The sequence below is a fragment of the Corynebacterium sp. TUM25020 genome (assembly GCF_056388495.1).
Map to the genome: position 1 here is coordinate 1 of NZ_JBWJFG010000004.1, position 57,671 is coordinate 57,671.

The window sequence follows — 57,671 nt, forward strand, 5'->3', positions numbered from 1 at the left end:
AGCACAAATGTGGCCGGAGGTGCGGGATGGTGTGGGTAATAGCTTTCGGGGAGCTATTCTTTGGTGATTTGTGGTGTGTGGTCTGGGGTTATGGTGGCATGCGGACACACTTTTCTTTACTTAACCCCCGAATACAGCTTGAGGCGTGCTACCCCGAGCGTTGGCTTTCGCCTGGGACAGGCTAAGATGTGGGGTACGACAGCTGCAAAGCTGAACCTTCACATTCCGAAGCCCATCCCGACTAAGGAGACACGCCAACCATGGCAAGCACCATTGATTCCGTCGTCAACCTAGCCAAGCGCAGGGGTCTGGTGTATCCCTGCGGTGAGATCTACGGCGGAACCCGCTCCGCCTGGGATTATGGCCCGCTTGGCGTGGAGCTGAAGGAGAACATCAAGCGTCAGTGGTGGCGCCACATGGTCACCTCCCGTCGCGACGTTGTCGGCCTGGATTCTTCCGTGATCTTGCCTAAGCGTGTGTGGGAAGTATCCGGGCACGTTGAAGTATTTACAGATCCGCTGGTCGAGTCGTTGCACACCCACAAGCGCTACCGTGCTGACCACCTGCTGGAGGCCTATGAGGAGAAGCACGGCCACCCACCGGAGAACGGCCTGGCCGACATTAACGACCCGGAGACCGGCCAGCCTGGTGCGTGGACCGAGCCGAAGGCGTTCTCTGGTCTGCTGAAGACCTTCCTGGGGCCGGTGGACGACGAGGAAGGCCTGCACTACCTGCGCCCGGAGACCGCACAAGGTATCTTCACGAACTTCAAGAACGTGATGACAACCTCTCGTCAGAAGCCACCTTTCGGCATCGCCCAGGTCGGAAAGTCTTTCCGTAACGAGATCACCCCAGGTAACTTCATCTTCCGCACCCGCGAGTTCGAGCAGATGGAGATGGAGTTCTTCGTCAAGCCGGGCGAGGACGAAGAGTGGCACCAGTACTGGATCGATGACCGCCACCAGTGGTACATCGACTTGGGGATCAACCCCGACAACCTGCGCCTATATGAGCACCCGAAGGAAAAGCTCTCCCACTACTCCAAGCGCACCGTCGACGTGGAGTACGCATTCCATTTCAACGGCTCCAAGTGGGGCGAGCTCGAAGGCGTGGCCAACCGCACCGACTACGATCTGCGTGTTCACTCCGAAGGCTCGGGCGAGGACCTCAGCTTCTACGACCAGAATGCAGAAGAGCGTTGGATCCCGTACACCATCGAGCCTGCCGCCGGCCTGGGTCGTGCGATGATGGCCTTCCTTGTTGACGCCTACACGGAGGAAGAAGTACCGAATGCGAAGGGCGGGACCGACACCCGCACGGTACTGAAGCTGGATCGTCGTCTGTCTCCCGTGAAGATTGCCGTTCTGCCTCTGTCCAAGAAGGAGACGCTGACGCCGACTGCTGAGAAGCTGGCTGATCAGCTGCGCGGCTTCTGGAATGTCGACTACGACACCTCCGGCGCAATTGGCCGTCGCTACCGCCGCCAGGATGAGATCGGCACCCCGTTCTGCGTCACCGTCGACTTCGACACCTTGGAGGACAATGCGGTGACCGTTCGCGAGCGCGACACAATGGAGCAGGAGCGCATCAAGATCGAAGACCTGCAGAGCTACTTCGCTGAGCGCCTGGCGGGCTGCTAGATATGTCGAGTGATATTCGCTGGGGCCTGCCGAGCGACGGGCATACATTCCCCATCTATGAAGGTCCTAGCAACGACCTGGTGAAGGTGGCGGAGTACGCCGACGAGCGTGGAGTTGCGAACATCCGTTTCGGCGGTGACACGTGGCAGCTGCACGGCCCGGATGATCGCGGTGGCAAAGACGGCCACGATGCGAAGGGTCGGGATGGCTATGCCGCCAATGATGCCAGCCACGACAGTGGAGGCGCCGGCAAGGTTGCAGAAGGTGGCGTCAAGAAGGCAGCGACTGCCTCTGCGACGACCCAGACCGGCACCTGGACAGTGACCGGTGACGGCAAGAGCTTCGGCAAGTCGGAGCGCTATGAGGTGCAGGCGGATCGCCACCGCATTGCCATTATCGCGGAGACGAAGAAGAACTTCGTGCTCGATATTGATGGTGAGAAGGCAGGGCAGTTTTCCAGCGAAAACCGCGGCCTGCGGAACCTTCACGTGGAGTTCGAAGGGCTGGGGGAGAAGTTGCCGATTGACGTGCGAGTGTTCGTTTCCTGGGCGGCTCGGTTGTGCATGGAAACGCGGATGATTAGCTCCTCGTGGGCGGTTACGATTGCGCTGCTGCTGTGCATTCCGATTGTGGTGCTCTACTGGATTGGGTTTGTCTAAAGTGCTGATCGTAAGAGATTAATGTTTGCAAAAAGGATAGTAAGAGTTCAATTAATGTCAGCCCGCAGTTAACTATCAGAACTCGTCCTTTTTACCTCCATCAGTCAGGTGGATATGGTCTTTTACCTTGACGTTTTGGAGGAATCTTGTCGACGACAACCCAAAAAGCTGTGGCCGCGTCGCCCGACGGCATCACCCCAGTGCCGGAAGATGAGAATAATACTTGGTGGCACCTATTCTTCGGCGTCTTTATGGCGTTCAACATTGGTGGTAACGACGTGGCGAACTCCTTCGGTACTTCCGTGGGGGGCGGGCACCTTGAGCATGAAACAGGCTCTTGTCGTGGCCGCTATCTTCGAGGGGTCCGGCGCTTGGTGGCATCGTTGCATCTTCTCTACGGCGCAATTAAGCGCGGCATTCTTGTTTACAACGAGCTGGCTGATCAGCGCCTCGATGAGATCAAGAAGGAAAAGAAGGAGCTGAACATTAAGCATAAGCTGGCCTTCGGACAGCTGAGCGAGGATGAGCGACTGGCTCTGACCGATGCGATGATCCGCGACTCGACTACGATGCGCGAGCAGGGCTATACAGAGGAGGATCTGGAGTCCGACTACTACAAGAAGCTGCACCGCATCAATAAGTCTGCGGAAGAAGTCGAGGCGCACCACGCCTTGGACACTTGGGTGCCACTGCTTGCCGCTGGCGGGTCCATCATTATTTCCGCGATGCTGCTGTTTAAGGGGCTGAAGAACATGAACCTGGAGCTGTCCAGCTTGGGCAACTTCCTGATCATGGGCATGGTTGCAGCTGTTGTTTGGATGGCTGTCTACATCTTCTCGCGCACTCTCAAGAAGCATGCTCTGAGCCGTTCTACATTCCTTCTGTTCAGCTGGATGCAGGTGTTCACCGCATCTGCCTTTGCTTTCAGCCACGGATCCAACGACATTGCTAATGCGCTTGGGCCGTTCGTTGCAGTGCTGGACGTGCTGAAGACGAACACCATTTCTGAGGAATCCGGCGTGGCTCTGCCAGTCATGGTTGCCATGGGTGTTGCCTTGATTGTCGGACTGTGGTTCATTGGGCGTTTCGTTATCCGCACTGTTGGTTCCGGACTGACCAAGATGCACCCGGCCTCTGGTTTTGCTGCAGAGCTGTCTGCAGCTGCCGTGGTGATGGGCGCATCCGTCCTGGGTCTGCCGGTTTCCTCCACTCACATTCTGATCGGTGCTGTCCTGGGTGTTGGGCTGGTCAACAAGGACGCCAACTGGGGTCTGATGAAGCCCATCGCTCTGGCTTGGGTAATTACTCTTCCGGCTGCTGCAATTATCGCCAGCGGTACTGTTTCCGTGCTGCGCGTGGTGTTCTAGCGAACTACTGTTTGGGATTAGTTTTCAGGGGCGCGTCCAGCGGGGCGCGCCTTTGTGCTGTGTGGTTGAAGGTTGTTTGGTCTGCGCGGTGGGGCTGAAGACTGTGCTGTGTGGCTGAGGGCTGTTCGGTGTGGTGTGCAGTCTGCGCGGCGTGGAGGGCAGGGGGCTGTGTGAGGGGAAATGTCGCTAGATCGGGAATCTGAAAATTTGAATCCAGGTTCTATTTTTCGACTAACTCGCTGACCTGCTGTTTTCTTTGGGTGAAAATGATTCGCAATAACAGATTCCCGATCTAGCGACATTTGGGAATTTTGCCCCGGCAGCATTCCGCCTCGCCTGTTTCTGAAGGGGTTAATGGGAAGAAAATTTATCTGAGTGACCTGGCGCGAGCGGGGACCTGGGGAAACGGAGCTTGGGCAGGAGGCGCCAGCCCCATCCAGTTAGAAGCTGGAAGAGCCGCTGCCTCCGAAATCACCGCCACCGAAGCCGCCCCCGCCGCCGAAACCGCCACCAAAGCCGCCACCAAAGCCGCCGCCGAAACCACCGTTTCCGCTCAGCAGCGAGCCCAGAACCATGCCGGTCACAAAGTTGCCGCTGCCTCCGCTGCCATAGCCGCCGAAGCCCCCACTATTGCGCCTATTGAAGTCATTCACGTCCTTCCGCGCCTGGCGAGTTGCCTGTTGTGCCAGCTGGCTTGCCCGCTGGGCTTCACGCAGTGCATGCTTCGGATCCTCCGCACGCAACCGCGTCGCCTCATCCAAGGCAGTTCGCGCTGCCTGCGCGGACGTGCGCGTATCCACGCCAATAATTCGCCGGCGGTTGCGGATCAAATCCTCCACGCCCTCCAACCGCTGCGATGCATCCATGATCGTCCGGTCCACCAGGTCCACAGTCCGGTTAAAGTCATCGGCCTTGCCGCGCGCTTCGTCCAGTTGAATATCCAGCGCACCATCAGCTTCCAACAGCTCGGAGTAGCACCCCAGCGGATCAGTCGACCCATAAGATCGCGCCTTCTCCAGAGCCGCACGTGCCTGTCCCACAGCCGACTGCAATCCTGCCCGGTCTATCTCCGCACCGGACTTCTCCAGCTGGCGGGCCTCGTCAATCTCGCCTTCCACCTCGGTAATCAGTGCCGGCAGGTTAGACTGCGCCGACCGCAGGTGTTCCTCCGCACGCTCTACCGCCAGCAGCTGCGAATCCGCCTGCTGTAAAGCCATCCGCGCCGCTCCCAGCGCGTCGATCAGACCGCCCTGCTGGCCAGCGGGCTTATCCAACAACTCCCGTGCGGTGTCGATAGCTTTTTCGGCCTCCGCGACTTCGTCTTCGGCAATGTCCGGGTTGTGGCGCACGGATTCCAGCAGCTCCGGGTCCACCCGCGTCTCAACGTCAGTGAGAATCTGTCGGGCATTGGGAATGCGATTGTGCAGGCTAATGCTGGTCTGGGTTAGCTTATCCACCAGCTCCGGCGCGTTCATCAGCTTCTGGCGCAGTTCGGCATACTTGGTGGCCTGCGCATCCAGATTGTCGTCGGCCTGCCCACAGCTAGAGACAATCTCGATCAGCAGATCGCGTTCCTCTGGCTCCGTCGACACCAGCCCGGAGCGCAGCCGCTCGTGAATGCTATACGCCTTGTTCAGTGTCGAGCGGCTGTGCTTCAGAGCTTTCTCCAGCTCGCGGGTCCGCTCCTCACCGAACTCGCCACGGGCCACGGAAAGCTCCTCTTCACCCTTGCGGATGGACTCATCGGTGCTGGTCAGCTCCTCATCCGCTAGTTCGCGCAGTACTTCCGTGGGCTGCTTGTACAGGTCGTCGATGTTGCCCGGATCGATCTCACGAGCTGTCTCCAGCTGCTGGGTGTGCGTTTTCTTTCGATTGCGGCGGGTCCATAGCGCGGCCCCGGCGCCCGCGCCAACTACACCGGCTGCTCCGGCGCCGATCCATACTTTCGTTGCCGTGGACGTCTTGCCCGTCAGCTTGTCAACTGCTGCTTGCGCGCCACCGGCCCAGTCATCGTCGGCAAAGTGCTCCCGCGCCGCGCTTTGAATCTTCTCCGCGTCGCTAGTCTTCACGTCGTTTCCTGCGGCGTAGCCGACCTGTCGCGATTCCGTCGCTACGGCCAGCACAATCACATTGCCGGTGCCGTCCTGTGCGCGCAGCTGTTCGGCCAATTTCGTGATGTCACCTGATGCGCTGGGGACGAAGACTATGTAGAGCTTCTTGCCGGATTCCTTGGTCGCTTCTTTTAATGACGCCGAAATGTCCGATTTTTCCTTTTCAGACAACACCCCGGACTTGTCAACAAGCTGGGATGAGAGCTCTACCTCGCTGGTGGCGGTGGCTGCTGAGGCCGAGGGGGCGTCAATAAGAAAGGAGCCAAATCCGAGCACGGCGCCGGCGGCTAGGATCGCCAGGAAACGGGTAGGGGAAAAAGTCGGTTTCATACAGCCCACCTTAACCAAAAAGACAGGGGAAACCGCGTATGGTTTTGCGCATGGCAAAAGCACGGCATCCGGTGAGGCGCGCGGTGAAGTATTTCTTCATCACGCTGCTGAGCATCATCCTGATCGCGGCGGGAGTGTGTGGAGTGACGGCCTTTCAAGTGTGGCACTTTGCCCGGTCGGATGACCGGCGACCTGCGGATACGATCTTTGTGCTCGGCGCGGCGCAGTACGACGGCAATCCATCGAACTGGTTCGCCTCAAGGCTAAACCACGCAGCGAAGCTGTATGAGGAGGGAGTGGCTCCGACGATCGTCACCGTCGGCGGCAAGGCCGAGGGCGACGAATTCACCGAGGCCGAGTCAGGCAAGAACTACCTGGTGGAGAACTTCGATATCCCGGAATCGGCGGTGGTTTCGGTGGCAGAGGGGGCCGATACGCTGGCCTCCGCGAAGGCTTTCGCCGACGTGGCAAAGGAAAATGGTTGGCAGTCATCTGTAGTGGTGACAGATCCGGCGCACTCACTGCGCGCCACCCGTATGGTGCGCGACCAAGGGATGAATGCATGGGCGAGCCCGACGCGCCAGGGGCCGTCGGTGTTTACCCGCAGTTCGCAGTTCAACTCGATCCTGCACGAGACCTTAGGCATGCTGTATTACGAGGCCTTTGAGAAATAAGAAAGAAGTTATGCGTTACTCCTACAGCGATCACGACCGCCAGCGGCGGCTGCCCGATAGGCCGAAAACTCTGGGGCTGCCCGGAGCGGTGGTGGACGGGCGCGATAGCTTCGACCGCGACCGGGCGCGAGTGCTGCACTCCGCAGCGCTGCGGCGACTGGCGGATAAGACCCAGGTGGTGGGGCCGGGGTCGGGGGATACACCACGTACGAGGCTGACGCACTCGCTGGAGGTGGCGCAGATTGCCCGGGGGATTGGTAAGACCCTTGGCGCAGACCCGGATCTGACGGAGCTGGCGGGATTGAGCCATGACATCGGGCATCCGCCGTATGGCCACAATGGCGAACGTGCGCTGGATGAGGCTGCCGCCGAGTGCGGAGGCTTTGAGGGCAATGCGCAGACGCTGCGCATTCTGGCTCGGCTAGAGCCGAAGGTGCTGGAGGGCACAGATGATTCCGCGGGAGGCGCGCCCGTGTCCTATGGCCTGAACCTCACCCGTGCGAGCCTGGATGCCGCCTGCAAGTACCCCTGGGGCCCTGTCGACGAGCAGGGCAACAAGCGCACCAAGTACTCCGCCTATGCGGAGGACGTGGGAACCCTAACGTGGATCCGCGAAGGCGCCCCGGAGGGCCGGAAGTGTCTGGAAGCGCAGATCATGGATTGGTCCGACGATGTGGCGTATTCAGTGCACGACGTGGAGGATGGCATTCTTTCCCGGCGCATCAACCTAAATGTGCTGTGGGATCTGGTGGAGCTGGCGGCTCTGGCCGAAAAGGGTGCCCGTGTTTTCGGTGGCACCCCGGAGGAGCTGTTGGAGGCAGCCGACCGCTTGCGAGCCATGACCCTCGTCTCCCGCGCTGCGGATTTCGGCGGTTCGCTGCAGGATCTGGCGGCGTTGAAGGCCATGACCTCTGAGTTGGTTTCCCGCTTCGTCACTGCTGCGGTGACGGGTACGCGCCAGCAGTTCGGAGAGGGCGCGCTGGGCCGCTACGCTGCTGATCTGGTGATCCCGCAGCCCGTCCAGGCCGAGGTCACGCTGTTGAAGTCCGTCGCGGTGCTTTACGTGATGGACGAAACCCAGCATCTGGCTAACCAGCAGCGCCAGCGCGAGCGTATCTTCCGCGTCACGGACTACCTGTGGCGCGGCGGTTCGGGCGCGTTGGATCCGATGTTTTCGTCGTGGTTTGACGCCGCCGCCTCCGATCGCGAAGCACTCCGCGTAGTCATTGACCAGGTTGCGTCGTTGACGGAATCCCGACTTGAGCGGCTGGATAAGCATGCCAGCGGGATGAGTGCGGCCTGGGCCTAGGAAGGAAGGCCAGCGTGGGCTGAGCGCCCCCGCTAGTCCTCTGCGTCGGGGATGGTGCAGAAGCTCTCGAAGTGGTCGGAGGTGTAGTACCACACCTCCGGATCAGTCTTGGTGCCCCCGCCGACGACGATGCGGCGCTCGCCACGGTGGTTAATCCCCGGGGTCTTCACCGTGTATTCGCGGTAGTAGCTGTTCTTCTTCTTCGGCAGCAGGCCCTCGTAGTTGCCGAAGTGTTTGCCGTCGGCCTCCCCGTCGTCTGGTGGGGCGTCCTGCAAGATATCGTCGATTTGCTTCTTAGCCTCCGGTGGGAGGGTGTCGACGGTGCAGGTGTCGGCGTCGCTAGTAGAGCTTTTAGCGCTGCTAGAACCGCCAGAACCGCCGTTGTCGTCCCCACCTTGAATGCCGAACCAACCAGCCGCGACGATGGCCGCGCCGACGACCGGGGTGGCGTACTTGGCCCACTTTTTGGGCAACAGCTGCTGCAAACTTCCCTGAGACATAGGGAAGAGTTTAGAGCACGCGCAGAGGTAGGCGGAGAGCGGCTGGAGCGTCGTCTGGAACCATCGGATTCTTCGGCTGCACCGGGTCGATACGCCGGTAGCCCTCGGACTGCGGGGGACGCGGGTCAGCCTCGCCCTTGTTCGGCCACATGGCGGCGGCGCGTTCGGCATTGGCTGTGATGGAAAGGGAGGGGTTCACGCCCGGGTTCGCGGTAATTGCCGAACCGTCGGTAATGAACAAACTCGGGTAGCCCCACGCCCGGTGATACGGGTCCACCACGCCGTGCTCAGGAGAAGAGCCGATAACGCAGCCGCCCAGAAAGTGCGCGGTCAGCGGAATATTAAAGACCTCCGACCACACGCCTCCGGCCACACCCTTCGGCAGCATCTTCGCGAGGATGCGGGTGGCGGCGTTGCCCTCTGGGATCCATGTGGGGTTGGGCTCGCCGGTGCCTTGTTCGGAGCTCAGCATGTTGAACGGGCCGACCTTGCGCAGGAACGTGCGTAGCGAGTTATCTCGGGTCTGCATCACCAGGTTGATGACGGTACGCTGCGACCACCTGTTGAGGTTAATCAGGCGCGGAATGGCCTTGTACTGCAGAAATATTTGCTTGATGAACTCCAGGATGCGCGGCTGCAGCTTATCGCCATCGGTCATCAGGGTCTGCAACAAGCCCATTGCGTTGGAGCCCTTGCCGTAGCGAACCGGCTCGATGTGCGTATCCGGGGCGGGGAAGTAGGACGAGGTGATGGCCACGCCCTCCGAGAAATCCGTGTCGGGGGAGTAGTCGGAGCGATTCGCACCCAGCAGTGCTTCGGAGTTCGTGCGTGTGAGGTGCCCCAGTTTGTCCGAGAGCTTCGGCAGGTTGCCATTGGCCTTCTGTCGATGCAGCAGGTTCTGGGTACCCCAAGTGCCTGCGGCAACCACAAGGTTATCGGCGGTAAACGTGCTGGTTTGGGGGTTGCGTTTGGTGATCGGCCCGGTCTGCTTGGCCTGCACTGTCCAGGTGGTGCCGTCGAAAGTGATGTCGGTGACGGTGGTGCGGTCGTGCACCTTCGCCCCACCTTTTTCGGCCAGGTAGAGGTAGTTCTTCAGCAGGGTGTTTTTTGCGCCATGACGGCAGCCGGTCATGCACTCGCCGCACTCGTGGCAGGCGGTTCTATCGGGTCCGACGCCACCAAAGTAGGGGTCGGCTACAGTCTCCCGCGGCTTACCTTTCAACCCGACCTTTTCTCCAAAGAAGACTCCGACGGGCGCCATGCGGAATGTGTGGCCCACGCCCATCTCCTCGGCTACCTTTTTGGAGTACACATCGGCGGGGGTCATGGTGGGGTTTTCCACCACGCCTAGCATCTTTTGTGCCTGCTGGTAGTAGGGGGTGAGCTCGTCTTCCCAGTCGGTGATGGTGTTCCACTGCTTGTCGTTAAAGTAGGCTTCGCCCGGTTGGTAGAGGGTGTTGGCGTAGTTCAGCGAGCCGCCGCCGACCCCCGCGCCGGCGAGGATCATGACGTCTTTGAGTAGGTGGATGCGCTGAATGCCGTACAAGCCGATGTGTGGCATCCACAGGAAGTCTTTGAGGTGCCAGGAGTTCTTGGCGAACTCCTCGTCCTTGAAGCGACGGCCGGCCTCGAGGATGCCGACCTTGTAACCCTTCTCCACCAGCCGCAGGGCAGTGGTGGAGCCGCCGAAGCCGGAGCCGATGATCAGCACGTCGTAGTGATTGGCAGGGGTGGCGCCGCCTGTTTCAGCAGAGTCGGCTGCGCCGGTGGAGTTGAGTGAGTTCGGTGCTGGGTTCGGCGTTGCATTAGTCGTCGAGCTGGACATGGTAGTCAACCATCCCTCTTCCATTTGTGTGATGTAGATCCTATTTTGATCACGTTAGCGCCACGAATAGCCGTGATGTGTTGTTTAAGAAAAATAGCTTTCCGGCGCCGGAATGCTGCCCGATCCAGGCTGTCCGGGGGTTGTACTAGCATGTGGCTATGGCTAAGGGCAGGATTCCGGAGCGGGACATCGAAGCAATTCGAGAGCAGACCCCCATCGAAGAGGTAGTGGGGGAGTATGTGCAGCTCAAACCGGGTGGCGTCGATTCCATGAAGGGCCTTAGCCCCTTTAAGGACGAAAAGACTCCCTCGTTCCACGTCCGCCCGAACCACGGCTACTTCCACTGCTTCTCCACCGACCAGGGCGGCGACGTTTTTAAGTTCCTCATGCTGATGGAACACATGTCCTTCCCCGAGGCCGTGGAAGCGTGCGCCGAGCGCATCGGCTACCGCATCAACTACGAAGGCGGCGGGCCGGGCAACCGGGAGGAGCCCGGTACGCGGCGCAGGTTGGTGGCCGCGAACAAGGCGGCCTTTGACTTCTACCGCAAAGAATTTTTTGGTGACGCCGAAGGCGCGGATGTCGCCCGTAATTTCCTTTTGGAGCGAGGTTTCACCCTGGAGCACGCCGAGCAGTTTGGCTGCGGGTATGCACCAGCCGGGTGGGATCGGCTGACCAAGCATCTGCAGCAGAAAGGCTTTTCCTTCAAGGAGATCGAGGCAGCGGGCCTGGGTCGCATGGGCAAGCGTGGCCCGATCGACCGCTTCCACCGTCGCCTGCTGTGGCCAATTCGCTCGGTTAGTGGCGATGTGATCGGCTTCGGTGCCCGCAAGCTCTTCGACGATGACAAGCTGGGCAAATACCTGAATACACCAGAGACGATGCTGTACAAGAAGTCGAAGGTGCTGTTTGGTATCGACCAGGCGAAGCGAAATATCGTGGCCAAGCACCAGGCCGTAGTGGTGGAGGGCTACACGGATGTCATGGCCATGCACGCCGCCGGGGTGGATACCGCAGTAGCTGCCTGTGGTACCGCGTTCGGTGGGGAGCACTTGGCAGCCCTGCGGAGGTTTATGCTGGACGACCAGTTCTTCCGCGGGGAGATCATTTACACCTTCGACGGTGATGAGGCCGGACAAAAGGCAGCGATGCGTGCCTTCGAGGGGGACCAGCAGTTCGCAGGCCGGAGCTATGTGACGGTCGCGCCGGGCGGGCAGGATCCATGTGATGTGCGCATTAAGCGCGGGGATGCGGCGGTGCGCGAGCTGGTGGCCTCCCGTATCCCGATGTTCGAGTTCGTGATCCGCACGCTTATCGCGGATTACGATACGGCCAGCATTGATGGCCGAGTGCACGCATTGCGGCGCATGGTGCCGGTGCTCGCGGGAATTAAGGATGAGGCGCTGCGCGATGAATACGCGCGCCAGGCCGCGGGCTGGGTGGGCTGGGATAACCCCAATGATGTTCTGGACGAGGTGCGCAAGGAGGCCCGAAAGTCCGGCGGGCAGCGGCCAAACCTAAAGCTAAAGAAGGGTGCCGGCCAGGTTAATGGCGTGGCAGTCCAGGGTGGTGCTGGCGCTGGCGGTGCAGGAAATGCAACCGGGCCCAACTTGCACGTGGTCAAGGGTATGGAACGCCCCAATCCGAACGATGACTTTTTGGAAGGTCCGCGCGAGGTGATGAAGCTAGCTTTGCAGGAACCGCAGCTAGCTTCCACCATTTTCGACCTCATGCCCCCGGAGAGCTTTGTGCATCCGACATACGTGGCGATGGCGGAGGCGGTGGCGTCGCTCGGAGGGGCGGCGAACAACGACGGTGGGCCAGGTTGGATTGAAAAGGTCGCAACCCAGATGCAGGACCCGATGGGGGCGGCTGTGGTTTCGGAGCTGGCGGTGGAGGATCTGCATTGCCCGCCGGAACGGCTGCCCTATTACGCCGATGCGATCATGGCGCGGATGCAGGAACGCTGGGTGGGAAGCGAGATCGCGGATATGAAGTCCCGAATGCAGCGTATGCGCCCCGACCTGCAGAAAGAGGAGTACAACGCGCTGTTTGCGGATGTGATTGCGCTGGAGAAATACCGCCGCTCGCTGCATGAGCGCGCGGCGGATTTCGGCGACTTTACGCGCTAGGAAAACCGCTAAGAAAACTGCGCGCTAACGCCTCTTCTTAATTCAAACCCTGTAGCGCCACTCGATCGCGGTTCCATCCGCACCTGGATAGTTGATGTCGCCGATCATGGCATTTATCGCGCCGGTACAATATTGAACATCCGTACTCGGCGTTGGGCCATCTCAGCCCGGGCAGGTATGCGGAGAATTGGAAGAAAAAGCAGCAGGCAGTCGCTTAAGCCTACTGCCCCTGATTCTCAGACCACCCCAGCATGGGTATCAAACCTCGGGTGATAGCAATTAAGAATTTGGTGCATAGCCGGTGTTGAGGTGTTCAAGCTGAATATATGCAGGCAGGAAACCAGTAACGGGATGGTACCCAGCCGCCGTGACCCATGTTGAGACGTCGGTTATTTGGTTAGCATCGATAACCTCGCACGTGACATGTGGACCGATAGAGTTTTCGGCAAAAACCTCATTCACTGCGAAGGATAATTCCTGATTGACGGTCACTCTGTCTGTGTATTCAGACTCGAACGCGACCGCCACCCTAATCAGATGCCTCCCACTGGCAGACGTCTTTCTAGCATGAGCGACCCCGATCCATGACAGGCCGTTAGTGCAACAGTGGCGCAGAGCTCGGCGAACGGCGGCGAGCGCGAGTGCCTGATTTGTGGCAGCTATTGATCGTGCCCCTAAAGCACGGGGCCATAAGACGGGGAGTTCCAGCGACGTGGTCTGTGGGGGTGCAGCGTTGGGAGAGGAGGTGCTGACACCGGCCTCTTTCGGCGGATCGAACCACAGTAACTCAATCGGGAAGTCCGTAAAGGAATCGATGCCCAGGTCACCGAGAACATCACACACGTCATGTGCCACAGTGCCGAGTGGCGCCTGCGCATCGACCTCAACTGTCAATAGTGGTTGATGAATGGAGCTTTCCACAGCGGAGATGCAATTGGCACGCACGCCAAGCACGGAACACACTGAACTTGCGGTGCTGCCGGACGCGAGACCCCAAGTGCTGAGAGATTCCCAGATCAGCGTCGGTGTTACAGCTGCGGCGAGACAATCAGGATCAGCCATCGCCTTTTCCTGTTGTAACTTAGAAACAAGTTCCGAGGATGCGAGATAGCCGCCGCGGTGAATTGCACGATCGACGATGCTTGTTCCTGGGATGAAACTGCGCACCCGGATGATGCCGCTATCTGGGAGCCGACGAATACTGAGCGAAGTCCGTTGGGCAGGTTCTCTCAGTGCGTCATCGGCTGTGCGGGCGGCGCTGTCACCCAACACCTGCGTTAAGGATTGGACAGGGAGAAGATCAGTGCTGAGCGGGATTCGGTACAGAATGATTGGCGTTTCTTCAGCATCTGGTTCATGGACGGTGCTAGGGAACGCCTGGTGGAAAATGATGTTGTGGAATACCGACTCGCAATGAACGCCACTTCCACATGCGCTAGCGAAGGCCTGTGCCCGGTCAACGATGTGCTTCAACACAGATTCTGTGAAAAGAGGATCATCTTCCTGAACGTGCAGGGTGATCACCGGAGCGGTGGTTGCAGAGTCATCATTAACTTTAAACGCCACGCTATAGGCGAGGCGGCCACAACCAAGCACTTCCTGGGTGTTTAGAGAATCCGAACGAAGATCCTTTACATACTTCCGAGTAAGTTCCCGTACCACCGCGCCCGTGAAGTATTCACGAACAGCAAGAGCTAGCAGCCCTAATGACTCGGCCATATTCCAGGCAGGGATATGTTCTGAAAGAGCCGATCCTATTGCGGAGTTGCTGAGGCGCTGAGCTGCAGCTAATGCTTCTTTGGGACTGTAGTCGGGGCGGCGATCAGCGGCAGACGACTGCCTGAAGGAGTAGTTTTTGCTCCCGCACGCGCTATCGCTGACATCCAGGATGGCGAAGTCATGGTCGATGAGCTCATAATGCGTTAAACAGAGCTGCTGGTGGTTCACATAATCCAGCACAGATTCATCACTAGGAGCTCCGGCTAGCAACCACTGGATATGTGTGTACTCACGCTCAATGTCCTCGAATGTTGTGGCGCGTCCCCCGGCGCTCTGGATTAAGATTTTTCCGGGAGAATCCCCCGGAAGAACAGCCAACGTCTGGCAGTTTCGTGGGATGGCTAAACCACTGGTCCACGCTGCAATTCCAATCCAGCGCACATAGTCAATGGACATGGTCATTTCGCCAGTTTAACCTTTTGGTTTGCAGTGGTGAAGCGTCCTGGGGTTAGTTCCTACCTCAGGTAAGGAAGGGACTAAACCCAGCACGCTTCACTCACGTCGCGAGCGCGAGTGTTCCGCCATGTTCACTTAAAGGGGTTCTTTGGCGCCCTCTTGGGCGATTCAATACGGTCATTTGGGTGCACATCATCCGCCTCGACGATGGTGTGGCCCTCACCCAGGGAATCGCGGGTAGAGCGGTTCAGATCGCGCACCTCGTGCATGCGCGGTTCCGGATCCAGCCGGTTGGCCAGTGCCTTACGGCCGGAACGCACAACTGCCTTGGTGATATCCGAGTTCACTGCGGTCTGATAGCCACGGCGGATCTGTTCGTAGCGACGGCGACCGGCCTTCGTGCCCATCAAGTAACCCGCGGCGGCGCCGACGACGAGCTGGATCATGTTGGCTCCTTGGAGGTTTGCGTTGGTTGCGTTAGCTAATAGCTCAAGTTTACGCGAACCCACCAAAGGCAAAGAAGCGCGTACAGTGGGTGACATGACTACAACTGTTAAAGCGGTAATTTCCCGCGCGAAAAACGAACCCGTCGAACTGACTGACATTGTGATTCCCGACCCGGGCGATAACGACGTGATCGTGCGCATCCAGGCCTGCGGCGTGTGCCACACCGACCTGGCCTACCGCGATGGCGGCATCACCGATGACTACCCATTCTTGCTGGGCCACGAGGCCGCTGGTGTGGTCGAGCAGGTCGGTGACCGCGTGACCCACGTGGAGGTCGGCGACTATGTGGTGCTGAACTGGCGCGCCGTGTGCGGCCAGTGTCGCGCCTGCAAGAAGGGCGAGCCGAAGTACTGCTTCGATACCCACAATGCCTCGAAGAAGATGACCCTGGCCGATGGCACGGAGCTGGAGGCCGCCCTGGGTATTGGAGCTTTCGCTGAAAAGACGCTGGTTCACGAAGGACAGTGCACCAAGGTGAACCCGGATGCCGATCCTGCCGTTGCGGGTCTGCTGGGATGTGGCGTCATGGCCGGCCTCGGTGCCGCCGTGAACACCGGTGAGGTCAAGCGCGGCGAATCCATCGCCGTCATCGGTGTAGGTGGCGTGGGCATGGCCGCGATCGCCGGTGCAGCCGTTGCAGGTGCGACGAAGATCATTGCTATCGATATTTCGGACGCCAAACTCGCCCGTGCCGTTGAGGAGTTCGGCGCAACCCACACGATCAACAGCTCGGAGCTTTCGGATGAAGAGCTGGTGGCGAAGGTTCAGGAGATCAACGGGGGATTCGGCGTGGACGTGGTGGTGGACGCCGTGGGCGTGCCGCAGACGTTTAAGCAGGCGTTCTACCTGCGAGACCTGGCTGGCCGTGTGGTGCTGGTGGGCGTGCCGACTCCGGAGATGACTCTGGAGCTGCCGTTCCTGGACGTGTTCAGCCACGGTGGTGCGCTGAAGTCCTCTTGGTATGGCGACTGCCTGCCCGAGCGCGATTTCCCGATGTATGTGGACCTGTACCAGGAGGGTCGCTTCCCGCTGGATCGCTTCGTGGATGAGCGCATTGGCATTGAAGGGGTGGAAGAGGCCTTCGAGAAGATGAAGCAGGGCGAGGTTCTGCGTTCCGTAGTGGAGTTCAAGTAAGCCGCGCACGACGCAGCGTCAGAGACCAAGAGAGGTAAGACATGAGCGAGCAGAAGTTTGAAAACCCGCAGATCGAGCAGTTTGTGACCTCCGGGAAGTTCCGGCTAGACGGCGGCGAGTGGGACGTGGATAACAACGTCTACCTGCTGGTCGAGGGCGACCGTTGCATCGTGGTGGATCCGGCACACGACGCGCAGGCAGTGATCGACCACGTAGGCGACCGCACCGTGGAAGCGATTCTGCTGACCCATGCGCACAACGACCACTGCGAGCTGGCCCCGGAGCTGGCGCAGAAGTGGGGCGTAGAGGTCTACCTGCACCCGAACGACCAGATGCTGTGGGAGGAATCCAATGGTGATGCCCCCTTCACCCCAATCGACGTAGCGGACCCGCGCTGGGCGAATTGGGGCGTGCGCCTGTTCCACACCCCGGGGCATTCGCCGGGCTGCATTGTCGTAGAAGTTCCGGGGCGCAACGCGCTGCTATCCGGCGACACGCTGTTCAACGGTGGGCCGGGAGCAACGGGACGCAAATACTCCAGCTTCCCGACGATCATCGAATCGCTGCAGTCGACGGTGTTTAAGCTGCCGCACGATATGAAGGTATACCCCGGCCACGGTGATAGCACCACGGTAGGCGCTGAGGCCGCGCGCATCGAGGAGTACATCGAACGTGGATACTGATACCCCCTAGGGGTATAATGGGGGTATGGCTGTAATAGATCTTGACATCACAGGTATGACCTGCGCTTCTTGTGCGAATCGCATTGAGAAGAAGCTAAACAAGCAGGAGGGCGTGACTGCCACCGTCAACTACGCCACCGAGAAGGCGCACATTGAAACGGGGGAGGGGGCGGCCACTGACGCGAACGCCTACATCGCCATTGTGGAGAAGCTCGGCTACGGCGGTAGCGTGCCCGCGCCGGTAGCACCCGCCGACGACCCGGCCGCCAAGGAGCTGCGCGGCCTGAAGCGCCGCCTAGTGGTCGCCATCGCGTTGGCCACCCCGGTGATCCTGCTGGCGATGATCCCGCCGCTGCAGTTCGACTACTGGCAGTGGATCAGCTTCGCCCTGGCCACCCCGGTGATCCTGTGGGCGGGCTGGCCTTTCCACAAGGCCACGTGGGTGAACCTCAAGCACGGCGCGGCGACGATGGATACCCTCATCACCGTCGGCACCTCGGCGGCCTATCTGTGGTCGCTGTATGCGCTGTTCTTTGGCCATGCGGGCGATCCCGGTATGCGCCACGGCTGGTCCATCCTGAACCATGCGGGCGACCCGATGGGGGACATCTACTTCGAGGTCGCTGCGGGCGTGGTGACGTTCGTATTGGCGGGCCGGTACTTTGAGAAGCGCTCCAAGCAGCGCGCCGGGGATGCCATCCGTGCGCTGACGGACATGGGCGCCAAGCAGGTCACCGTGCTGCGGGGTGGTGTGGATGATGCTGGTGCGCAGGAGCAGCTGATCCCCATCGAGCAGCTGCAGATCGGCGACCGGTTCCTGGCCCGCCCGGGCGAGAAGATCGCCACGGACGGCCGCATCCTGGACGGCATGTCCGCCATTGATCAGTCCATGCTCACCGGCGAGTCCGTACCAGTTGACGTTGGCCCCGGCGATGAGGTCACGGGTGCCACCATCAACACCTCCGGTCGCCTAGTTGTGGAGGCCACCCATGTGGGCGAGCAGACGAAACTCGCGCAGATGGCGAAGCTGATCGACGAGGCCCAGTCTGGTAAGGCCGACGTGCAGCGCCTGGCCGATAAGGTCTCCGGCATTTTCGTTCCGGTCGTCATCGTGATTGCGCTGTTAACGCTGCTGTTCGCGGGCTTCAGCAATGCGGTCGCGGTGCTGATTATCGCGTGCCCTTGCGCCCTTGGTTTGGCGACGCCCACAGCCTTGCTGGTTGGCACGGGCCGTGGGGCCGAGCAGGGCATTCTGATTCGCGGACCCGAGGTTCTGGAGGGCGCGCATGCCATCACCACCGTTGTGATGGATAAGACCGGCACGGTTACGACGGGCACGATGCGGGTAGTCGACGTGGAGCCGGCAGGCGGCAATCGCGAGGAGGTTCTGCGCGCTGCGGCGGCGGTGGAGGCGTACTCGGAGCACCCCATTGGCCGGGCAATTGCAGAGGCTGGCCGGGAGGAGTTTGGTGGCCTGCCGGAGGTCACCGGCTTTAAGAATCTGCCTGGACACGGCGTAGAGGGAACCGTCGATGGCCAGCTGATACGGGTTGGCCGTGGGGACGAGGGGGCGTCCACAAATAAGGCAACCACAGTCAAGGTGAGCGCGGATGGGCGGGCGATCGGCACCATCAGCGTGGCCGATACAGTGCGGCCCACCAGTGCCGAAGCGGTACGGAAGATGCACGAGATGGGCTTAAAGACCGTGCTGTTGACTGGCGATAATCAGCAGGTGGCGGACGCCGTGGCGCGCGAGGTCGGCATCGACGAGGTGATCGCCGGGGTGATGCCGGAGGACAAGGTGGCGCACATCCGCTCGCTGGAGAATGTGGCGATGGTTGGCGACGGTGTGAACGACGCGGCGGCGCTGGCGAGTGCGGACCTGGGCATTGCGATGGGCTCGGGTACGGACGCGGCGATTGAGGCGGCGGACATTACGGTGATGCGCGACGATCTGCTGGCCGTGGCTGATGCGCTGCGACTGGCACGAAAGACGCTGCGGACGATCAAGATGAACCTGTTCTGGGCGTTTGCCTACAACGTCGCGGCGATCCCGCTGGCCGCATTCGGGTTGCTGAACCCGATGCTGGCCGGGGCGGCGATGGCGCTATCTAGTGTGTTTGTGGTAAGCAACAGTCTGCGGCTGAAAGGATTCAAATAATGCACGGGTACTTGAGCGATAAGGAACGTTACCTGGCGCGGCTGAAGCGGATCGAAGGTCAGGTGCGCGGGCTGCAGCGGATGGTGGATGAGGAGCAGTATTGCATCGACATTCTCACGCAGGTCAGTGCGCTGCAGTCTGCGCTAAAGGGCGTGGCGCTGGGGTTGCTGGACGACCACATGAATCACTGTGTGCGGCACGCCGCGGAGGCTGGGGGAGAAGAGGCCGAGGAGAAGTTGGCGGAGGTATCCCAGGCCGTGAAGCGGTTGGTTCGGTAGGTTGCTGGGTAGGTAGGGGTTAGCAGGGGCAGGGAGCAGGGCTGCGTTACAGGTGGTCGATGGCGTACTGGGCCTGCTCCTCGGTAAAGCGTTGATGAACCTTCAGCATGTACTTGAGCTGGTCTTTCGGCAGCGGCGGACCCTGCTCGTTGATCTTGCGCGCGGCCTTTAGAGCTTGCTGGTTCCAGTCTGGGGCGAGTTTTTCGATGGACTTTTTAATCTGCTCTTCGGAGAAGCCTTGCATTTTCAATTGGAAGCGAAGCATCTTTTCGGAAGAGAAGAAATCTAGAGCCATCTGGGCGGCATCATCGGCTTCTTGCTGAGTCTTGGATTCGTCGACGGGCGGGATGAGATTCGGATCTTCCAAGTCGGTGGGAATTCCCGGAGTGCCGGACGTCGCACCGGAAGCTGCTGGAACGGCGGGAGCCGTGGAAGCAGTGGAATTCATGGCGCCACTGTTAGCTTCGGAGGTTTCGCCGTCTGTGCCACCGTCTGAGTTCTCAGTGGACGTCACAGCGGGTTTCGCCTCGCCGTCCTGGTTGTGGTCTTTCTCGTTCGTCGTGTACCAAATTGCGGCGACAGCAATGCCGATAAGGACAATGGCGCCGATGAGGAGGAAAGCGAGCTTGTTTTTAGGAGCTTTGTCGGGGGAGTTCATCTGTCTAGATTCCTGGGATTCGAAAGGGGAGTAAGGGGTCAAGTGGCGCAGGCACTTTGCCCGGCTGTAGTTAGGGATTCGCTGGGCGGGGTGTTTTGTTCCCGGTGGCTGGCTCCTTACCAACAAGTTGTACTGGTTTGGTGGTTGACTATTAGGTGATTTCCATATCATTTTGAATCAGAGCTCCACGACTACCTACCCAAATGGTGCCCTTTCATGCGGGCTTCCGATACGGCAGAAAGCGAAAAACACTCACATGTCCAGCCCCACCCAACCCCAGTTTGCAGTTCTCGACGTGGAGACGACGGGTTTCGGCAAACACGATCGGATTGTGGAGGTCGCTGTTGTTCATGTTGACGCCACAGGTTCCGTAACCAAAACCTGGTCTACCCTCATCAACCCAGAGCGGGACATCCCCAACTCGTGGGTGCATGGGATCAAGGCGGTCGACGTGGCCACAGCGCCAACGTTCGACGACATTTCCTCGGCTCTGTCGCATGAGCTGGATGGACGCATCTTCGTGGCTCACAACGCTGCCTTCGATGCGCGCATGGTGCGCCAGGAATTTGAGCGGGCTGGCATCCGCGGATTGAACCTGATCGATAATTTCGTCTGCACGATGCTTATCACCGGCCGGGTGCACCGATCGTCGGGACGTAGCTTGGACTCCGCGCTTGCCTACGCCGGCCTGAGCAACGACTGGCCCCACTCTGCGCTGGGCGATGCGATGGCGACGGCGGAACTCCTCGGCCACTACATCGCCACCGGCAATGTGCGCATCAATGGCGTACAGCCGGTGGAGGCACTGCGAGCGCTGGGAGCATCTCTGCCGGTGGCCACACCGGTGCCGCGTGGGGAAGGGCGGACACAGCCGGGCGCGTGGGTACGCGATCTCGCCTCCGGCGTGCCGTTTAAGGGCTTCCCCAACGTGGACAGCTACTTGGAGCTGCTGGAACGTGCAATGTTGGATCGGGTACTCACAACTGGCGAAATTGAGCAGTTAAAGGAATCAGCCCGGGATCTGGGAATTGGGCAAGAAGAGGCCCGCGAACTTCACGTGAACTTCGTGCGCCAGCTAGGTCTGTTGGCATGGGCTGATGGTGTGGTCACAGATGACGAGCGCATGGAGCTGGAGGGGGTAGCGGAATCCCTCGGGGTGGATCAGAGCGTTGTAGATGAGGTTCTGCAAGGGCCGGGAGTCGTTGAGCCTAAGGTACGCCAGCCAGAGGTCGAGCATGAGTCCTGCACGGAGAAATTCGCACTTAAAGCGGGCGACCGGGTGACCTTCACTGGGGCGATGGAGCTGCCGCGCGAGACGTGGGAAACTCGCGCAGTCGAAGCTGGGCTGACCGTTGGAGGAGTGACGAAAAAGTCGAAACTATTGGTCGCCGCAGACCCGGAGTCGCGAAGCGGGAAAGCCCGTAAGGCACTCGAGATCGGTGTGCCCATCGTCAACGAGGCTGCCTTCGCACGCTTGCTCGGTGAGATGGACGTGGCGGATCGTGCCTCCTCTGCGCAGGTAGATGCGGTCAGCGCCCTTCAGTGGAATTTGTATGAAGACGCGGGCGAGGGGGCGTCATTCTACGAAGAGCCTGAAGAAGCTACTTACAGCAACGAGGAAGCACCGGCGGTGGTCGTGCTGTCAGAGTTCTTTGCGAATGCGGATGCGCGCGAACAACTAATCCTGCAGGAGCGCTTCGCAGCTGTGAAGCCAAAGACACTAGATCAGTTGGGGCTCAAGATTGGCGTGACGCGTGAGCGCGTGCGGCAGATCGAAAGGGCTGTGGTGAAGCGGCTGAAGGAGGTTGCGAAGGCTGGGCCAATCGCGGAGCTGATTGAGGCGATTCGTGCCCAGGCCTACCCGGTAAGTACGCTGCAGCAGATTGTGGACAGCCACCCCGAGTTGGACGAACAGGTGGAATGGTGGGGCGCGCCCCTATGGCTGATTTTGGACCGGTTAGACGACTCCTTCCTGGTGGAGAAGGGATGGGTGTGCTTCCCGAACCTCAAGACGGCTGCGGCACGCACCAAGGAGCTGCTGCAGGAACGCACGAACGCGGAGGGCGTGGTGCGGTTGGACGAGCTGCAGACGGATCTAACCCCGGCGCTGCTGACAGAATGGCTGCGGCAGTGCGGCTACCAGGTGCTGGAGGGCCATGTGCTGACGCGCGTCGGTTCGCTCCCGGCGCGGGCAGCGGGCATCCTTTCCATCCGGGGTGTTCCAATGAGTGTGGCTGAAATCTATAAGGCCGTGGGGCAGGGGCGCACGGAGCGGTCGTTCCGCAACGCGCTGAATGCGAACGACGAGTTGATGCGCACGAGTATGGACGAGTGGGCGCTGCGACGCTGGGGTGGCGAGGAGTATTCCTCCTTGAAGGATGCCATTGGGCTGCGCGTGCAGCGAGCCGTGGCCGCCGGCGAGGCTGGTGTGCCGCTGGCCGACCTACTGGATGAGCTGCCGAAGAAGTTTGGGGTGGCCGAGAATTCGGTTCGGGTCTACGCCGCGGAGGGCGACTTTGAACTGGTTGATGGCCTAGTGATTCCCCGAGTATCGGAAAACGTGAATAATGGCACGCCCGAGGAATCTGATCGCATGTACATGCGCGATGGCCGGTGGCAGCTACTGCTGACGGTCACCCCGGATCACCTGCGTGGATCCGGTTGTCCGGTGCCGAGTGGTCTGACCGCCATGCTGGGTGTGCGCTACGGGGAGCCGCTGGAGATACCGAGTGAATTGGGCCCGCAGAAGGTCTATTGGGCGACCATGCATTCGTTGGGTTCTATTAAGCGGTTTTGTGACGCCCTTGGCTTGCAACCTGGAGACCGTGCCTGGGTTGACGTACACGAGGGGCAGTGGTTCGAGGTTCGCCGTGCTGCGGGGTTAACGGGTGCGACTGGACTGGCCGGAGTAGCGGAGTACATGGGCGAATCGCCGGAGGGAACAGAAGCGGAACTGGAGGCCCGGATTGCCCAGGCTCTGGGCTTGCGTTCAGGGGCGCCACGGCGCAAGATTCTGGCGCGTGTCCGCCACCGGGGTGCAGGTGAAGTGGTGGATGTGCTTGAGGGGCTGTGGGTGTAGTGGGGAAGTAGCAGCTTCCGCTTTGGCTATAGCTCGAACGCGAAAGCCCCAACCGCCTGCGTAGTGCAGCCGATTGGGGCTTGTTATCTGCTCCCCCAACTGGGCTCGAACCAGTGACCTTTCGATTAACAGTCGAATGCTCTGCCAACTGAGCTATAGGGGATTAAGTTGTATGAGCTTCGGGGCGAATGCCCTTGCCCTGTGCAACGAGAACATACTCTATATGCCAGTGGTGCAAACAAACAAATCGGCAGTTCAGAAGGGTAGTTAAACGCGTATAAAGCACCGAAGGTGGGGTATATGCGTGCGTGTGCAGGGCAGTGTGGTTGAATCTTCTGTGAGCGAGCCGCTTTTCGTAGAGTGGCATGGCTTTACTGGGGCTATAGCTCAGTCGGTTAGAGCCGCGGACTCATAATCCGCTGGTCGCGGGTTCGAGCCCCGCTGGCCCCACGAACTACCCCCGGTTCACTATCGCGTGACCGGGGGTTTTGTTGTTTTTACCTGCGGGAATGGGAATGTGTAGGATTGACAAGTAGTGACAACTAACCCCGTTGAAACCCACTCTTTTCCCACTTATTTCCCACGTATTTCCCACGGAGAACCACATGCCGAAGAAAAAGGCCCGCACACGCCGTTCATTCGGACAACTCGAACGACTCCGCTCCGGGCGATGGCGCGCCCGCTACACCGCGCCGACACTCGAACGAATCACCGCGCCCCATACTTTCGCCGAAAAGATCGACGCCGAAGGCTGGTTGGCTGAACAACGCCGCCTCATAGACCTAGGCACATGGCTACCGCCGGAAGAACGGGAGAAGAAACGACAAGCGGAAGCACTTACTGTCCGGGACCTCTGTGACCAATGGTTAGCATCGGGCTACCTTAAAGAATCCACGGTGGCATCTCACCGCCGGAAGCTGAACAACCGCGTCTTTTGCACCTCGCTCGCCAACGAACCCGTTGTGAAGGTAGACCGCGCCCGTGTTGCTGAATGGTGGGTAGAAGTACAGGAAAAGTGGCCGGATACGGGGAACACGAACGCAACGGCATATAAGCGACTACACACCGCATTTCAATTCGCTAAAAACACGCTGGACATTATCGACGCGAATCCGGTGCAGATTAAAGGCGCGGGGAAGGCACCACGCCCGAAGTCTAGAGACCGGCCCCTTATCACACTCTCCGAAGCCGGGGCGCTAGCCGATGGGGTGTCTGATCGTCTCCGTGCTCCGGTGATGTTGTTGTTGTGGGCGGGGCTCCGGTTAGGGGAGTTGTTGGAACTCCGGCGGAAGGACCTGCGGGGCCTTGAAGGTAGTGGGTTGGTGACCGTGCAGGTGCGGCGAAGTGCTCAACGTATGGAGGACCCGGTAACGCATCGTCAAGTTATGGTTTCGTTCGATACTCCGAAAACGGATGCGGGGAATAGGGATGTTGTGTTGCCTCGGACTGTTTCGGAGGCGCTGCGGTTTCATTGCCGGGAGTTTGTTGCCGATGATGCGGAAGCGTTGATTGTGACGACGCGGGCGGGTGCTCAAATGCTTGATACGTCGTTTCGTAGTCGTTTCGCGCGGGCGAAGGAGGCGGCGGGTAGGCCGGATATTAGTCCGCATGATTGTCGCCGGTTTTATGGAACGCAGCTTGTGACGGAGGGGCGGGTTTCGTTGGAGGAGGCCCGGCGGTTGATGGGGCATGAGACGGTGGAGCAATTGTTGGATTACCAGCGTGCCGCGGTGGGGTATGAGAAGCGGGCGGCGGTGGCGTTGGATGCTCTTGTGCCGCCCGTTGATGAGAATTAGTTGAATGTTGGAAGGATTTGATGAGTGATGGATGGTCGACGGTTTGATTTTGATGAGGTGAAGGCGTGGGAGGAGAAGGTTCGGGACCCGGAGGTGCAGCGTCGTTTTGAGGAGGCGTGGGCGGCTGAAGGGGATGATTTGGAGGGGGATTTTATACGGGAACAGGAGGAGGCGAAGGTAATCGCGGATGGGATTGCCGGGGTTTTGGATAAGAGGCCGAATAGGGTGCGGTTTCTCGCTGAAGGGGTGGTGGAGTATCGGTGCCGCCGAAGGTGTGCTCTCGCTGCTGCGGTGCCCGGTAAGAATGGTGATGTGTTTCTAGTATGGCATGGCGGGAAGGGGGTGCGGTTAATCGACCCGGAGACGCTGCAACGTTGGGGGGATGGGGACGTGCCTGACTCTGCCGATGCTGATGCAGTGGGGAAGGTGCTGGACCGTGTTAGGGGCTTTGAGGATCGGTTTGGTGTTGCGACTGGGTATCGAACGAGTTCGGGGCGCGAAGCGCGCGGCCTTGGACGGGAGGGGGAGGAGTTCCGGGCGCGGGGCGCGCGACTATCTGATTTACCGCCGAACGGTATTATTGAATTGACATGTGAACACATGGATGCGGTGTTGCGCGTGGGGGATGTGCGGGAAGACCTAAAGAGTGGGAAGCGGAATGTGATTCTGCCGAAGTGACCGAAGGGGGCTAAGCGTTGACAGTTGCGTAAATAGCTAGTACGTTCGCGGGCATACACGCGCGAAGGATTTCGTAAACTTCCGTTCGGTGCCGTGGCCGGACACAACGACTATCAGACGATAGGAGTGTGTTCGGTATGCCGAAAACACGGGCCGAAGACCACAACGAATTTCTTTCACTCAAAGACGCCGCCGCGCTAATCCCGTGCAGCGTGCGCACCATCCGCCGTCGAATCGCCGACGGCCAACTCCCCGCCTACCGCACCGGACGCATCATGCGCGTCAAACGGGGCGACCTCGAAGCACTAATGCAACCCGTTAATCCGTGGGCGGTGAAATAACCGTGGCACCAACGGACAACACCCCCCAACCGGAAAACCCAACGGCACGCCTACACGGAAACGCCCGGCTAGACAATGAAATAGCCGCCCTCCGGCACCTAATGGCGTGGAAAGCGAAAACCGTTCTACGCCATGTTGAAGAAACCGGGCTGGAACCCGCCGACTTCCATAGTGAACAACGTCGCCACATTTTCCGCACCATTTTCGCCACGGCACAAAAATTCCGCGATAAAGGCGAAGAAAACGTGCAGGTAGCGCCCGTGGAAGTGCTGAACACGCTCAAAACCAACGGTGACTATGACCGGGCTACACAAGACGCTCTAGAAAAGGCGGTGACGGGCGACCAGTTCTCCGGTTCGATTGATAACCCGTATGTGTTCGCTGAACGTGTGAAAGCGCTCAAAGAAGACCGTATGTGGCGCGGGGCTACGCAGACCGGCAGGGCGCTCATTGCCATAGCGCAGATACGCGACACGAAACAGTTGCCGGAAGCTCTGGACCTTATGCGGTTCCTAGCAAGCCTCATTGAGGGTGTGCAGGGCGGTGATGCGGTTGCGTAACCCGGCAATAAAAGAACCCGCCGTAGCGCTCACCGGAAAAAGAGCAACTACGACGGGACCAACCAACCACACGGCGACAGAACACGGTGTGTTGGTTTCTATCCTAGCACCATTTGAGAAACCCATAGTAGATAACCCCCCACAATGTAACCCGCTCGTGGAAGGGGGTGGCATAAATTGACGGGCAACAACCCACGAAAAGTAACGCTAGAACCGTTCTCCCAAGTGAAAACGGAAAAGCTGGAATGGCTTATGCCTAACTGGATACCGAAAAAATCACTAACCCTACTAGCCGGGCGTGAAGGGCTAGGTAAATCCACTATCGCCTGTCTTATCGCCGCTGATGCGTCTACAGGGAAACTAACCGGCAAACCAATGAACGTAGCGTACTTAGCTACAGAGGATTCACTTTCGCTAACAGTCGCGCCACGCCTTAAAGCAGCAGGGGCGGACATGGAAAAGGTTTTCTCTTTCAAAGTGACAACGCTGGAAGGGGTAACCGGGGCGTTATCCCTACCCGGCGACATTCAGGCTCTCGAAGAGGCGCTAGTAGAGAAGAATGTGGGGCTTGTGATCCTGGATGCCGCTAAATCCGCTATGCATGGAAGCCTTAACGGCTTTAGAGATGATGACGTTCGCCGGTTCTTAGACCCCCTGGCAGCAATGTGTGACCGCTGTGACCTATCCGTCATTGGCTTAGTGCATTTCGGTAAACAGCAATCCGCCGATTCGGGGAAGCTGATTCTAGGTTCTATCGCCTGGTCTCAAGTTGCCCGTTCTGTGTTGTCTGTCGCGCAGGATATGGACAGTGGCGGGTTGGTGGTTACGAACACGAAGAGCAACCTTGCATCCCGGCAGGTATCGCGGGAGGTTCACTTAGAGTCTGTGTCTATCCGCACCGATGACGGGGGAACTACCGAAGTTGGCCGGGCGGTGTTGGGCGCTGAGACGAATGTTTCCGCCGCTGACCTGTTGGCCGTTGCGGAAGAGCATGGGGGACGGCGCACAGAGGCCGAAGAGTGGTTGTGGAGCTATCTAGCCAACAACGGCGCTACACCCCGCAAAGACGTTTTGGAAGCCGCTAAGGAAGCGGGTTTTAAGTCTGAGAGAACGATAGAACGCGCGTTTAAGAAGATGGGCGGCGTGTCCGAGAGGGAGGGTTTCCCACCCGTGGCTACGTGGTCGTTGCCGGGGGACAGTACCGTCACCGCATCCCCTTATACGTGTGAGAGTGACGGAATTGACGGAATTGGGCGCGACCTGGGAAAACGTAATGACGGAAATGGGCAGATTTTACAGTTCCGTCACGAAAAAAAGAATGACGGAAATGGTGACGGCATTGGTGCGCAACCGGGGCTAGAGCCGGAAACCCGTTCAATACTTGATTCTCTTAGTGAAACCCACCGGCTTAGTTTCAGTGTGGTGAGGGGGAGTCTTCCGAAGGGGATTCTTGAAGACCTAGCGGACGGTAGCCGGTCTGCCGAAGATCAAGAGGAGGCTTTGCGCGAGCGACTACAGCATTTGGAGGAGCGGGGACTTGTGGAACGGGAGGGGGAGAAGTTCTTTAAGTCGCGGGCGGTAACAAGCGCCGCGGCGCACCCTAACCCGTCCGGTTCGTCCGGTTCACCAACACCCCCTAAGCAACCGGCCAACAACACCTACTACGGAATCCTCGACTACGACGACCTCGAAAACTTCCCCGAACGAGAGAACACCCCATGACCCGCAAACAAGACCTAGCCCGAAACACCCCGGCCCGCATCGAAGCACGGGAGAAAGCAACCCACGCGGTGACACTCCGAACCCACGGACTCACATGGGCCGAAGTAGCCCACCGCGCCGGATACCCCACCCCGGACGCCGCCCGCGTAGCCGTAAACCGCACCCTAGACCGCGTCGAATCCGACGCAGTAGAACACTTCCGGGCCGAAGAAGATGCACACCTGCTCATGCTCCGCCGGGCGGCACTCCCCGCAGCTCTCGACGGAGACCCGCAGTCACTCGCCGTTCTGCTGCGCATCTCGGAATCCCGGCGGAAACTACACGGGGCCGACATACCCGCTAACTACAGCGTGGGCATAAGCCAAGAAGAAAACGCACTCGCTGAACAGTTGGCGAACGCACTCAACGAGAAATACGCCCGCGAACAGAAAACCGCGGAACACTGGAAGGAAGAAAAAGATGACTACAACAACTGAACTAAAAACCCTTGTGCGAGAAGCCGCCTACTACGGCATCACACTCCGCGCATCCGCCGATCCTAACGACGGAACGCCCGAATACATTGTGGACGGCCCTATCCACGCCCCGGTGCTGTTTTCATCCGCCGATGATGCCGCTACGGAACTCACCAACCGCATCACATCTATTAATGATGCTGCGGATGCGGCTATGCTCCGGGCTGAACAATGGGCCGACGTGCGCGCTACCGCCGCTGATGATGTGGAAGCATGGCGAACCCTCGCCACAAGCATTAATGAGGCACTACCAGCGGGATGTGACATCCCAACACCGGACGTTATGGACCTGTATGGGGTATCTGGTTGGGGCACCATCACTTCCGCCGTTGCGCGTGCTCTCGCTGAATGGACCGCCGCTAACCGGGACCGGACGGCCCGCACACACCTCGAAGACGCCCTGAAGGCTGAAGGTTCGGAGCTTATCGACGCCCCGGACCAGGTATCGCACCGGCTGGACTATTGGGAAGCTGTAGTGGAGCTATGGCGGCCCGTGCAGATTGTTCGGGAGCCGGGGGACCGTCTCACTCTCCGCCGGGGGCGGGTGCTTGTTGATACGGATACGCGCCGGAATATTGCGTGGCGGCATTTCGGGGTGGTTACTCCGGTGGGTAAAGATGTGGTGGATGCTGCGGTGGAACAGATTGATTGGGCGCGGGGTGTTGTCGCTGATGTTGCGGAACGGCATCGTCGTGAGGCGGACCGGTTGGCGGGGAAGATGCGGTTGTAGGTGCCGGTTCGTCATGGGGTTGTTCGATTCGTGGTTGTGTGTTCGTGGGCCGTAGGATGGGTGGTGGTTATTGGGGTGTGGCGGGGTTTCTAGGGGGGCTATTTCCCACGTATTTCCCACGGGGGCGGGTTTTGTAGGGTGTGAATGTGGTTTGACCTGCGGTTTTGCGGTGTTGTGTTCGAGCCCCGCTGGCCCCACAAGATCGCATAAAAAGGGCATGCCGGAAGGGGTGCCCTGTTCGTCTGGCAGGAATGCTTGCTGCCTGGCTCTTTTCAGGTGATGTCTAATGACGCCGTCACTCCAACAAATGTCACCCTCAAAGTCGTGGCAAGGTTCGGAGTGCAACGGTGCACATTCACGAGGGCGGCCACTTCGACCCGTACGTGGAGCCGCTGTTCTCGGAGATTATTGAGGAGTAGCTGGCGTTCCTGCGAAGAGAGGTTCCGGCGGGCTGAGCTGAAGTGGGAGGAGAGGCCTAGCTGCTCCCCAGTAAGATCGTTGATTGTTTACAGCATCGTATCTAAAATGCAAAGAAATCATTAAATGAGTTAAGCGGTGAAACCGTTATGAGCAATAATAAAGAATTCGGTTTTATCATTCGGAGAATGAAAGATTTTAAAGTGGAATATTGGTCAGTTGAACCTCTCCCTTGGGCTTCTCGAAGTTCAGCCATGCCGTATTTGCCTGGCGGTGGGAATAATCAACTTAACTCCCTGCGAGTGCTGCTGACGACAATTGATGAATGCGCTGGTCTCGATACTGAGCTTGTGAAATTCGATGATGGCGTAGCTAGAACAATCAAAGATGCCGTTAAGCAGGTTTCTCCAGCAGGATTAGTTGACCGAGTGGATAAAGGGCATGTGGCCGTGAGCCGTGAAGCTGATCAGTGGCTTCATACTAACGATCCTTTCGTCCTTATAGCGCTATTCCACCGAAGAATGCGCTTTATCGGCGAACTATTGAGAGAGTTAGCTGACGGAGCTAAAACATCTGAAGAACTTCGCTTGGTAGCTTCGCAGAAGTACGATCTTCCTTGGCAAACAACGGATCAAGTCCTTCGACGGCTAATGTGGTTTTCCTCGTTGGGGGTCACAGAGTTTTACACCAATACAAGTTACGGACTGACTTCTCTTGGTGAGGATGTTCAGAAGCATTTGGTTTTAGGTTTCCCACCAAGGAGGATCGATGAGGGTAAGTCTGCAGAAGATGTGGATTTACCTGCAATCCCGGAATCAATTCTTGAAGTGCTCGAATCTTTGAATGATGCGAAACTATCGGAGCGCCGTGCCTCGCTCGGTTATATACCTCGAGGCGGAGGGGGGATGGATGCGGTTCAAGCATTGCTAAACCTGGTCAATGCTAGTTCGCCGGAAATCAGTAGAGATGATTTGTTTACATTTGCTCAAAACGAATTTCGCGTGTCAGCTAGTTCTTTTAGTGCTAGTTTAACAACATTAACAGCAGCAGGATTGATTGAGCAATGCGGATATAATCGCTTTGAGCCGACCTTGATAGGAAAATCCTGGTTGGAATCCCCTACAGCTTTCAACCTTGCGCTGATCCTGCACACCCACTTTCTTTTTGTGCTGGAGATAATTCCACTCCTTGGAGAGTACTCAAGGGCTCCAGAGCTCGCGCGCGCAGCTGTAGAGCATTATGGGTTTCAACGCGAAGATGTAGGAGGAGTTAGAACAAGACTTCAAATCCTCTCTGCCGCTGGACTTATTTTTGAGCATTCAAATTGGCGGTACAAGCCAACTTCCCTAGGTCAAAAGGTTGCATCAGTTTTTAGCTTGCAGCAGACGGAAGAGTCCTTCGCGGAGGCCTCACGCGAAGAGCCGTGTAATGAAATCAGTGGCAGGAGAGTCTTGGGGTTAGCCGAGAAGCTTATTTATGATTTGAAGGAGAGTGCGACTGATTCAGCTCATCCTGATCGCCTAGAGATGGCTGTTGCAGAGGTGTTCTCGGCACTAGGCTTTGAAACGCGTCACATTGGTGGAAGTGGCCAAACTGACGTTCTGGCGACTCTTGATGATCAAGATGGGGAGATCAAGCAGGTTGCTATCGATACAAAAGCTGCTTCAAGTGGAAAGGTTTTAGAGAATGCAATCTCGTTTGACACTCTGCGTGAACACAAACAGAAGCATAATGCGGATTTTGTAGTCGTTGTAGGGCCCAATTTTGAAGCTGGTCGGATCCAGTCCCGTGCTCGTGAGCACGGGGTACGATTACTGACAACAAATGAGTTGGCTCATATCCTGCAGCGATATAGTGAATGCCCAATATCTACTTCTGTGTTCATTGATCTTGTTACTCCAGGTGACGAATCGGCACGGCGGTTAGAGGCGCGTTGGGGTCAAAGCGAAAGACAGCTCGCGTTGATAGGGCATATTGTCGGGGCTTTGGCAGGGGAAGCTCGGGAAAAGGATGTGGTAACGGGTGGCGCACTATCTGCATCCGATATCTATTTGAAGTTGCGCGACGAAGTGGAATCTAAACCTTCTATTTCGGAGATTAAATCAGCGTTAGACTTTTTGTCGCATCCGTTCATTGAAAGTGTTGAAAAGAGGGTGGTTGGCAAGAGAGAGGATAGGTATTTCTTGATTGATACACCAAGGGTTTTGACCAAGAAACTGAACAGTTTGGTTAAATCGATTTCTCTTGTTGACTTAGAAGAATAGCCATCAATTTTTCCTTAGAAAAAGGCATACAAGATGCATTTGCGTACGTGGGGGGATTTGTGGCCCCAATCCCGGGCTAACCCCCTAAACCCCCAACCCCTCAATCCCGTGCACCGTCACGGTCTCGGAGAGTGCCACGCGGCCCGGATCCGTCTTGAACACCGGGCTGGATTCATCCGCACGGCCGAAGGTTAGTGCCGTCACCAGCTTGTACTCCTCATCCACGTCCAGGAACTCGCGCACCGTCGGCGCCAGCAGGGAGATCATGCCCTGGGGCACCCCGTGGTATCCGTGGGCAGTCAGGGACAGCAGGAAGTTCTCCGCGTACGTTCCCTGGTCAAACGCTGCGCGAATACGGTCGCCCATCGGCGGAATAAACATCAAAGCCGAGTACGGCGCACCAAAGAAACGCAGATTCTCGCGGACGAACTCCGTGCGCGCCTCCTTATCCTCACGCGCAATGCCCAGCAGCCCGTACATTTTCGCCGCCAGCTCCTGCGAACGCTGCAGATGCACCCCCTGGCCGTAATCAATAGTGAAGTCAGGGGTCAGGCCATTGGTGTCGAACTCCTCAATCAAGGCAGTACTTAGGTCCTTCAACTTCTGGCCACCAATCACGTGGACATTCCACGGCTGTGTGTTGGAGTTCGAGGGCGCGGATTGGGCGTCAAGAAGAATCTCCTTGATGTCCGCCATCGGGATAGGGTCCGGCAGGAACGCGCGAGGGGAGTGACGGTTACGTATAAATTCAGAAAAATTCATGACCGCCACCGTACGCCTCCCCGCTTCATTGAGTAGCGACCCCGCCGACTTTCATCCGGCATCGTCCCCGCTTGAAGAGCTAAAACGCCACACAATGCCGAACAAGGGTGAGCCATCTTCCTTTGATTACTTAAAAGTGATGCGCATTACTTAATATGTCTTTTATGTCTACACCCACTGTTTCTAAGCCAATGATTGAACTCAAAGGAGTGAACAAGCACTTCGGTGAGTACCACGCCCTTCGAGACATCAACCTCGAAGTAGCGGCAGGTCAGGTTGTCGTGATCCTCGGCCCCTCCGGATCCGGTAAGTCCACGCTTTGCCGCACCATCAACCGCCTCGAGACCATCGACGATGGCGAAATCCGCATCGACGGTGAACTGCTGCCAGAAGAAGGCAAGGACCTGGCCAAGCTCCGCGCAGAAGTTGGCATGGTGTTCCAGCAGTTCAACCTGTTCAGCCACATGACCATCCGGGACAACGTGACGCTGGCTCCCACTAAAGTCCGCAAGATCAGCAAGGAAGCCGCACGCAAGACCGCCGACGAGTTGCTGGATCGCGTGGGCATCGCAGCGCAGGCTGACAAGTACCCGGCACAGCTTTCCGGTGGCCAGCAGCAGCGCGTGGCCATCGCCCGCGCACTGGCCATGGATCCAAAGGTAATGCTCTTCGACGAGCCGACCTCCGCCCTCGACCCAGAGATGATCAACGAGGTCCTGGACGTCATGACCGACCTGGCTAAGGGCGGCATGACCATGGTGGTCGTCACCCACGAGATGAGCTTCGCGCGCCGCGTGGCCGACCGCATCCTGTTCATGGCCGATGGCGCCATCGTCGAGGACACCGACCCAGAGACCTTCTTCACGAACCCGCAATCCGATCGCGCCAAGGACTTCCTGGCGAAGATCGTGAACCACTAGTTCGGGAAGCGAGTTTGCACATGTCTACTTTGAAAAGCGCAATCAAGCGGCTCACGGCTGCTGTGGTTGCCACCACAACCGTGGTGACGCTTGCCGCGTGTGGATCCGGTGGCGCCCGCGACCTACTGGCGGATATCGAATCCGGCCACGTTGTCCTGGGCACCAAATACGACCAACCTAACCTGGGCGAGCGCACCCCCGATAAGCAGTTCGCCGGCCTGGATACCGACGTATCCCGCTACGTCGTGGAATACATCGCAAAGAAGCACGGCTGGGCCACGCCAGAAATCAAGTGGCGCGAAACCCCATCCGCGCAGCGCGAGACCCTCATCAACAACGGTGAGGTCAACATGATCACCGCGACCTACTCCATCAACAAGGGCCGTCTCAAGGCCGTCGACTTCGCAGGCCCGTACGTGGTGACCCACCAGGCGCTGCTGGTACGCGAAGACTCCGGCATTAAGGGACTCAAGGACATCGCGCCGGGCACTCGCCTGTGCTCCGTATCCGGCTCCACCCCAGCGCAGAAGGTGAAGGACGCACTGCCAGAAGTGCAGCTTCAGGAGTTCGATACCTACGCCGCCTGCGCCGAAGGGCTTAAGCAGGGCGTGGTGGATGCCACCACGACAGACGCGACCATTCTGGCTGGCTTTGCCCAGCGCTACCAGCAGCGCTATGGCGAAAACTACAGCGTGATCCAGCTCAAGAAGGAAGACGGCAGCTACTGGACCAACGAGCGCTACGGCATCGGCCTGCCCAAGGGCGATGACAAAGCCAAGACTGAGGTCAATGAAGCGCTGAACGAAATGCACGATTCCGGCGAGTTCCAAAAGATCGTCGCCAAGAACCTGGGCGACAACGTGGATCTCGGCGAGAAGCCGGAGATCGGCGACCTGTCGTTCGTCGATAAGAAGTAGGGAAGGAGGAACGCACTATGAATCCCGAACTATGGTCCGAGATGAAGCCCGAACTGCTACCGGCATTCTGGGTAACCATCAAGTTGACGTTCTTCTCTGCGGTGGGATCAATGATCTTCGGAATCATCCTCACTGCAATGCGCGTGAGCCCCGTGGCCATCCTGCGCAACCTGTCCGCGTGGTATATCAACATCGTTCGAAATACCCCGCTGACGTTGATCATTTTGCTGGCTTCCATGGGCCTGTACTACAACCTTGGCCTGCTGCTGGCGGTGGAGAACGATTCCTTCATCGAAAAGCAGAACTTCCGGCTTGCGGTCCTGGCCTTCGTGGCCTACACCTCCTGCTTCGTGGCCGAGTCACTACGCTCCGGCATTAATACCGTGCCCTTCGGCCAGGCCGAAGCCGCCCGTTCCCTGGGCCTTAGCTTTGGCCAGAACTTCCGCCACGTGATCTTCCCACAGGCTCTGCGCGGCGCGATCGTGCCGCTGGGCAACACTCTGATCGCGTTGACGAAGAACACCACCATCGCATCCGTGATTGGTGTGGCCGAGGCCTCCCTGTTGATGAAGACCCTGACGGAGGACTACGCCAGCGACATCCTGGTGATCTTCGGAGTCATCGCAATTGGGTTTATTATCTTGACGCTCCCCACCGGTTTGTTCTTCGGTTGGGCAGGTAAGCGATGGGCGGTGAAGCGCTAATGTCTGTACGCGCAACTGTTTTGTATGACGCCCCAGGCCCCAAGGGCCGCAGGCTCAACTCAATCCTGACCGTTATTACGGTCGTAGTAGTCGCGGCGATCCTGGTTCTAGTTGGCTTGAAGCTCAACGAGAAGGGCCAGTTCGAATCCGCAAAGTGGTCCTTCTTCCTGGAAGGATCAACCTGGACGACGTACATCATCCCCGGTTTGATCTCCACCATCGGCGCGGCCGCGGCCTCCATCGTCCTGGCCATTGTCATCGGCGCCCTGCTGGGCGTGGGGCGCCTATCCATGGCCGCCCCGGTCCGCTGGATCTGTGGCATCATCGTGGAATTCTTCCGCTCCATCCCGGTGCTGGTGCTGATGCTTTTCGCCTACGCCGTATTCTCCCTGCTGCAGCTGGTGCCTTCTAACTGGCTAGGCTTCACGGCAGTTGTGTTCGGCCTGACGATGTACAACGGCTCCGTGATCGCAGAGACCCTGCGCTCCGGTATCGAATCGCTACCGCGCGGCCAGCGCGAAGCCGCTATCGCTTTGGGCTTGAGCCACCGCCAGTCCATCTTCCTGATCCTGCTGCCACAGGCCGTGGCAGCTATGTTGCCTGCGATCATCTCCCAGATGGTCATTGCGCTAAAGGACTCCGCGCTGGGCTACATGATCGGCTTCGTGGAGGTTGTCCGCTCCGGCCGCCAGCTGGGTGAGTACTACGGTGCGATGATCCCGGCGCTGATGCTGATTGCTGTAATCATGATCCTGATCAACATGGGTCTGGCGAAGCTGGCCGAGCGTATCGAATCCCAGCTGCGCTCTGGCCGTGCACGCCGCAACATTGTTGCAAAGGTGCCGCACGAGAAGGAACAGGGTATCGAGACGAAGGACAATGCCTACGTGGACTGGCACGCAGAGGGCCACAAGGATCTGCGTACCACCTTCGAGTAGTGGTCTAACCCATGGCCTCCCACAGTCGCTGGTTGAAACCATCCCAGCGCTGCTTGGCCCAGTCGCCGAAGTCCTCATCCGTGAGGACGACGGCGGCTTTCTTTGTTTCCGGGTGGAACCATAAGAATGTCCCTGACTGGCCGAAGTGCCCCGCTACCGCCACGGGCATCTTTTCGCCCAACCAGTGCGGCGACTTTTCACCGTGCAGTTCAAAGCCCAGTCCCCACGGGCAGGGCTTCTGCATTCCATAGCCGGGGACTACTCCGGAAAGCTCCGGCCACTGCGGTTCCAGCGCCTCGGGCAGGGTGGTAGGAGCCAACACTGTGGGCGTCAAAAATTCCGCACACAGCGCCGACAGAGCGTCAACCGAGGCGGAAAAACCGTGCCCCGCGCTGCCCTCGACCGTGACCTTAATCCCCAACGGTGCGCACACGCCCTCGGCCACGTAGTCCGCGAAAGGCATGTCGGCTTCCGCGGCGATGAAGTCCGCCAGCACTTCGTAGCCTGCCGAAGAGTAGATCCTCCGAGCACCGCGCGGCTTTTCCGGGGAGCGGCCGCGGAAACCAATGCCACTCGTGTGCGCCAGCAACTCGCGCACCGTCGGCAGGTCGTCGAACTCGGGCAGCAACTCCGCCGGGACCTGCTGATCCAGCTCGAAGGCGCCTTCCTCCACGGCCAATAGGACGGCATAGGCGGTGATCAGCTTACTTACGCTGGCCAGAGGGAACCGCGCTGCTGTGTCACCATAGGTTGCCGTAGTGCCGTCCCACAGCGCCGCCGCGGCTACGTTGTCTACGGGCCATTCCTGCAGCTCGGCGAGTACGTTCTCCACAGCACTGGCCGTGCCAGCCGCCTCCGCACTCACTTGTCCGCTCACTTGTCCACCAAGCCAACCAGCTCGTCGATGGTCTTCACCCGATTGATGTCCTCGTCCGGCACTTCCACGCCGAACTCCTCTTCCAAGCGCACGGCAATATCCATCAGGGAGAGCGAGTCGATGTTCAGGTCATCGCCCAGGCGCTTCGAGCCTTCCAACTCGTCGCGCTCGATGCCGGTCGCGTCCTCCACGATGTCGAGCACGGTTCCGCGCTTATCTGCTTTATCGGCCTTGCCTGCCTTGCCTGCAGAGTTAGGCTTGCTGTCAGCCTTATTGCCGGCCTCGGCGTTGGCGCTGTCCTGCTTCAACTTCTTCGACAGCGCTGCTGCCAGCTGGTTGTTTTCCTCAGCCATCTTCGTTCCTTCTCCTGCAACTAACGCGACCCGCGCGCTGCGCACTAAGCTACAAAATCTATAGCAACCTATAGCAACCTTTAGCTCGCTATAGCTCGCTTCAGCTCGACCAAGTCGTGCGCGCTTTGGCGTTTGTACACTCATCCTAACAATCTTGCGGAGGTCCTTCCCATGCGTCTTACCACCGCCGTCCGCAACCTCGCCAGCATTGTGCTGCGCGACCCGCCCGCCGTCCCCGGACTGCCACGCGCCCGGTGGATCCACCGCCTCGCCATGGACGACGGCGCCAAGGTCGCGGTCCACGAGGTGCGTTCTTACTCTTTTTCTTATGAGGACGCCCCCTCGTCCGCACCCACCACCCTCATCCTCGTACACGGCTTCAACCTGACGGCCGCCTCCTGGTTTTTCCAGCTGGCCGCGGTGCGCGAGATACCGAACCTGCGCATCCTGTTGCCGGATCTGCGCGGCCACGGCGCCAGCGAAACTACTCCTGGGCCGAATGGCCCGCAGCCCATGCCGGGCTTGGATATTGAACGCACCGCCATCGACTTGGCCGAAACCATCCGCACGCTTGCACCCACGGGCAGGCTGATCCTGGCGGGCCACTCGATGGGTGCGATGACAGTCCTGGGCGTATTGCGTCACCTAAGTAGGGAAGACCGCCAGCGGATCGGTGGCATCGCGCTGGTCAACGGGGCGATTGATACTTTCGCCTCCAAGGGCGTATCGCGGATTCTGCACTCCCCGCTGGTGCGTGCGGTGCGTTGGCTGGGGGCACAGAGCCCCAGCCAATTGGAATGGGCAAAAAGCTTGGTGGAGTGGGCCATCAAGCCCGTTATCGCCGCCTTTATTTACCACGGCTCGTTGGACGACGGCGCCTCCGACGACTTCGATGTGCTGAGTTTCCACGCCAACGAGATCGCCAACACCCCCATGCCCACCCTGCTGGGCTACCTCGACGACCTGACGGAGCATGACGAACTCGCCACCGCTGAGTTGCTTGCTGACATCCCCGGGGAGATTCTGGTCGGCGCGATGGATGACGTCACCCCGCCCAGCCAGAGCCGACGCATCCACGAGCTGTGGCCCCGCGCCGACTTGCACGAATACCCGGAGTCCGGGCACATGCTGCCGGTTGAACGCCCGGAGGATGTCAACCGGGCGCTACTAAACCTGCTGGGCTAGTTGGTTGCGGTCGGGTCGTCGATCTGGAAACGCTCGGCCGCCTCCGCAGCCACAGCGCGATCGATCTTGCCCTCGCGCGCCAATCCCAGCAGTACGCCCACCACGATGGACTCCGCATCCACGTTGAAGTAACGGCGCGCCGCCTCGCGGGTATCCGCAAAGCCGAAGCCATCGGCGCCCAGCACAACGTATTCGCCCGGCACCCACTTGCGTACCTGCTCCGCCACGGTGGTGGCGTAGTCGCTGACGGCCACGAACGGACCTTCCGCAGCCTCCAGCTGCTGAGTGATGAACGCCGTGCGCGGCTCCGCCGACGGATCGCGCAGCTGCTCCAACTCCACGGCCTGGCCATCGCGGGCCAGCTCGTTCCAGCTGGTCACAGAGAACACGTTTGCGTCGACGTCGAACTCCTTCAGCAGTTCCTTCGCCTTCAACGCTGCCGTCATGGCCACGCCAGAGGCCAGAATATTGGCCTGCAGCTCCGCTGAATCCGAGGCGGCGTCATAAAGGTAAATGCCCTTGTGCAGACCCTCCACGTCGAGGTCCTCCGGCTCCGCCGGCTGGTGGATCGGCTCATTGTAGGCCGTGATGTAGTAGATCACGTCCTCGCCGCGGCCATCGTTGCTGTTCTCGCCGTACATGCGCTCGATGCCACGGTGCACGATGTGGGCGATCTCGTAGGCAAACGCCGGGTCGTAGGTCACCACGGCAGGGTTTGTGGACGCCAACACGGGGGAGTTGCCGTCCATATGCTGCAAGCCTTCGCCTGTCAGCGTGGTGCGGCCTGCGGTGGCGCCGATCAGGAATCCGCGAGACATCTGGTCGCCCGCCGCCCAGATTTCATCGCCGACGCGCTGGAAGCCGAACATGGAGTAGAAGATGTACAGCGGGATCATGACCTCGCCGTGCGTGGCGTAGCTGGTGCCCGCGGCAATGAAGGACGCCAGAGAACCGGCCTCCGAAATGCCCTCGTGCAAGATGTGGCCGTCGGTGGCCTCGCGGTAGGAAAGCATCAGGTCGTGATCCACCGGCGTGTAGCTCTGGCCGTGCGGGTTGTAGATCTTCAACGTCGGGAACCAGGAGTCCATGCCGAAAGTACGCGCCTCATCAGGCACGATGGGCACAATGCGCTTCTTCAGCTCATCGTCGCGCATAAGATCCTTGAACACACGGACCAACGCCATGGTGGTGGCGACTTCCTGCTTGCCGGAACCCTTGCGGGCCAGCTTGGCGATGGATAGATCCGGCATCTTCAGCGGGGTGAACTTTTCGCGGCGCTCCGGCAGGAAGCCGCCGAGTTCCTTGCGGCGGTTCACCATGTACTTGATCTCCTCGGCGTCCGGGCCGGGGTGGAAGTACGGCGGCAGGTACGGATCCTTCTCCAGCTCTTCGTCGGAGATCGGAATGTCCTGCTTATCGCGGAAGAGCTTCAGATCGTCCAGCGTGAGCTTCTTCATCTGGTGGGTAGCATTACGGCCCTCGAAGTTGTGGCCCAGGCCGTAGCCCTTAATGGTGTGCGCCAGGATGACGGTCGGCTGATCCTTGGTCTCCAGGGCACGCTTGTAGGCGGCGTAGATCTTGCGGTAGTCGTGGCCGCCGCGGCGCAGGTGCCAGATCTCCTCGTCTGTCATGTCCTCCACCAGCTTGGCGGTGCGCGGATCCTTGTTGAAGAAGTACTCGCGGACGTAAGCGCCGTCGTTGGCCTTGAACGTCTGGAAGTCGCCATCCGGAGTGGTGTTCATGGCGTGAACCAGGGCACCCTCTTCGTCGCGGGCGAACAGCTCGTCCCACTCGCGGCCCCACACGACCTTGATGACATTCCAGCCCGCGCCGCGGAAGAAGCTCTCCAGCTCCTGGATAATCTTCGTGTTACCACGCACCGGGCCGTCCAGGCGCTGCAGGTTGCAGTTGATGACGAACGTGAGGTTATCCAGGTTGTTTAGCGCAGCGGTTTGGATCAGGCCGCGAGACTCCGGCTCATCCATCTCGCCATCGCCGAGGAAAGCCCAGACGTGCTGCTGGGAGGTGTCCTTGATGCCACGGTCATGCAGGTAACGGTTGAAGCGCGCCTGGTAGATGGCATCCATCGGACCCAGACCCATGGAAACGGTTGGGAACTCCCAGAACTCCGGCATGCCGTGCGGGTGCGGGTAGGAGGGGAGGCCATGGCCGGGCTTGGAGGCCTCCTGGCGGAAGGCATCCAGGTCCTCCTCGCTGAGGCGCCCTTCAAGGAAAGCACGGGCGTACATGCCCGGGGAGGCGTGACCCTGGAAGAAAATCTGATCGCCGCCGCCTGGGTGATCCTTGCCGCGGAAAAAGTGGTTCAGGCCGACCTCGTACAGCGGGGCGGCGCCGGCGTAGGTGGAGATGTGGCCACCCACCCCAATACCCGGGCGCTGCGCGCGGTGCACCATGATGGCCGCGTTCCAGCGGATCCAACGGCGGTAGCGCTTTTCGATTTCCTCATCACCGGGGAATTCCGGTTCCTGGGTGGTGGGAATGGTGTTGACGTAGTCGGTGGAAAGCAGCGGAGGAAGGGGGACTCGCTTGGCAGTTGCACGCTCGAGCAGGCGCAACATCAGGTAGCGACCACGATCGGGGCCTGCGGATTCCAGCAGCCCGTCCAGGGAATCCATCCATTCCTGGGTTTCCTCCGGGTCGGAGTCGGCCAGGTACGAGGCCACTCCATCGCGGATTAAAGCAAAGTTGCTGGAATCGTAAGCGCTATTGTTTTCTTCTGCCGAAGCGGACATGTGTTTCGTCCTCCTAGGTTCCATGGGTTACGGGCGCTTGAGGGTAAGCCCCTTGTGTTTCCCACACTACGTCAAAGTCCCGTTAGAAAACCTTCGGAGATAACGGGATTGTGTTAGGTTCAAAAATGAAGATTTTTAACCACACCAGCTGCGATAACTTCGCTGCTCGTTAGATGGCGGAACTATACACGGCTGGCTTTCCCAGAAAGGTACGAAAAAACAGTGGCAATAGCCCCCGGTTCGGCTTCGAGCTCTGCAGGCTCCGCTGGCGGTGCACACGGCATCGACACCAAGAGCGCACAGGGCACCAAAGGCGCACAGTCGCAGGACGGACGCGATTGGGCCAAGGTGCTCAACGTGGAGTCCGACTACCTGATCCAGGAGATCGGGTGGGACGAGGACTGTGACAGCAGCATCAGCGAAGCCCTGGAAGACGCTATTGGCGACGCACTGTTGGACATCGACACCGACGAGGTCGTCGACGTTGTACTTCTCTGGTGGCGCGACGAGGACGGCGACTTGGTCGACGGTCTAGTCGACGCGACCCGCAGCCTGGGGGAGGACGGCAGCATTTGGCTGCTGACCCCCGCGAAGGCAGATGCTGGCCGAGTGGAACCGGGCGTGATCGCCGAGTCCGCGCAGCTGGCGGGCCTGGTGCAGACCAAGTCCGAGCGACTGGGTAACTGGCAGGGCGCTTGCCTGGTTTCCTCTGGCACTAAGCGCTAATTTCCCTAAGCGTTAGCGATTTAGCGCTAATCACCTTGCGTGCTTTTGGTGCTTTTGGCGCTTTTACCTGCGGTTTCGTTGTTTTGGTACTGGACGTGCTAGAGTCATTAACGCTTCAAGCGAAGCCGCGGTTTCGATGTAATCGAAGCAGTGCGCGCCTTTAGCTCAGCTGGAAGAGCAGCTGGTTTACACCCAGCAGGTCGGCGGTTCGAACCCGTCAGGGCGCACAGATTTCACCCCGCAGTCACTTTTGACTGCGGGGTGTTTTGTTTTTGATCGGAGGGTTGCTTAGCGCGCCTGGGGAAACATTTGGCCACTTCGCGCGTCGTGAGAATAATGGGGTTCATGACTTCCACGAAGCGCAGCGGTTGGCGAAACTTCCTCACACCCGGATGGGTCATCACAGCCATCCTGATCATCGCTTTCACCTACACCGCATTCAGCTTCTTGGCCCCCTGGCAACTGGGAAAGAACAAGGACAAAAACGCCTTCAACCAGCGTCTTGAACAATCCCTGCAGATTGATCCCGCCCCGATCAACGAGGTGATCCCGGGCGACGGGGGATCAGTGGGCGTCGAAAAAGAATGGACCAGAGTCACGCTACAGGGCCATTTCCTGCCGAACAAAGAGGTGCTGCTGCGCAACCGTCCGGTCGACTCGACTCATTCTTATCAATCGTTGACGCCCTTTCGTCTCGACAGCGGCCAGACTGTTCTGGTGCATCGCGGGTGGGTTGCCGTGGAGGGGAACGGGGCTGCGCCGCGGTTGAAGGATGCGCCGCGGGACGACGTGAAAGTGACCGGGTTTATCCGCATGAGCGAGGCTGTGCCGGATGCGAAGCCGACGAAGGCTCAAGGGTATACGCAGGTCACAGGTATGTCGACGAAGCAGATCTCCGAGGCGACGCAGGAGAAACTGGCTGCGGATTATGTGCAGTTGGATTCGGAGAGCGTGGACCGGCTGAACGGTATGGCTGGTGACGGTGCGGGTGCGCCGGATCTGCAGGCGCTACCACTGCCGCATTTGGATGGCAGCACGAACTTGTCCTACGGGATTCAGTGGATTGCGTTCGGCATTCTGGCGCCGGTGGGGCTGGGGTGGTTTGTGTATGCAGAGATGCGGGAGCGCCGGCGTGAGCGCGAGGAAAGCGCCGAGGTCGCCCGCCTCAATGCCCAGGTCAGCGGGGGTGCTGGCGGGGACGGTGCTGGTGCGGGCACTGCTGGTGACGGTGCTGGCACTGACGGTGTTGGCGCTTCCACAGGTGACGGTGCTGAAGCAGCTGCTGCAGCCGATGCCAAATCCCAGCGAAGCGACGCGAAATCCTCCTTGATCAGGGACGAAAGTGCTTCCGGCGAGAAGTCTCAAAAGGAGCCCAGAAAGCACACTGACCTGGCTGATCGTTACGGAGGAACCCGCTCCCGGTTTGAGGAACTCCGCGCCGAAAAGCGTGGCAAGGAGCGTTTCTAATTCCGCTGGTTAATCTCACCGGGGGGCTTGGGCGTATCGCACTGAGTCTTTCATCCTGATGTCGTTAGATCGGGAATGTGTGGGGCTTCTAGGGGTGGGAATGTCGTTGAATCGGGAATCTGTCAGCGCTCGGATCGTTTTGCAAATTTGCGCAACGTCCTGACCTGCAGGTTTTTCCGGATGAAAACGGTTTGTGGTAACACATTCCCGATCTAGCGACATTTGGCAGGGGCGGGCAGTCGGGCACCCGGGTATTGCCGCCGTCAGCCACCAAGTACCGCAGCCAACTTCCTACCGCCCCAGCTGCTCCTGCACATACGCGACAATTCCCGGCACAGCGGCCTCAATCTGTTGCCCGACCTCGGCAAAATCCGAGCGGTGGCCGTAGTACGGGTCGGCGACTTCGGCACCGGCGGGGGAGTCGGCGTCGAAGCTACGGAACAGGCGAATACGATCCGCATCCACACCCGCATTGCGCAGGCCGCGCACATGCCCGTCGTCCATGGCCAGGAAAAGGTCGGCGCCCATATGCGCAGGTCCGAGCTGTGCCGCGCGGTGGGTGGTGCCGTCGTAGCCCAATGACGCCAACTCGTCCACGGCCCGATCGTCAGCGCCGTCGCCGATGTGCCAGCCGCCGAGTCCGCAGGAGTTCAGGGTCACGGGTGCGTCAGCGGAACCGGCAGCACCCGCGGAACTGGTAGCTCCAGTGGAACCGGTAGCACCAGTGGATTCCGCGGCTGGGGAGTTGCTGGTGGCGATCCCGGCGTCCTCGAGGCCAGCACGGAGGATGACCTCGCCCATCGGAGAACGGCAGATATTGCCCGTGCAAACGACAGTAATGTGCATTGAAATCCTTTCTTGCCCTGATTCCTTTGTCCTGAATCCTTTGTCCGGATTCTTTTGCTCTGATTTTCTTGCCCTGATTCGTAGGACCGACTTCTAGAGCAGCCTCCCAGCCCGGATCTTTACCCCTCGTTGGCCCAGCGCTGCACCAGCGCGTCTAGCTCCGCGGGAGTGTCTACGGTGTAGGCGGCCTTTGCGCGCTCTTCATCCGAGCCATATCCCCAGCCCACCAGCACCGTCGGAATGCCCGACTGTGCGGCGCCCTCCACATCGTGGATGCGGTCACCGATAAGCAGCATCTTCGTCGGGTCGAGGGCCTGCAGCCCCTCTTCCGCGCTCATGTGAGCCAGCATCTCGCGCACCTCGTCAGCCTCTTTCAGCTGCTCTAGCGCATATTCGATCACGGCGGCTTTCGAGCGGCGGGTGCCGTCCTCCTGCGCAGCGCCGAGCACCGCGAAGTACTTCATCATGTCGTGCTCGCGCAGGATCCGCTCTGCGGAAACCTCGGACTTCGACGTCGCCGTGGAGAGCACAATGCCCTCGCCGGACCACTTCTCCAGCAGCTCGCGCATTCCCGGGAAAGGGGTGGCCTCGCGCCAGCGCCCATCCTGCTGGTCTGCCAGATATGTGTCGAAGACCTTCTGCAGCAGTTCGCCTTCTAGCCCAATGTCCGCCAGGGTCTCGACCATCGGCGGGCCGGGGATCTGCCGCACCCGCTCCTCGGGTGGTACCGGCACCCCGTGTGTTTCCAGCGCCTTAACGAAGCTGGCGCGGATGCCGGGGTAGCTATCCATCAAGGTTCCGTCTACATCTATAAGCAGAATTGGTAAATCGCGCACCTTTCCAGTCTGTCAGATCTAGCTAGGCTGGGTGGGACAGAAGATTTAGCCGTCCCAGGAGAACCCTCGTGTCCGCTGCCGAAACTACCGCTCAGCCCGCTCAGCCTGCCCAGCCCGCCGAAACTGCCGCAACCACCGTCGCCGACGTCGTCGCTGCCCTCGATGCTGCTTACCCGCCCCACCTCGCTGAATCCTGGGATGCGGTCGGCCTGATCTGCGGCGACCCCGCCGAGCCCGCCGACAAGGTTGCCTTCGCGCTGGACTGCACTGATGCCGTAGTGGACTCCGCCATCGAGCTGGGCGCCCAGATGCTGGTCGTCCACCATCCGCTCCTGCTCCGCGGGGTCACCGCCGTGCCCGCGAATTCTCCGAAGGGCCGCATCGTCCACAAACTCATCCGCCACGGTATCGCCCTGTTCGCCGCGCACACAAATGCCGATTCCGCCCGCCCCGGCGTCAACGATCGCCTGGCTGAACTCCTTGGGGTAACCCCGGGTGCTGCGCTGCGTCCGATTCCTTCCGGCACAGATAAGTGGGGTTTCACCGTTCCTCTTAGTGACGCCCCTGCGGTGAAGTCCGCCATCTTTTCCGCAGGCGGCGGCGCACAGGGCGACTATGAGCAGGCATGCTTTGAGTTCTCCGTCACTGGACAGTTCCTGCCTACGGAAGGGGCGAACCCGCACCTCGGGGTAGTGGGAGAAGTGGAAACGGTCGAAGAAGTCCGCATCGAGTTCGTCGCCCCCGCCGCGAAGCGGGAGGCCATCCGCGCGGCTTTGATCAAGGCCCACCCCTATGAGGAGCCGGCATATGACTGCGTGGAAACCTCCCTGCCCACGCCCGCCGACCAGCAACTCGGCATTGGGCGCGTCGGCGAGCTGGATACGCCCATGACCTTGCGGGAGTTCACCGCGCGGGTGGCCGAGCGACTGCCCAGCACTGAATGGGGTGTGCGTGCAGCCGGAGATCCGGACGCCATGATCCGCACCGTCGCCGTCGCCAGTGGCGCCGGCGACAGTTTCCTGGGCCAAGTCGCCAAGATGGACGTGGACTGCTTCGTGACCTCCGATCTGCGCCACCACCCGGTGGATGAACACTTGCGCATGGGTGGGTGCCCCGTCATCGATACTGCCCACTGGGCTAGTGAGTTTCCGTGGTGTTCGCAGGCGGAGGGCGTCGTAAAGAAGGCAACGAAGGTACAGACCACAGTGATCGACGTGCGCACTGATCCGTGGACCGTGCACGAGAAGTAGCGAGCATCCAGGCAGACGAGATTGCCGACACCCCAAAGTTCATGTCCTGCCGCTGCGCTAGAGTGGCCTGAAGATTCGTTGAACAAGGGTGATCGAGGGTGATACAGGATGCGCTTGTACGTGGAGTGCGATGGAGGTTCCCGCGGTAATCCGGGCATCGCGGGGTGCGGAAGCTCGGTGCTGGACGGCGACCAAGAGGTGGCCGCACGTTGGGAGTTTATTGCCAAAGCCACCAACAACGTGGCGGAGTACCAGGGGCTGATCAATGCCCTGGAGCTAGCCATTGACGTTGCCGAGATCCAGGGGGTAGCTCCGAGTGAGCTGGAGATCGAGGTGCGCATGGATTCCAAGCTTGTCGTTGAGCAGATGAGCGGGCGCTGGAAGATCAAGCACCCTGACATGAAGCCCCTCGCCGCGCGGGTCAAGGACATTGAGTCCACTCTCTCCGCCGTCACCTACAACTGGGTGCCGCGAGCGCAGAACAAGCGCGCCGACGAGCTGGCCAATCGTGCGATGGATGATCGGGTCGGGGGTCGCTGGTTTGATGACGCCCTTTCGTTCCAATCGGCCGCCACTCCAGAGCAGGGTGCTGCGGATGCCGATGCTGCACGTACCGCAGCAGAGGATGCTGGTGTGCAGAGTTCCGCTGGCGCTGTGACGGATGCCGCGAGCTCGCCGGAATGGCACCCCGGAGGGGAGCCGACCCGCCTCTGGGTGCTGCGCCACGGACAGACGGAAATGAGTGTGCAGGGACAGTTCTCCGGGCTGTCCGATCCGGAGTTGACCGCTCACGGGCGCGAGCAAGCCCAGCGGGCCGCTGTTTATGTGGCCGGGCAGTTGGCTAGGCGCCTGGCGGGGCGACCGGCTAGCGGGGGAACTGGCGCAGATGCCAGCTCCAGTCCTGGTCCAGTGGCTGTGTACAGCTCCCCGCTGCAACGCACCCGCCAGACAGCGGAGGCCGTGGTCGAGGCTATTGGACAGACCAGCGCAGCCACACCGGGCATTCAATTTACTGAGTCTCTCATCGAGATGGACTTTGGAGACTGGGAAGGGCGCACCTTCACCGAGGTCATGGAGCAGTTCCCCTTAGAACACGATGCCTGCCTGTGGGATAGCTCCGTCGCACCCAGCGGAGGCGAAAGCCCCGACGAGGTGTTCGACCGCGTGCGCTCCTTCCTGCGTGATGTTGCGCGCAACCACCCGAGCGAGGACGTTGTGGTGGTCAGCCACGTGACTCCCATTAAGTCCATGCTGCGCTACGCACTGTGCACAAGTGGTGCGTTGTATCGCACGCTGCACTTGGACTTGGCAGGATTGAGCGTCATTGAGCTCTTCGGCCCAGATGAGATAGCCCGCTCGGGCAAGCTGGGCGTCAATAATGACAGCGCCGTGGTGCGACGGGTCAACGACACGCACTACCTTCACTAAGAAGTGGTGCGCTAGAGTTAACCCTTGTCGAGACGGTCGGGCGATCGCGGCGCGCGGAACCACCCTGCACACAGGGCAGGCCGGGCGCGGAGGAAAGTCCGGACTCCACAGGGCAACGGTGGTTGCTAACAGCAACCCGGAGTGACTCGCGGGAACAGTGCCACAGAAAATAAACCGCCCGCCACGCGCGGGTAAGGGTGAAAAGGTGCGGTAAGAGCGCACCAGCGCCCCAGGTGACTGGGGTGGCTAGGTAAACCCCACCGGGAGCAAGGTCAAGGTGCTCGCACGCGCGCTATCCCAGATGGCGCACCAGCGTGCGGCGTAGCTCTAGGGCTGCCCGCCCAACCATGAGCAGGTAGGCCGCTTGAAACCCATCAGCAATGGTGGGTTCAGATGGATGATCGCCTCGTCTTCACGCACTCCTGGCGTGCCCTTCGAGGTGCTGCGGGGTGTGCGGGGGATAGGACAGAATCCGGCTCACAGGCTGTCTCGACTTAAAAATTTTTTGGGGCTTAGGCGTGGCCGGGGTGGCGCGGTTGTGTCACTCTTGGAGGCATGAAACTTTTCGCCGCCGAGCTGAACTTCCGCACCATTGCAGAGGAATTCGAACTGCCGGAACGATTCCCCGAGGACGTTCACGCCGAAGCGTTGCAGGCCACGGACCGTCATGCAGACCAACGTCGTGATCTGCGGGATATTCCTTTTGTGACGATCGACCCCGCAGGTTCGATGGATTTGGATCAGGCGGTGAATATTCAGGACGCGCCGGGTGTTGCAAGCGGGATCAGCGACGGCGGGGCGGGAACCGACGGAGGAGCAAGCGCCGACGGCGGAGGTAATGCGGCGCGGTGGCGCGTGCTCTATGCAATCGCGGACGTTGCCGCGTTTGTTGATCCAGCCGGGGCGCTGATGGCGGAATCCCTCCAGCGTGGCCAAACCATGTACCTGCCGGACGAGCCCACCCGGCTGCACCCTGCGGAGCTCTCGGAGGGGAGCGCCTCGCTATTGCCGGATCAGACTCGCCCGGCCGTGGTATGGGATATTTTGCTGCGCGCCGACGGTGAGGTCGCGGACTGCACCGTGTACCGCGCGCTGATTCGTTCCGTGAAGCGCTTTGATTACACAGAGGTGGAGGCGGACATGAAGGGTGGTACTTTGCACCCCGCCATCGCGCAGCTGCCCGAAGTTGGTCGCGCGCGCCAGGGATCTGATCTGCGGCGTCAGGCAATAAACCTGCGGTTGCCCTCCATTTCGGTGGAGCGAGTAGAGGCCGAGGACGGTTCCGAGCGGTACGAATTGGAGATCGACGAGCGGTTGGAGATGAACGACTTCAACGCTGAACTGTCGCTGCTTGCCGGTATGTGCGCGGGCGAGATGATGGTGCGTGCGGGCGTGGGTATCCTGCGCACACTACCGCCCGCCGGGGCAAAGGACATTGCCGCCTTCGACCACGGCGCGCGGGCGTTAGGGTTCAATCGGTCCGGCCGCCCGATCGGGGAGTTGCTCGCTGATATTGACGCCTCTACGCCGCGCGGCATGGCACTTATGCGCGACGCGCAGAGTCTTCTGCGTGGGGCGGGGTATCAGCACTTCGGGCTGGTCGGCGGGGATACCGACGGTGCGGACGCTGGCGCGACTGATGACGGCGCGGCCAAAGCCAGCGAGGAGCAGCCCAGCATCCATGCGGGGATCGGCGGCCACTACGCGCACGTCACCGCACCCCTGCGCCGACTGGTGGACCGCTTCGCCACAGAAATCTGCCTGGCGATCGCCAGTGAACAGCCCATCCCGGAGTGGGTCACCGCCAACGTCGACCAGGTCCTCGGCACGATGAAATCCAGCGGTCAGACGGCCAGTGCCGTCGATCGCGCCTGCCTGGGGCTCACCGAAGCGGTCGTTTTGCAACCGTGGGTGGGCCAGAACTTCAACGCGACGGTGCTCAATAGCGACGGCGGAGACAAGGCGAAAATCTTGGTCGAGGAGCCGCCCATCTTGACGACTTGTGTGGGCGGCCCAGACGAGGCGTCAACAATTAAAGTAACCCTGATTAAGGCCGATCCGGCAGAGCGAAATGTGCGTTTCGCCTGGCCAGCCGATTAGAACGGGGGTTGTCCGGCGCGTGTGGTACACATGAGTTTATGAGCGAAAACGATGCGCAGAAGTGGTACTACGACACGAAAACCGGCCAGGTAAGCCAGGACAAGGACGGCGCCTGGGAGAACCGCATGGGGCCATACGACTCTCGTGAGGAGGCCCAGGCGGCCATTGAGACTGCGCAGCAGCGCACCAAGGAGGCCGAGGAATACGACGCGGAAGAGAATGACGACTAAGGATCCTAGCGCGGGCGCCGGGTGCGATGGCGCGGACGCTGGGTGCGATAGCGCGAGTACGGACGAGCGTTCGTGGCTGGCGCGGACCTTGCTGCCTGAAGGGGAGGAACCGGACCCGCGCTTCACCCTGGCTAATGAACGCACGTTCCTGGCATGGATTCGCACAAGCCTAGCTTTTCTGGCGGGGGGCGTGGCGCTGGAGGCGTTCCGCTCGCCGAACGTGCCCGAGCATTTGTGGAGTACCGCAGCCGTGCTGGTGCTGATCGTCGGCATGCTGATCGGCCTGGGGGCGGCGGTGCGGTGGCTTCGCGTGGAGCGTGCCATGCGGACTGGTCGCGCTTTGCCGGTGCCAGCGATTGTGCCTTTCCTGGCAGGCGTGGCCGTGGTGGCATGCGCGGTTGTGCTGGGGTTTGTGATCTTCGGCGACTTTGGGATGGAGCTGTAGGTGAGGCGCCGGGCGGTGCCTGGGGCTGCGCGGGAGGTGTCACGCCAGGGTGCGCGGGAGGTGCCCGAGCGCCCGCACTCTGACCTGGGGCTTCAGCCGGAGCGCACCAGCCTGTCGTGGCAGCGCACCGTGCTGGCGCTGCTGGTCGTTAGCGCGATGTTGTTCCGGTGGATCGGCCGCTACGGCGTGATCGTTCTGCCCGCCGCGGGAGTGTTGGTGCTGCTTGCGGCGCTGATTCTGCTGACCCAACGGCGCCGCTACCTGCGCTTCAGCGCCGGCCTGCGCGCCGAACGCCTCACCGCAAACGTCGGCTCGGTCGTTGCGGTGACTGCGGCTGTCCTGATCTGCGGCGTGGTCGCCGCCACCTTCGTTATTCTGGACGCCATCTAACCCCAACCGCTCCACCAAGTTAGGCGCCTGACCAAGTTGCCTTGCTTCATGCGTTCGGAGGCGGGTGAGCGGATTGCAGGGAATAGCTAGAAAGGCGAGTTTGTGGACTTTGACGTTTTCTACAGGACTTTCGACGTCTCTGACGTGGCACCAGGGGTTCATGTTATTGACTTGGTGTTTTATGCCTTCGTTCTTTTCTGTGCGTGTACAAGCCTTTTGATTTGGGTTTTGCTGATCGTCTACGCATCGCGGATTGGGTGGAAAGCACGGAATGCGCGGAATAGCAGAAACCCTGGTGGGCAGCCTGGTTCCCTGGCGATTCCTTTGACAGTGATTTTTTCGACATATGCCGTTGTTGTTGCGGTATCCACCGTGCTGGTCGTTTTCCCTGGTCCGGTATCTGCGAAAATTTTCTCTATGGATAGGCATGGTGAAGGGGGAGGGGTCCCTTTGTTGGGAGGGGGCACCCCCATAGTCGCTGACGGTTTATCTGCTGACTGGGTAAAGATGGACCGGCGCAAGCCAACATTCATAGAAAAATATCACCAGGATATTCTTGTCGCTCTGTCACAAAACAGTGAGCTGCAGCAATACAATTTGCTCGGCTGCGAAGGTAAGTCAGCTGATAGAACTACTGCCAAAGGTACAGGTCAAGAAGCTGACCGTAGTGAAGCTGACCATAGTGCACCACAACAAATGGACAGAAACGGGATGTCCATACTGTGTGGTGGATATAAAGTCTCACCAGTTGCTGCGGAAAAGGACGGAACGACGTATCAGCTAACTCCGGTTTTCAAGTTCGGTGAGGATCCAGGCTTTGTCCAAAGAGCCGAGGGGGTGAGTCTGGAGAACTCCGCGGACGAAGGTTTGGCGGTCCGGTTCCACGTCTACGTCATGGATAGAGCCGCCACCAAGAGCTAGTTTCAATAAAGTTTGGTTTCGCCAAAATGGGATTTTGGTATTGATTTTGGCGGACGCTGGGTGCCACGAAGTGCGGAATGTCGCTAGATCGGGAATGTGTTATTGGTTATGGTTTGCAAGTGTGAGAAACTGCAGGTCAGAGAGTTGGGGCTCGGGGGTGTGACCTGCCGGGGTGCAGCAGAATCCCGATTCAGCGACATTTAGTCTTTGATGGGGTGTGGGAAAGGGGCAGTGAGGGCGAGGGCTGCCGGCAAAATACCAGCTAGAAGCAGTGCTCCTCCGCCGGGAACGTCCCCTCAGCGACCTCGCGCTTGTAGGCCGCCGCAGCGGCGGTCATATCCGCACCCACCGAACCCCACTGCTTAGCGAAGCGCGGACGGTGACCTCCAGCCGGGAATGCAGCCATGTCGTGCCACACCAGAACCTGCCCATCGCAGTCCGGACCTGCGCCAATACCGATGGTCGGGATGGCTAGTTCTTGAGTTACCGAAGCTGCCACATCAGCCGGCACCATCTCCAGAACAACCATGTCGGCACCGGCCTCCTGCACGGCACGCGCATCAGCCAGCAACTGCTCGGCGCCAGCCCCGCGACCCTGCACCTTGAAGCCGCCCAGCTGGTTCACCGACTGCGGAGTAAATCCGATGTGTGCACACACGGAGATACCGGCGTCGGTAATGGCGCGAATACGATCCGCCATCCGCACCCCACCCTCGATCTTCACCGCGTGCGCGCCCGTGCGGTGCAGCATCTCGGACGCAGCCTTCACAGCCTGCTCATCCGAAGCCTCATAGGTGCCGAAGGGCAGGTCAGCGACCACAGCCGCATTACCAGCGCCGCGCACAACGGCAGCGACCAAGTACACCATCTCATCCATACTGATCCGCTGGGTGGCGTCGTAGCCAAAGACGACATTCGCGGCAGAATCGCCGACCAGCATGATCTCCACGCCTGCCTCCGCAAAGGCCACGGCGGTGGAATAGTCGTAGGCCGTCAGCATCGCGAACGGCTCGCCGGAGCCCTTGCGCGCCTTCAGATCCGCGATGCGCACCTTCTTGGTGGGCACCAGGTAGCCGTTGGGGGTCGAGCCCGATGTTCCAGATGTTGCAGTCATGCTGTTCACTATAGTGACGCCACCTCGGCCTCCCCAACGAAGCGGCCTCAGCGTGGGGTTTGCCAATGTGCCTGGGTGAAGCGATTGCCAGAGTGGCACAGCAGGCAGGGCGAAACTTCTACAATGGAGGCTATGAATCGCCAACAGGAATATGTTCTGCGCACGCTGGAAGAACGCGACATCCGCTTTGTTCGCCTTTGGTTTACAGATATCCAGGGGTATCTGAAATCCGTGGCAGTGGTGCCAGCAGAGCTAGAGGGAGCTTTTGAGGAGGGCATTGGCTTCGACGGTTCGGCGATCGAGGGCTTTTCCCGTATTGCGGAGTCTGACACTATTGCGCAGCCGGACCCGTCGACGTTCCAGATTCTGCCGTTTAAATCCGACACCGGGGAGCTATCGGCGCGCATGTTCTGCGATATTGCGATGCCGGATGGCACGCCGTCGTGGGCAGACCCGCGCCAGGTGCTGCGCCGACAAATCAAGGCTGCCGCGGACCAGGGATTCAGCTGCTATGTCCACCCGGAGATTGAGTTCTTCCTGGTCAAGGAGCTGGAGACGAAGGGCTACCCGCCAGTGCCGACGGATAGTGGTGGTTACTTCGACCAGGCCGTCACCGACGATGCTCCGGCTTTCCGCGCCCATGCGATCAGCGCATTGGAGCACATGGGAATCTCCGTGGAGTTTTCCCATCACGAGAACGCACCGGGGCAACAGGAGATCGACCTGCGCTACGCCGATGCGCTGACAATGGCCGATAACGTAATGACGTTCCGCTACCTGATCAAGCAGGTCGCCCGCCGCAATGGAGTGGCCGCGACGTTCATGCCGAAGCCGTTCCAGGAGCACGCCGGTTCGGCCATGCACACTCACATGTCCTTGTTCGAGGGCGATAACAATGCGTTCCACGACCCGGATGACGAGTTGCGCCTTTCCAGAACTGCGAAGTCCTTCATCGCGGGCATCTTGGAGCACGCCCCGGAGATTTCTGCGGTCACCAACCAATGGGTGAACTCGTACAAGCGCATTACGTCTGGCGATGAGGCTCCGCGCGCGGCGGCATGGGGAGCGTCGAACCGTTCAGCGATGGTTCGCCTGCCGATGTACACGCAGCACAAGGCGGCATCCCGTCGCGTGGAGGTGCGCTCGCCGGATAGTGCCTGCAACCCGTACTTGGCTTATTCAGTGTTGCTGGCAGCCGGACTGAAGGGCATTAAGGATGACTACGAGTTGCCTGCCCCGGCGGAGGAGGACGTTTCCCTCATGACCCGCCGCGAGCGCATTGCCGCCGGTTACAAGGATCTGCCCTCCGACCTCAACAGCGCATTGCGAGAGATGGAGCGCTCCGAGCTGGTCGCCGATGCCCTCGGCGAGCACGTCTTTGAGTTCTTCCTGCGCAACAAGTGGCGCGAGTGGTACGAGTACCAAGCACAGATCACGCCGTGGGAGCTGCGAAATAATCTGCCGTTCTAGGTCTTTTTTCGTGACGCCCTCACGCCCCACCTTCACTTAGATCCCAGGAGCACCCGTACCTCATGACCCGTCCCCGCAGTTCGCGTTCCTCCGTGCCCACCGCCCGCAACTTGGGCCTTACCCACCCGAAGGCTCAGGAGGACCTTCAACAGCTGGGATGGGTGGACGCCAAACACGCCGAACAGATGTGGATTCTCGCGGCGACGGGGGACCCGGATCTGGCGCTGAATAACCTGATCCGCCTGGTGAACGCACTGGGGGAAGAGGCATCTGAGCTGCTGGATCGAATTGCCGAGTCCCGCACCTTCGCCGTGCGGCTACTGGGGCTTTTCGGTGCATCGTCGATGTTGGGCGATCACATTGTCGCCCATCCGCAGGAGTGGAAGCAGCTGGAATCGGGCATGCCCACCTCTCAAGAGATGATGGAGCTGATGCTGGGCAGCGTCGAGGCGACGCGCGTTGAGGGCGCGGGTGAACGGGTGTTCCGCGCTGCCGTTACCGGTTCGCAGGCCGACGACGCCATGCGCCTTGCCTATCGCACAATCCTGGCCCGCATCGCCGCTGTGGATGTGGCCGGCACTTTTGTCCAGCGCGGACAGAAGCCATGCAAACCAGTCAGCTTCGAGCTGGTCTCCCGACGTCTGTCGGATGCTGCGGATGCTGCCCTGACCGCCGCGCTGGCAATGGCTTGCGCACAGGTTTATGACGCCGACGAGGAACCCGCCCGGCTTGCCGTACTAGCCATGGGCAAATGCGGTGCGCAGGAGTTGAACTACATCTCGGACGTGGACGTCATCTTTGTTGCCGAACCCGCAGACCCGAAGGCCACGCGCTGGGCAGGGGAGTTCATCAACATCGGCACTCGCGTGTTCTTTGAGGTGGATGCGGCACTGCGCCCAGAGGGCAAGAGCGGTGCGCTGGTGCGCACCCTGGAATCACATGTGAACTACTACAACCGTTGGGCCGAGACCTGGGAGTTCCAGGCGCAGCTCAAGGCCCGCCCGATGACGGGCGATCTGGCATTGGGGCAGGAGTACGTCGATGCGCTGGCCAGCAAGGTGTGGTCTGCTACCGAGCGCGAGGACTTCGTGACGGATGTGCAGGCTATGCGCCGCCGCGTCATTGAGAATATTCCGGATGATATCCGCGCCCGCGAGTTGAAGTTGGGGCCGGGCGGCTTGCGTGACATTGAGTTCGCCGTCCAGCTGCTGCAAATGGTGCACGGGCGCACCGACGAATCTTTGCGTACCCGCTCCACCGTATCCGCGTTGAATGCTTTGGCCGCGGGTGGCTATATCGGCCGGGCAGATTGCCAGAGCCTGCAGGAAGACTATGCGTTTATGCGCCTGCTTGAGCACCGCCTGCAATTGCAGCGCCTTAAGCGCACCCACACCCTGCCGCCCAAGGAGGACATCCGCGCACGTGTATGGCTGGGCCGCACAGCCGGCTGCCGACCGGAGGGCACCAGGTCGATGGACGAGCAGCTATCCGCGGATGTCAAGCGCGTTAACCTGCAGGTCAGCCACCTGCATTCGAAACTGTTCTACCGCCCATTGCTTACCTCGGTGGCGGCGATGGAGGCAGAGACGATTCGCCTGTCTCCGGAGGCCGCCAAGCGCCAGCTTGCCGCCTTGGGATATGCGTACCCGGATCGTGCATTTGAGCACTTGAGTGCGCTAGCAGCGGGGAAGAGCCGCAAGGCTAAACTCCAGGCCATCATCCTGCCCACGTTGCTGGAATGGCTCGGCAAAACCGTTGATCCGGATGCCGGCCTGCTGAACTATCGCAAAATGTCGGAGGCTGCGCATGAGTACAGCTGGTTCTTGCGCCTGCTGCGCGACGAAAACATCGTGGGCAAACGCCTCATGCACATCCTGGGCACGTCTCCCTATGCCTCGGAGCTGTTCCTGAACTCTGTCGATTCGGTGAAACTGCTTTCCGACGGCGCTACCGGGCCGAAGTTCCTGGAGCAGGCTCATCAGGTGGTTACCCACTCCCTGGTGGCCGCCGCAGGCCGACATCGCCACCCGGACAAGGCCATCTCCGTCGCGCGTTCGCTCCGCCGAGCAGAGCTCGCCCGCATTGCAGCGGCCGACCTATTGGGCTTCATGGATGTCGAGCAGGTGTGCGTCTCCCTGTCTTGGGTGTGGGACGCGGTACTCGAAGCGGCTTTGCGCGCTGAGATTCGCTATTGGGAGGACGAGAACGTAGCCAATGCGCCTGCCCGCATCACCGTTATTGGCATGGGACGGTTGGGTGGCGCGGAGCTGGGCTATGGTTCCGACGCCGACGTGATGTTCGTCGCCCAGCCTGTAGAAGGCGCCGACGAATCAGAGGCGCTGAAGTGGGCCACTCATATTTGCGACACGGTGCGAACTCGCCTGGGCAGACCCAGCCAGGATCCGCCATTGGACGTGGACATTGACCTGCGCCCCGAGGGACGCAACGGGCCGGTCGTGCGCACGCTGGATTCCTACCGCCGCTACTACGAACAGTGGGGCGAGACGTGGGAGATGCAAGCCCTGTTGCGTGCCACCTGGATCGCCGGTGATAAAGACCTGGGCATTGAGTTCCTGCACATGATCGACGACTTCCGCTATCCGCCGGGAGGCGTGGATGACAAGGTCGTGCAAGAGGTTCGCCGTATGAAGGCGCGCGTGGATTCAGAACGCTTGCCGCGGGGTGCAGACCGCAAAACTCACACCAAGCTAGGCCGCGGTGCGCTGACCGACGTGGAGTGGACTGTCCAGCTGCTTACCATGCAGCACGGCGATGATGCTCAGAACCTGCGCAA

The 57,671-nt window shown here is 59.9% G+C and carries 47 protein-coding genes, 3 tRNA genes, 1 other RNA gene and 1 pseudogene (1 of these 52 running past the window's edge); 38 read left to right on the top strand and 14 right to left on the bottom strand.

What is annotated here, in order from left to right; genetic code table 11:
* Positions 1 to 260 precede the first annotated feature (260 nt).
* From AC05K6_RS05930 to AC05K6_RS05940, 3 genes and pseudogenes are all read left to right on the top strand, one after another.
* The gene (locus AC05K6_RS05930; protein WP_448307271.1) at positions 261 to 1,640 is read left to right on the top strand and encodes a glycine--tRNA ligase; all 1,380 of its coding nucleotides are present in this window, start codon (positions 261 to 263) and stop codon (positions 1,638 to 1,640) included.
* A 2-nt stretch (positions 1,641 to 1,642) separates the two neighbouring features.
* Positions 1,643 to 2,299, top strand: coding sequence for a hypothetical protein (locus tag AC05K6_RS05935; protein ID WP_476728038.1), 657 nt, complete (start codon positions 1,643 to 1,645; stop codon positions 2,297 to 2,299).
* Between the two features lie 191 nt (positions 2,300 to 2,490).
* A pseudogene (locus AC05K6_RS05940) lies at positions 2,491 to 3,666 on the top strand (inorganic phosphate transporter).
* Between the two features lie 440 nt (positions 3,667 to 4,106).
* Here the strand turns inward: AC05K6_RS05940 and AC05K6_RS05945 are convergent.
* On the bottom strand, positions 4,107 to 6,107 hold the full coding sequence (locus AC05K6_RS05945; RefSeq protein WP_476728039.1) for a TPM domain-containing protein: 2,001 nt from the start codon (positions 6,105 to 6,107) through the stop codon (positions 4,107 to 4,109).
* Positions 6,108 to 6,157: 50 nt separating this feature from the next.
* Between AC05K6_RS05945 and AC05K6_RS05950 the strand changes: the two genes are divergently transcribed.
* Both AC05K6_RS05950 and AC05K6_RS05955 read left to right on the top strand, forming a co-directional pair.
* Positions 6,158 to 6,781, top strand: coding sequence for a YdcF family protein (locus tag AC05K6_RS05950; RefSeq protein ID WP_434817285.1), 624 nt, complete (start codon positions 6,158 to 6,160; stop codon positions 6,779 to 6,781).
* A 10-nt stretch (positions 6,782 to 6,791) separates the two neighbouring features.
* Positions 6,792 to 8,090: a deoxyguanosinetriphosphate triphosphohydrolase gene (locus tag AC05K6_RS05955; RefSeq protein WP_434817286.1), complete on the top strand. Its 1,299-nt coding sequence runs from the start codon at positions 6,792 to 6,794 to the stop codon at positions 8,088 to 8,090.
* Between the two features lie 32 nt (positions 8,091 to 8,122).
* Here the strand turns inward: AC05K6_RS05955 and AC05K6_RS05960 are convergent, their stop codons facing one another.
* Positions 8,123 to 8,590: a ribonuclease domain-containing protein gene (locus AC05K6_RS05960; protein ID WP_434817287.1), complete on the bottom strand. Its 468-nt coding sequence runs from the start codon at positions 8,588 to 8,590 to the stop codon at positions 8,123 to 8,125.
* A gap of 10 nt (positions 8,591 to 8,600) precedes the next feature.
* Positions 8,601 to 10,415 carry a GMC oxidoreductase gene (locus AC05K6_RS05965; protein WP_476728040.1) on the bottom strand — a complete coding sequence of 605 codons (1,815 nt, stop codon included), beginning with the start codon at positions 10,413 to 10,415 and terminating at the stop codon, positions 8,601 to 8,603.
* Positions 10,416 to 10,573: 158 nt separating this feature from the next.
* On the opposite strand from AC05K6_RS05965, the gene dnaG reads away from it, so the two are divergent.
* Positions 10,574 to 12,547 carry a DNA primase gene (gene dnaG / locus AC05K6_RS05970; RefSeq protein ID WP_476728041.1) on the top strand — a complete coding sequence of 658 codons (1,974 nt, stop codon included), beginning with the start codon at positions 10,574 to 10,576 and terminating at the stop codon, positions 12,545 to 12,547.
* A 279-nt stretch (positions 12,548 to 12,826) separates the two neighbouring features.
* Here the strand turns inward: dnaG and AC05K6_RS05975 are convergent, their stop codons facing one another.
* On the bottom strand, positions 12,827 to 14,722 hold the full coding sequence (locus AC05K6_RS05975; RefSeq protein WP_476728042.1) for a hypothetical protein: 1,896 nt from the start codon (positions 14,720 to 14,722) through the stop codon (positions 12,827 to 12,829).
* 131 nt (positions 14,723 to 14,853) lie between these two features.
* Positions 14,854 to 15,264, bottom strand: a complete 411-nt coding sequence (locus tag AC05K6_RS05980) for a hypothetical protein (protein ID WP_476728043.1) — start codon at positions 15,262 to 15,264, stop codon at positions 14,854 to 14,856.
* On the opposite strand from AC05K6_RS05980, the gene AC05K6_RS05985 reads away from it, so the two are divergent.
* From AC05K6_RS05985 to AC05K6_RS06000, 4 genes are read left to right on the top strand one after another with little or no spacing between them, the layout of a single operon-like run.
* Positions 15,263 to 16,363 (top strand): S-(hydroxymethyl)mycothiol dehydrogenase, encoded by a 1,101-nt coding sequence (locus tag AC05K6_RS05985; RefSeq protein WP_034977135.1) that lies wholly within the window; start codon positions 15,263 to 15,265, stop codon positions 16,361 to 16,363. The two genes, AC05K6_RS05980 and AC05K6_RS05985, sit on opposite strands and share 2 nt — an antisense overlap.
* Positions 16,364 to 16,404: 41 nt before the next feature.
* Positions 16,405 to 17,046, top strand: a complete 642-nt coding sequence (locus AC05K6_RS05990; RefSeq protein ID WP_034977111.1) for an MBL fold metallo-hydrolase — start codon at positions 16,405 to 16,407, stop codon at positions 17,044 to 17,046.
* A gap of 25 nt (positions 17,047 to 17,071) precedes the next feature.
* Complete coding sequence (locus tag AC05K6_RS05995; RefSeq protein WP_476728044.1) at positions 17,072 to 19,207, top strand: heavy metal translocating P-type ATPase; 2,136 nt, start codon at positions 17,072 to 17,074, stop codon at positions 19,205 to 19,207.
* Positions 19,207 to 19,485, top strand: coding sequence for a metal-sensitive transcriptional regulator (locus AC05K6_RS06000; protein ID WP_034967151.1), 279 nt, complete (start codon positions 19,207 to 19,209; stop codon positions 19,483 to 19,485). The genes AC05K6_RS05995 and AC05K6_RS06000 overlap by 1 nt, the downstream gene beginning before the upstream one ends.
* Positions 19,486 to 19,531: 46 nt before the next feature.
* Here AC05K6_RS06000 and AC05K6_RS06005 read toward each other — a convergent pair whose 3' ends face one another.
* Positions 19,532 to 20,143: an Ltp family lipoprotein gene (locus AC05K6_RS06005; RefSeq protein WP_476728045.1), complete on the bottom strand. Its 612-nt coding sequence runs from the start codon at positions 20,141 to 20,143 to the stop codon at positions 19,532 to 19,534.
* A 256-nt stretch (positions 20,144 to 20,399) separates the two neighbouring features.
* On the opposite strand from AC05K6_RS06005, the gene AC05K6_RS06010 reads away from it, so the two are divergent.
* Complete coding sequence (locus tag AC05K6_RS06010) at positions 20,400 to 23,222, top strand: exonuclease domain-containing protein (protein WP_448307248.1); 2,823 nt, start codon at positions 20,400 to 20,402, stop codon at positions 23,220 to 23,222.
* Between the two features lie 90 nt (positions 23,223 to 23,312).
* Here the strand turns inward: AC05K6_RS06010 and AC05K6_RS06015 are convergent.
* Positions 23,313 to 23,385, bottom strand: a tRNA-Asn gene (locus AC05K6_RS06015).
* A 213-nt stretch (positions 23,386 to 23,598) separates the two neighbouring features.
* On the opposite strand from AC05K6_RS06015, the gene AC05K6_RS06020 reads away from it, so the two are divergent.
* The 9 genes from AC05K6_RS06020 to AC05K6_RS06060 all read left to right on the top strand — a co-directional run bounded on the left by AC05K6_RS06020 (position 23,599) and on the right by AC05K6_RS06060 (position 32,245).
* Positions 23,599 to 23,672, top strand: a tRNA-Ile gene (locus tag AC05K6_RS06020).
* A 155-nt stretch (positions 23,673 to 23,827) separates the two neighbouring features.
* On the top strand, positions 23,828 to 25,018 hold the full coding sequence (locus tag AC05K6_RS06025; protein ID WP_476728046.1) for a site-specific integrase: 1,191 nt from the start codon (positions 23,828 to 23,830) through the stop codon (positions 25,016 to 25,018).
* Between the two features lie 24 nt (positions 25,019 to 25,042).
* Positions 25,043 to 25,696, top strand: coding sequence for a hypothetical protein (locus AC05K6_RS06030; RefSeq protein WP_476728047.1), 654 nt, complete (start codon positions 25,043 to 25,045; stop codon positions 25,694 to 25,696).
* 137 nt (positions 25,697 to 25,833) lie between these two features.
* Positions 25,834 to 26,037, top strand: coding sequence for an excisionase family DNA-binding protein (locus AC05K6_RS06035; RefSeq protein WP_476728048.1), 204 nt, complete (start codon positions 25,834 to 25,836; stop codon positions 26,035 to 26,037).
* A 101-nt stretch (positions 26,038 to 26,138) separates the two neighbouring features.
* A complete protein-coding gene (locus AC05K6_RS06040; protein ID WP_476728049.1) occupies positions 26,139 to 26,597 on the top strand; it encodes a hypothetical protein in 459 nt (152 codons plus the stop codon).
* Positions 26,598 to 26,822: 225 nt separating this feature from the next.
* Positions 26,823 to 28,319 (top strand): AAA family ATPase, encoded by a 1,497-nt coding sequence (locus AC05K6_RS06045; RefSeq protein WP_476728050.1) that lies wholly within the window; start codon positions 26,823 to 26,825, stop codon positions 28,317 to 28,319.
* Positions 28,316 to 28,795, top strand: coding sequence for a hypothetical protein (locus AC05K6_RS06050; protein WP_476728051.1), 480 nt, complete (start codon positions 28,316 to 28,318; stop codon positions 28,793 to 28,795). The genes AC05K6_RS06045 and AC05K6_RS06050 overlap by 4 nt, the downstream gene beginning before the upstream one ends.
* Positions 28,779 to 29,564 (top strand): hypothetical protein, encoded by a 786-nt coding sequence (locus tag AC05K6_RS06055; protein WP_476728052.1) that lies wholly within the window; start codon positions 28,779 to 28,781, stop codon positions 29,562 to 29,564. Before AC05K6_RS06050 ends, AC05K6_RS06055 begins: the two co-directional genes overlap by 17 nt.
* 566 nt (positions 29,565 to 30,130) lie before the next feature.
* Positions 30,131 to 32,245 carry a restriction endonuclease gene (locus AC05K6_RS06060; RefSeq protein ID WP_448307246.1) on the top strand — a complete coding sequence of 705 codons (2,115 nt, stop codon included), beginning with the start codon at positions 30,131 to 30,133 and terminating at the stop codon, positions 32,243 to 32,245.
* Between the two features lie 84 nt (positions 32,246 to 32,329).
* Here AC05K6_RS06060 and AC05K6_RS06065 read toward each other — a convergent pair whose 3' ends face one another.
* Positions 32,330 to 33,007, bottom strand: a complete 678-nt coding sequence (locus AC05K6_RS06065; RefSeq protein ID WP_476728053.1) for a nitroreductase — start codon at positions 33,005 to 33,007, stop codon at positions 32,330 to 32,332.
* Between the two features lie 191 nt (positions 33,008 to 33,198).
* Here AC05K6_RS06065 and AC05K6_RS06070 point away from each other — a divergent pair, with 191 nt between their 5' ends.
* Genes AC05K6_RS06070 through AC05K6_RS06085 form a run of 4 tightly spaced genes read left to right on the top strand, consistent with a single transcriptional unit; the run spans position 33,199 to position 36,486 of the window.
* Positions 33,199 to 33,927 carry an amino acid ABC transporter ATP-binding protein gene (locus AC05K6_RS06070; protein WP_476728161.1) on the top strand — a complete coding sequence of 243 codons (729 nt, stop codon included), beginning with the start codon at positions 33,199 to 33,201 and terminating at the stop codon, positions 33,925 to 33,927.
* Between the two features lie 20 nt (positions 33,928 to 33,947).
* Entirely contained in the window at positions 33,948 to 34,844 is an 897-nt protein-coding gene (locus tag AC05K6_RS06075) for a glutamate ABC transporter substrate-binding protein (RefSeq protein WP_476728054.1), read from the top strand.
* A gap of 17 nt (positions 34,845 to 34,861) precedes the next feature.
* Positions 34,862 to 35,548 (top strand): amino acid ABC transporter permease, encoded by a 687-nt coding sequence (locus AC05K6_RS06080; RefSeq protein WP_293791814.1) that lies wholly within the window; start codon positions 34,862 to 34,864, stop codon positions 35,546 to 35,548.
* Positions 35,548 to 36,486, top strand: a complete 939-nt coding sequence (locus tag AC05K6_RS06085) for an amino acid ABC transporter permease (protein ID WP_476728055.1) — start codon at positions 35,548 to 35,550, stop codon at positions 36,484 to 36,486. Before AC05K6_RS06080 ends, AC05K6_RS06085 begins: the two co-directional genes overlap by 1 nt.
* A gap of 4 nt (positions 36,487 to 36,490) precedes the next feature.
* Here the strand turns inward: AC05K6_RS06085 and AC05K6_RS06090 are convergent, their stop codons facing one another.
* Together AC05K6_RS06090 and AC05K6_RS06095 are read right to left on the bottom strand one after the other, a co-directional pair.
* A complete protein-coding gene (locus AC05K6_RS06090) occupies positions 36,491 to 37,363 on the bottom strand; it encodes a serine hydrolase domain-containing protein (protein ID WP_476728056.1) in 873 nt (290 codons plus the stop codon).
* Positions 37,360 to 37,716, bottom strand: coding sequence for an acyl carrier protein (locus tag AC05K6_RS06095; RefSeq protein WP_476728057.1), 357 nt, complete (start codon positions 37,714 to 37,716; stop codon positions 37,360 to 37,362). Before AC05K6_RS06095 ends, AC05K6_RS06090 begins: the two co-directional genes overlap by 4 nt.
* Before the next feature lie 171 nt (positions 37,717 to 37,887).
* Between AC05K6_RS06095 and AC05K6_RS06100 the strand changes: the two genes are divergently transcribed.
* On the top strand, positions 37,888 to 38,901 hold the full coding sequence (locus tag AC05K6_RS06100) for an alpha/beta fold hydrolase (protein WP_476728058.1): 1,014 nt from the start codon (positions 37,888 to 37,890) through the stop codon (positions 38,899 to 38,901).
* On the opposite strand, the gene aceE is transcribed toward AC05K6_RS06100, so the two are convergent.
* On the bottom strand, positions 38,898 to 41,654 hold the full coding sequence (gene aceE, locus AC05K6_RS06105) for a pyruvate dehydrogenase (acetyl-transferring), homodimeric type (protein ID WP_476728059.1): 2,757 nt from the start codon (positions 41,652 to 41,654) through the stop codon (positions 38,898 to 38,900). The two genes, AC05K6_RS06100 and aceE, sit on opposite strands and share 4 nt — an antisense overlap.
* 348 nt (positions 41,655 to 42,002) lie before the next feature.
* Between aceE and AC05K6_RS06110 the strand changes: the two genes are divergently transcribed.
* The 3 genes from AC05K6_RS06110 (at position 42,003) to AC05K6_RS06120 (ending at position 43,847) form a co-directional block, all read left to right on the top strand.
* Positions 42,003 to 42,380: a DUF3052 domain-containing protein gene (locus tag AC05K6_RS06110; RefSeq protein WP_448307473.1), complete on the top strand. Its 378-nt coding sequence runs from the start codon at positions 42,003 to 42,005 to the stop codon at positions 42,378 to 42,380.
* A 154-nt stretch (positions 42,381 to 42,534) separates the two neighbouring features.
* A tRNA-Val gene (locus AC05K6_RS06115) sits at positions 42,535 to 42,607 on the top strand.
* 118 nt (positions 42,608 to 42,725) lie between these two features.
* Entirely contained in the window at positions 42,726 to 43,847 is a 1,122-nt protein-coding gene (locus tag AC05K6_RS06120; RefSeq protein WP_476728060.1) for an SURF1 family cytochrome oxidase biogenesis protein, read from the top strand.
* Positions 43,848 to 44,138: 291 nt separating this feature from the next.
* Here the strand turns inward: AC05K6_RS06120 and AC05K6_RS06125 are convergent, their stop codons facing one another.
* Together AC05K6_RS06125 and AC05K6_RS06130 are read right to left on the bottom strand one after the other, a co-directional pair.
* Complete coding sequence (locus tag AC05K6_RS06125; RefSeq protein ID WP_473963381.1) at positions 44,139 to 44,693, bottom strand: low molecular weight protein-tyrosine-phosphatase; 555 nt, start codon at positions 44,691 to 44,693, stop codon at positions 44,139 to 44,141.
* A gap of 119 nt (positions 44,694 to 44,812) precedes the next feature.
* Positions 44,813 to 45,529 carry an HAD hydrolase-like protein gene (locus AC05K6_RS06130; protein WP_473963382.1) on the bottom strand — a complete coding sequence of 239 codons (717 nt, stop codon included), beginning with the start codon at positions 45,527 to 45,529 and terminating at the stop codon, positions 44,813 to 44,815.
* A gap of 68 nt (positions 45,530 to 45,597) precedes the next feature.
* Between AC05K6_RS06130 and AC05K6_RS06135 the strand changes: the two genes are divergently transcribed.
* From AC05K6_RS06135 to AC05K6_RS06170, 8 genes are all read left to right on the top strand, one after another.
* Entirely contained in the window at positions 45,598 to 46,779 is a 1,182-nt protein-coding gene (locus AC05K6_RS06135) for a Nif3-like dinuclear metal center hexameric protein (protein WP_473963383.1), read from the top strand.
* Between the two features lie 108 nt (positions 46,780 to 46,887).
* Positions 46,888 to 48,207, top strand: coding sequence for a bifunctional RNase H/acid phosphatase (locus AC05K6_RS06140; protein WP_476728061.1), 1,320 nt, complete (start codon positions 46,888 to 46,890; stop codon positions 48,205 to 48,207).
* A 28-nt stretch (positions 48,208 to 48,235) separates the two neighbouring features.
* An RNA gene (gene rnpB, locus AC05K6_RS06145) (RNase P RNA component class A) lies at positions 48,236 to 48,703 on the top strand.
* A gap of 59 nt (positions 48,704 to 48,762) precedes the next feature.
* Positions 48,763 to 50,307: an RNB domain-containing ribonuclease gene (locus tag AC05K6_RS06150; protein WP_476728062.1), complete on the top strand. Its 1,545-nt coding sequence runs from the start codon at positions 48,763 to 48,765 to the stop codon at positions 50,305 to 50,307.
* A gap of 38 nt (positions 50,308 to 50,345) precedes the next feature.
* A complete protein-coding gene (locus AC05K6_RS06155) occupies positions 50,346 to 50,537 on the top strand; it encodes an SPOR domain-containing protein (protein WP_473963386.1) in 192 nt (63 codons plus the stop codon).
* Entirely contained in the window at positions 50,527 to 50,982 is a 456-nt protein-coding gene (locus tag AC05K6_RS06160; RefSeq protein WP_476728063.1) for a YidH family protein, read from the top strand. The genes AC05K6_RS06155 and AC05K6_RS06160 overlap by 11 nt, the downstream gene beginning before the upstream one ends.
* 60 nt (positions 50,983 to 51,042) lie before the next feature.
* Positions 51,043 to 51,372: a DUF202 domain-containing protein gene (locus AC05K6_RS06165; protein WP_448307215.1), complete on the top strand. Its 330-nt coding sequence runs from the start codon at positions 51,043 to 51,045 to the stop codon at positions 51,370 to 51,372.
* 102 nt (positions 51,373 to 51,474) lie between these two features.
* Complete coding sequence (locus AC05K6_RS06170) at positions 51,475 to 52,293, top strand: hypothetical protein (RefSeq protein ID WP_476728064.1); 819 nt, start codon at positions 51,475 to 51,477, stop codon at positions 52,291 to 52,293.
* 262 nt (positions 52,294 to 52,555) lie between these two features.
* Here the strand turns inward: AC05K6_RS06170 and panB are convergent, their stop codons facing one another.
* A complete protein-coding gene (panB, locus tag AC05K6_RS06175) occupies positions 52,556 to 53,407 on the bottom strand; it encodes a 3-methyl-2-oxobutanoate hydroxymethyltransferase (protein WP_476728065.1) in 852 nt (283 codons plus the stop codon).
* A gap of 132 nt (positions 53,408 to 53,539) precedes the next feature.
* Between panB and AC05K6_RS06180 the strand changes: the two genes are divergently transcribed.
* Both AC05K6_RS06180 and AC05K6_RS06185 read left to right on the top strand, forming a co-directional pair.
* Positions 53,540 to 54,877: a glutamine synthetase family protein gene (locus AC05K6_RS06180; protein ID WP_448307210.1), complete on the top strand. Its 1,338-nt coding sequence runs from the start codon at positions 53,540 to 53,542 to the stop codon at positions 54,875 to 54,877.
* A 62-nt stretch (positions 54,878 to 54,939) separates the two neighbouring features.
* Positions 54,940 to 57,671, top strand: partial view of a bifunctional [glutamine synthetase] adenylyltransferase/[glutamine synthetase]-adenylyl-L-tyrosine phosphorylase gene (locus AC05K6_RS06185; protein WP_476728066.1) — the 5' portion only. 313 nt of this gene lie beyond the right edge of the window; the window shows 2,732 of its 3,045 coding nt (coding positions 1-2,732); its start codon is at positions 54,940 to 54,942; the stop codon falls past the right edge of the window.

Coding starts and splice junctions, on each gene's coding strand:
- AC05K6_RS05930 (WP_448307271.1), top strand. CDS start 261: ATGGCAAGCACCATTGATTCCGTCGTCAACCTAGCCAAGCGCAGGGGT.
- AC05K6_RS05935 (WP_476728038.1), top strand. CDS start 1,643: ATGTCGAGTGATATTCGCTGGGGCCTGCCGAGCGACGGGCATACATTC.
- AC05K6_RS05945 (WP_476728039.1), bottom strand. CDS start 6,107: ATGAAACCGACTTTTTCCCCTACCCGTTTCCTGGCGATCCTAGCCGCC.
- AC05K6_RS05950 (WP_434817285.1), top strand. CDS start 6,158: ATGGCAAAAGCACGGCATCCGGTGAGGCGCGCGGTGAAGTATTTCTTC.
- AC05K6_RS05955 (WP_434817286.1), top strand. CDS start 6,792: ATGCGTTACTCCTACAGCGATCACGACCGCCAGCGGCGGCTGCCCGAT.
- AC05K6_RS05960 (WP_434817287.1), bottom strand. CDS start 8,590: ATGTCTCAGGGAAGTTTGCAGCAGCTGTTGCCCAAAAAGTGGGCCAAG.
- AC05K6_RS05965 (WP_476728040.1), bottom strand. CDS start 10,415: ATGTCCAGCTCGACGACTAATGCAACGCCGAACCCAGCACCGAACTCA.
- dnaG (WP_476728041.1), top strand. CDS start 10,574: ATGGCTAAGGGCAGGATTCCGGAGCGGGACATCGAAGCAATTCGAGAG.
- AC05K6_RS05975 (WP_476728042.1), bottom strand. CDS start 14,722: ATGTCCATTGACTATGTGCGCTGGATTGGAATTGCAGCGTGGACCAGT.
- AC05K6_RS05985 (WP_034977135.1), top strand. CDS start 15,263: ATGACTACAACTGTTAAAGCGGTAATTTCCCGCGCGAAAAACGAACCC.
- AC05K6_RS05980 (WP_476728043.1), bottom strand. CDS start 15,264: ATGTCACCCACTGTACGCGCTTCTTTGCCTTTGGTGGGTTCGCGTAAA.
- AC05K6_RS05990 (WP_034977111.1), top strand. CDS start 16,405: ATGAGCGAGCAGAAGTTTGAAAACCCGCAGATCGAGCAGTTTGTGACC.
- AC05K6_RS05995 (WP_476728044.1), top strand. CDS start 17,072: ATGGCTGTAATAGATCTTGACATCACAGGTATGACCTGCGCTTCTTGT.
- AC05K6_RS06000 (WP_034967151.1), top strand. CDS start 19,207: ATGCACGGGTACTTGAGCGATAAGGAACGTTACCTGGCGCGGCTGAAG.
- AC05K6_RS06005 (WP_476728045.1), bottom strand. CDS start 20,143: ATGAACTCCCCCGACAAAGCTCCTAAAAACAAGCTCGCTTTCCTCCTC.
- AC05K6_RS06010 (WP_448307248.1), top strand. CDS start 20,400: ATGTCCAGCCCCACCCAACCCCAGTTTGCAGTTCTCGACGTGGAGACG.
- AC05K6_RS06025 (WP_476728046.1), top strand. CDS start 23,828: ATGCCGAAGAAAAAGGCCCGCACACGCCGTTCATTCGGACAACTCGAA.
- AC05K6_RS06035 (WP_476728048.1), top strand. CDS start 25,834: ATGCCGAAAACACGGGCCGAAGACCACAACGAATTTCTTTCACTCAAA.
- AC05K6_RS06040 (WP_476728049.1), top strand. CDS start 26,139: ATGGCGTGGAAAGCGAAAACCGTTCTACGCCATGTTGAAGAAACCGGG.
- AC05K6_RS06050 (WP_476728051.1), top strand. CDS start 28,316: ATGACCCGCAAACAAGACCTAGCCCGAAACACCCCGGCCCGCATCGAA.
- AC05K6_RS06055 (WP_476728052.1), top strand. CDS start 28,779: ATGACTACAACAACTGAACTAAAAACCCTTGTGCGAGAAGCCGCCTAC.
- AC05K6_RS06060 (WP_448307246.1), top strand. CDS start 30,131: ATGAGCAATAATAAAGAATTCGGTTTTATCATTCGGAGAATGAAAGAT.
- AC05K6_RS06065 (WP_476728053.1), bottom strand. CDS start 33,007: ATGAATTTTTCTGAATTTATACGTAACCGTCACTCCCCTCGCGCGTTC.
- AC05K6_RS06070 (WP_476728161.1), top strand. CDS start 33,199: ATGATTGAACTCAAAGGAGTGAACAAGCACTTCGGTGAGTACCACGCC.
- AC05K6_RS06075 (WP_476728054.1), top strand. CDS start 33,948: ATGTCTACTTTGAAAAGCGCAATCAAGCGGCTCACGGCTGCTGTGGTT.
- AC05K6_RS06080 (WP_293791814.1), top strand. CDS start 34,862: ATGAATCCCGAACTATGGTCCGAGATGAAGCCCGAACTGCTACCGGCA.
- AC05K6_RS06085 (WP_476728055.1), top strand. CDS start 35,548: ATGTCTGTACGCGCAACTGTTTTGTATGACGCCCCAGGCCCCAAGGGC.
- AC05K6_RS06095 (WP_476728057.1), bottom strand. CDS start 37,716: ATGGCTGAGGAAAACAACCAGCTGGCAGCAGCGCTGTCGAAGAAGTTG.
- AC05K6_RS06100 (WP_476728058.1), top strand. CDS start 37,888: ATGCGTCTTACCACCGCCGTCCGCAACCTCGCCAGCATTGTGCTGCGC.
- aceE (WP_476728059.1), bottom strand. CDS start 41,654: ATGTCCGCTTCGGCAGAAGAAAACAATAGCGCTTACGATTCCAGCAAC.
- AC05K6_RS06120 (WP_476728060.1), top strand. CDS start 42,726: ATGACTTCCACGAAGCGCAGCGGTTGGCGAAACTTCCTCACACCCGGA.
- AC05K6_RS06125 (WP_473963381.1), bottom strand. CDS start 44,693: ATGCACATTACTGTCGTTTGCACGGGCAATATCTGCCGTTCTCCGATG.
- AC05K6_RS06140 (WP_476728061.1), top strand. CDS start 46,888: ATGCGCTTGTACGTGGAGTGCGATGGAGGTTCCCGCGGTAATCCGGGC.
- AC05K6_RS06150 (WP_476728062.1), top strand. CDS start 48,763: ATGAAACTTTTCGCCGCCGAGCTGAACTTCCGCACCATTGCAGAGGAA.
- AC05K6_RS06155 (WP_473963386.1), top strand. CDS start 50,346: ATGAGCGAAAACGATGCGCAGAAGTGGTACTACGACACGAAAACCGGC.
- AC05K6_RS06160 (WP_476728063.1), top strand. CDS start 50,527: ATGACGACTAAGGATCCTAGCGCGGGCGCCGGGTGCGATGGCGCGGAC.
- panB (WP_476728065.1), bottom strand. CDS start 53,407: ATGACTGCAACATCTGGAACATCGGGCTCGACCCCCAACGGCTACCTG.
- AC05K6_RS06180 (WP_448307210.1), top strand. CDS start 53,540: ATGAATCGCCAACAGGAATATGTTCTGCGCACGCTGGAAGAACGCGAC.